Origin of the sequence: Streptomyces yangpuensis (assembly GCF_001005295.1) — a bacterium.
Classification (GTDB): domain Bacteria; phylum Actinomycetota; class Actinomycetes; order Streptomycetales; family Streptomycetaceae; genus Streptomyces; species Streptomyces yangpuensis.
The window spans coordinates 743,945-799,396 of record NZ_LBMK01000001.1; the positions used below are offsets into that span (position 1 = coordinate 743,945).

A 55,452-nucleotide genomic window follows, 5' to 3' on the forward strand; every position below is an offset into this window, starting at 1 on the left:
TGCATGTTGTTGCGGGCGGCGAACTCCGCCTGCCGCAGGCTGAATTCGACGGTCACCGCCCGCAACAGGTGCACCAGCCGCAGGTTCTCCGGCTCACGGCCGCCCGGCTCGCCGTCTCCCGGCCGGCCGTCGCCCGGTTCGTGGTTGTCGTGCACATCGCCCCCTGCCTAATATCTCGTTCAGCGAGATTATCGCCTGGCGAGGCATTGGAGCAGCCCGTGTCCCGGACCACCTCTTCCGCCCCTTCCGCCGCCTTCCGTGCCGCCTACGACGCGGTGCTCGCAGGCTGGCCCGGGCCCGTCGAGGCCGTCGACCTGCCGACCCCCCACGGCGTCACCCACGTCAACAGCTGCGGCCCGGCCGGCGCCCCGCCGCTGGTGCTGCTGCCGGGCGGGGGAGCGACCTCCGCGGTGTGGGGCGCCTGCGCCGCCGCCGGGGCGGCCCGTACCCACCGCGTGCACGCCGTGGACCTCGTGGGCGAACCGGGACTCAGCGTCCCGGCAGCCGGGCGGCCCCTGCGGACCCCCGAGGACCTGACCGGCTGGCTCGACGCGGTCCTCGACGGGCTCGCCCCGCACGGCCCGGTGACCCTCGGCGGACACTCCTACGGGGCCTGGATCGCCGCCCACCACGCCGCCCGGCGGCCCGCCCGGACCGGCCGCCTCGTCCTGCTCGACCCGACCGGGGTCTTCGCCGGGCTCCGCCCCGGCTACGTCCTGCGCGCCCTGCCCATGCTGCTGCGGCCCACCCCGGAGCGGATCCGCTCCTTCCTCGCCTGGGAGACCGGCGGGACGCCCCTCGACCCGGCCTGGCTCCGGCTCCAGGACGAGACCGCCCGGTTCCCCACCGCCCGCCCGGTCACCGGCCCGCGGCCGGACCTCGCCCGGCTCGCGGAACCACCGGCCGCACGAACGGACCTGCGGGTGGACGTGCTGTTCGCCGGGCGGGCCCGCTGCCACGACCCCGACCGGGCGGCCCGCGCCGCGCGCGAGGCGCTGCCGGGCGCGCGGATCGACGTACTGCCCGGGGTCGCGCACCACGCGCTGCCCCTGACGGCCGCCGCGGAGATCGCCCGCCTGCTCGCCGGCTAAGGGCTTGCAGGGAATCAAGGTGTTGCTTCCCTGCAAGCCCTTAGCCGCGCCGGGACAGCGCGTCGCGGACGGCCTCCTCGGATCGGGCGACCACGGCGGTGCCGTCCTCGGCGGTGATGATCGGGCGCTGGATGAGCTTGGGGTGCGCGGCCAGGTGGGCGATCCACCGGGCCCGTGCCGCGTCGGTCTCCTCGCGCGGCAGGTCGCGTACGCCGGTCTCCTTCGCCAACGGGTCCGAGGTGCGCGTGATGTCCCACGGCTCCAGCCCGAGGCGGCCCAGCACCTCGCGGATCTCGTCCTCGGACGGCACGTCCTCCAGGTAGCGGCGCACGGTGTACTCGGCGCCCTCCGCGTCCAGCAGGGTGAGCGCGCTGCGGCACTTGGAACACGCGGGATTGATCCAGATCTCCATGCCGCCGACCCTACCCGGGGCCCGTCCGACCAGGGTCTTCTGTCAGTGGTCCCCGGTAAAATCGAAGGAGAACGACAGGAAGCCAACTACCGTTTGGGAGGCTGTAGATGGCCACTGCCAGCACCGTCCGGCCCGTCCAGAAGAAGCCGCTGCCGGCGGGCCTGCCCCGCGAGTGGTACGAGAGCCACAACCGCCGTCTGAAGGCGATGCGGCTGGCGATATCCCTGCTCGACTCGGGGACCTACGACGCAAAGCGCGCCACCAACCGGAAGATCCGCACGATGGCCGTCCGGACGGGGATCCACCGGCCGTCCAACGTCACCTGCAAGATGGTGCGCGCGTTCATCAAGGACTCGTGACGGCTCATCACCGCATGCCGGGGCCCCGGCCGGCCCTCCACGGGCGGCCGGGTCCCGGACCCGGCCGAAGTCCGGGTTCCGGACCGGACCCCGGACACGGCCCGGCGGGAAGGTCACGCGCGGCCGTCCGGGGAGAGCAGCAGCAGGGCCACGTCGTCGCCCGGCCCGCCGTTCGTGAAGGCCGCCAGGTCCTGCCACACCGCCCCGACCAGGCCGCCCGGGTCCCGCGCCAGTACGGGCACCCGGGCCGCCAGCGGGTAGAAGTGGCCGGCCGCGTCCCGGGCCTCCGTCGCCCCGTCGGTGTGCAGCAGGAACCGGTCCCCGGGCAGCACCGGCAGCTCCACCACCTTCGGCGGGTCGGGCCCCGCCAGCCCCAGACCCAGCGGGGGGCCCGGCTCCACCGGCAGCTCGTCCACCGCCGCCCCCCGCAGCCGCAGCGCCGGCGGATGCCCGCAGGACACGAACCGTACGAGGTCCTGCCCCGGCGGGAACTCCACCAGCACCGCCGTCGCGAACAGCTCCGGATGGTCCACATGGGTGTCGGCCGCGTCCGCCAGCAACCGCCGGTCCAGCCGGACCGCCACCGCCGCCAGCTCCGGGTCGTCCAGCACGGCCTCGCGGAAGGCGCCGAGCAGCGCCGCCACCGTGGCCACCGCCGCCAGGCCGTGCCCCTGCACGTCCGCGACCAGCGCCCGTACCCCGAACGGCCCGACCCGTACGTCGTACAGGTCGCCGCCCACCAGCGTGCCGCGCTGCGCCGCCCGGTAGAGGCCGGAGCAGCGCACCGTGCCCACCCGTTCCGGCACCGGCGGCAGCACCGCCAGCTGGGCCGCCTCCGCGACGGTCCGCACGCTGACCAGCTGTTCGTCCCGGCGCTGACGGACCCAGGCGATGACCACGCTCAGCAGCCCGACGACGGCCACCGTCGCCAGGTCCGTCCCCCGGGCCTGGGCCACGCCGATGTCGTGCACCCCCAGCAGCAGCAGGACGATGGCGGCGAAGATCGCGGTCCCGGCCGCCCCGTAGGCGAAGGCGGCCACCGGGGGCAGGCCCGCCAGGAAGAAGCCCAGCTCCACATCGGTCGTCAGCGCCTGCGCGAGGACGAGCGCCACCAGGGCCGCCGCGGGCGCGATCCGCGCCCAGCGCGGCGGTGGCTCGCCGCGCAGCCCGCCCGGATCCTCGCGTCCGCGTCTCACCCCTCCACCCTGGTACGGGGGCCCGGCCCGCGCACCCCGGACCGGCCCGCCGGGTGGCTCCGCGCGCCCCGGGCCACGACAGTGGGGGCGTGACGGGAAACGAAGGCTCCGGGAGGGCGCCCAGCCGCGCCCACGTCGAGGCGCACGGCACCGGCGACGGCCCCGCGAGCGCGGGGATGAGCACCCGGCTCAACTGGCTCCGCGCGGGGGTGCTCGGCGCCAACGACGGGATCATCTCCACCGCCGGCCTGGTGGTCGGCGTGGCAGGCTCCACCACCTCCCGCGCGACGATCCTGGCGGCGGGCGTCGCCGGGCTGCTCGCGGGCTCGCTGTCCATGGCGGCGGGGGAGTACGTCTCCGTCAGCTCCCAGCGGGACTCCGAACGGGCCGCGCTCGACATGGAACGCAAGGAACTCGCCGAGGAGCCGGAGGCGGAGCTCGACGAGCTCACCGACCTGCTGGCGGAGCGCGGCCTGAGCCGGGACGTGGCCCGGGAGGCGGCGCAGCAGCTCACGGAACGCGACGCCCTGCGGGCCCACGCCCGGGTGGAGCTGGGGATCAACCCGGACGAGCTGGCCAACCCGTGGCACGCGGCCTTCGCGAGCCTCGTCGCCTTCACGGTGGGGGCGCTGCTGCCGCTGCTGGCGATCATCCTGCCGGGGCCGTCGGCGCGGGTGCCGGTGACGGTGGTGGCGGTGCTGGCGGCGCTCACGCTGTGCGGGGTGCTCAGCGCACGGCTGGGCGGGGCGCCCGTGCCGAGGGCGGTCGGCCGCAACGTCGCCGGTGGCGCCCTGGCCATGGCCGTCACCTACGCGGTCGGCACCTGGCTCGGCACCGGCACGGCCTGACGGACCCGGCTCCACCCGGCCCCCGCAGGGCTGTTTTCAGCCCCGCCGGCGATCGGGGCGCGGGCGCGGAGCGCCGTGTGGTGAGGCCCGCCGGGGCACGCGCGTCCGGCGAAGGACGACGACGCGCCCCCGATCCGCCCGAGCACAGCGCAGCGACCCGGCAGGATGGGGCCATGCGTATCGCAGTCACCGGGTCGACCGGGCTCATCGGCAGCGCACTCGTGCGGTCCCTGCGGGCGGACGGCCACGAGGTGGTGCGGTTCGTGCGGCGGGAGCCGGCCGCCCCGGACGAGGCGCGGTGGGATCCGGAGCGCGGCCACGTGGACCCGGCCGGGCTGGCCGGCTGCGGGGCCGTCGTGCACCTGGCCGGGGCCGGGATCGGGGACCACCGGTGGACCGCCGCGTACAAGCGGAAGATCCGCGACAGCCGGGTGCTGGGCACCACCGCGCTCGCGAACGCCCTCGCCGGCCTCGACGAGCCGCCCGCCGTCCTGGTCAGCGGCTCCGCCGTCGGCTACTACGGGGACACCGGCGACCGCCCCGTGGACGAGGACACCCCCGCCGGTCACGGCTTCCTGCCCTCGGTTTGCGTGGAGTGGGAGGCCGCCGCCGCCCCCGCCCGGGAGGCCGGGATCCGGACCGCGTTCGCCCGTACCGGACTGGTCGTCGCCAAGGAGGGCGGGGCCTGGGGGCGGATGTTCCCGCTGTTCCGCGCGGGCGTCGGCGGCCGGCTCGGCGACGGCCGCCAGTACTGGCCGTACATCTCCCTCCGGGACGAGGTCGCGGCCCTGCGCCACATCATCGACACCCCCTCGCTCAGCGGTCCGGTCAACCTCACCGCTCCCGAGCCGCTGACCAACCGCCAGGTGACCGCCGCCATGGGCCGGGTGCTGCACCGGCCGACGGTGCTGCCCGTGCCGGCCGTGGCCCTGCGGATCGTGCTCGGGGAGTTCTCCGAGGATGTGCTGGGCGGTCAGCGCGCCCGCCCCGCCCGGCTCCTGGAGTCCGGCTTCGTCTTCCGCGACCCCGGCATCGAGCAGGCCATCCGCGCCGCACTCCAATAGCCGCACCCCTGTGAACGGCACTCCGATGAGCCGTACCCCCATCAACGGTGTGCGACCGTGTGCGACCGTTTGTGACCCGGATGCGACCGTTGTGCGACCGGAGTTGTCTGCAATACCCGGCCGAACTCGGGTTCCCGCGAGACCCGTTGGGGGAAGGAGGATCCCCACACAGCCGCGCCGACCTCGGGGAGGGGCACGTGCTCAGCAGCGCACCCAATGCCGCACACCATGCGGACGTCGTCATCGTAGGAGCCGGGGTCTCAGGACTCGCGGCCGCGCACCACCTGATCGCAGCCGGGGTCACCGTCACCGTCCTGGAGGCCGCGGACGACCCCGGCGGGCGGATGGCCACCGAATCGGCCGACGGGTTCCGGCTCGACCGGACCGCCCAGTTGCTCAACACCGCGTACAGCGAACTCGAACGCACCCACGCCCTGCGGGCCCTGGTCCTGCGCCCCTTCTCGCCCGGGGTCCTGGTCCACACCGACGGCAAGCAGGTACGGGCCGCGTCCCTCACACCCGCCCGCGCCCTGGCCAGCGGCTCCCTCGACCAGGCCCGGCTCGGCGCCGCCCTCGGCAGACTCGCCGCGCTGCCCGAGGACAAGCTGCTCGCACGGCCCGAACGCACCGCGGCCGCCGCCCTGCGCACCCGCGGCCTGCCGTCACGGACCCTGCACGGCGTGCTCCGGCCGCTGCTCTCCGCCCTGCTCCGCGACCCGGAGCTCACCACCTCCAGCCGGGTCGCCGACCTGGCCCTGAGCACCTTCGCCCGCGGCCGCCTCGCCGTGCCCGAAGGCGGTGCGGCGACCCTGCCCGACCTGCTCGCCGCGGGCCTGCCGCCCGGCACCGTACGGACCGGCGTCACGGTCCGGTCGGTGGCCACCAACCTGGTCACCACCGAGGAGCACGGCGACTTCCGCTGCCGCTCCGTCCTGCTCGCCACCGGCGCCCGCGCCGCCGCCGAGCTCCTGCCCGGCCTGCGCGTGCCCGCCTTCCACGAGCTCACCGTCCTGCACCATGCCACCGCCACCCCGCTGCACCGGGACGGCTCGCTGATCGTGGACGGGGACCCCGACTGGCCCGTCTGCCACACCGCCGTCATGAGCGCGGTCGACCCCACCCGGGCCCCGGCCGGCCGCAGCCTGGTCACCACGACCGTCCTCGGCCCGCCGCCACCGCTGCGCACCGTCGCCTCGCGCCTCGCCCGCCTCTACGACACCGGCACCCGCGAATGGGAACTGCTGGCCGTCCACCACACCCCGGACGCCGTCCCCGCGATGCCCCCGCCGCACGACCGGCGCCGCCCCGTCCGGGTGCTCGCCGGGCTCTACGTGTGCGGCGACCACCGCGACACCAACACCGTCCAGGGAGCCCTGCACTCCGCCCGCCGCGCCGCCGGCGCGATCCTGCGCGACTTCGGCATCCCGCTCCCGGTCGCCCCGGAGCCCGCACTCCCGGTGGCGGCCTGAGAACCACCCACGACGCAGGGGCCCGGCCTTCCGCCTCGGGACCGGGCCCCTGCCGCGCACAGCACCACCCCGGGCGGCCCCTCAGGACAGCGCCGCCACCCGGTCCCGGTACGTCCGCACGGCCGAGGCGTCCCGGTACGGCTCCAGCCGCCGCTCGAAGTCCCGTACGTACTCCACCGCCCGCACCGACCGCATCTCCATCGCCTGCTGCGCCGCCTCCGCGCCGAGCGCGCACGCCTGGTCCAGCTCGCCCAGCCCCAGCCGGGCCGTGGCCAGCACCACCCGGCAGAACAGCCGCGACCGGGCGAACCCCGGCGCCCTGAGCTGCAGGGACCGCTCCGCGTGCTGCGCCGAGGCCCGGTACTGCTGGAGGTCCCGGTGGCAGTGCCCGAACTCGTCCGCCAGCTGTGCCTCGTCGTACTGGCGCGCCCAGTGCGGCACGTCGTCCCCCGGCCGGGCGGCGCCCAGCGCGCGCTCGGCCCGCACCAGGCAGGCCGTGGCCGCCCTGACCTCGCCGAGGACCGCGTGCCCCCGCGCCTCCGCGGCGTGCAGCAGGGCCTGCACCACCGGCGGCGGCCCGGAGCCGACGCCCTGCTGGGCCACCCGGGCCAGCTGCACCGCCTCCCGGCCGTGGCCGAGGTAGACCGCCTGCCGGCTCATGGTGACCAGCACGTACGAGCCGTAGGGGCGGTCCCCGGCCGCCTGCGCGAGCCGCAGGGCCTGCACGAAGTACCGCTGGGCGAGTCCGTGCGCGGCGATGTCGTACGAGGTCCAGCCCGCGAGCCGGGTCAGGTCCGCGGCGGCGGCGAACAACCGCCGCCCGGTGGTCTCGCCGTAGGTGCCCCGGAGCATCGGCTCGGCCTCGTGCTCCAGGTACCGCACGAGCGCCTGGCGGGCGTGCCCGCCGCCGTAGGTGTGGTCCAGCGTCCGGAACAGCTCGCTCACCGACCGCAGCGCGGCGATGTCGCCGGCCGTCACGCGCTGCCCGGGCCCGCGGTCGATCTGCCGCTGCCGCGGCACCGAGGTCCGGCCCTGGAGCGGGACGCGGGCCGCGGCCGGTTCAGCGCCCCGGGCCACGCGCTCGTCGGGCCGCCCGATCAGCCAGTCCCGGCTGGGCACCACCAGCCCGGCCGGGGTGAAGGCGATCTTCCGGAGCTCGGCGTGGGAGCCGGAGTCCTTGCGCCACAGGCCGCTCGCGATGTCCACGGCCTCCTCCGGGGTGGCCGCGAACTCCAGCCCCGCGTAGACCGGGGCACAGGCGTCCAGGCCCAGGTCCTGCGCGGAGAGCCGGCGGCCGAGCCGCCGGGTGAAGACCTCGGCGATCAGCGCCGGGGTGGTCCCGCGCGGCTGCTGGCCGCGCAGCCAGCGGGTCACGGAGGTCTTGTCGTACCGCAGGTCGAGACCGTGTTCCAGACCGAGCTGGTCGACGCGGCGGGCGAGCCCGGCGTTGGAGAACCCGGCTTCCGCGATCAGCGCCGCGAGCTGCCGGTTGGGGACACGCTGGGCAGGTCGTTCCGTCATCGGCTCCACGGTTTCCTGACGTGACGGACCGGAGTCCCGGCCCTTGAACGGCGTGAATGTAGCGGCGAACCTCGCCTGGGCCGCCCTCTCTGCCCCACATTCATCCGATCGTGTGCAGAATCTGTAGGGCGCTTTACGGACTCGCCCCCTCCGCCCGCGTACGCTGCGGGCCATGACCCGCCGGCACCACCCGTCACACCTGCCCGAGGAGCGGCCCGAATCCACCGCTCCGCTGCCTCCGCCCGAGCTGACCGAGGCCGAGTGCCGGCGCTGCGGCACCTATATCGCGGGGCTCGACGGGCGCTACGCCTGCGGTGTGTGCGGCTGGGTGAACGACCACTCGGAGGGCCACCGTCGGCTGCCGCGCGCGGACGAGGATCCGGACCGTCCGCCGAAGGGCCGCCGACGGCCGAAGCAACTGCCGTGGCCCCTGCCGGAGCCCGGGCCGCAGCCGGAGGCGGGCCCGCAGGCCGGGCCGCGAACGGGGCCCTGAGGGGGCTCGTACCGGCCGCCGTACCCTTGCTCAGTGAAGTACGTGCACACAGCAGGTTCAATGAGGAGGCGCTGCGGTGGCTGAGCTTGGGTTTGTCCGTCTGGGCTTCGGAGCGCAATCCGTCGAGTACACCCTGGCCTGGGAAGAGCAGCGCAGGGTGCACGCGGCCCGCTTCGCGGACGAGATCGAGGACACCTGCCTGCTGGTGGAGCACCTTCCGGTCTACACGGCCGGCCGGCGCACGGACCCCAGTGAGCGCCCGCTGGACGGCACCCCCGTGGTGGACGTCGACCGCGGCGGCAAGATCACCTGGCACGGCCCGGGCCAGCTGGTCGGCTACCCGATCATGAAGCTGCCCCGCCCGGTGGACGTCGTGGCCCACGTCCGCCGCCTGGAGGAGGCGCTGATCCGCACCGCCGCCGAGTTCGGCCTGGAGACCACCCGGGTCGAGGGCCGCTCCGGCGTCTGGGTGCTCGGCGACCCCGTGGAGGAGCGCCCGAAGATCGGCGGCCTCTCCCTGGAGCTGGACCCGCGCCTGCACGACGAGGAGTTCGACCCCCGGCTCAACGGCCCCGAGTACGCCCCCTCCAACGCCGGCCAGCGCCGCGAGGACCGCAAGCTCGCCGCCATCGGGATCAGGGTGGCCAAGGGCGTCACGATGCACGGCTTCGCGCTCAACGTGAACCCGGACAGCACCTGGTTCGACCGCATCATCCCGTGCGGGATCCGCGACGCCGGTGTGACCTCGCTCTCGTACGAACTGGGCCGCGAGGTCACCGTCGCCGAGGTGCTCCCGGTCGTCGAGCGTCACCTGAAGGACGTACTGGAGCACGCCGAGTTGCGGCCCCGCGAGATCGAGACCGCATAGAGACCTCCCGGCGACGGGAATGAGTCCGGCCGCTCGCAGGTTGGTCGGCGTAAGAGCGTACGAAATTACGGGCGTACCCTGGTGGGCGCCCGAACAATCGAAGTCACAGGGAGCCGGTCGTGTCCGCAGTCGCACCCGACGGTCGCAAGATGCTGCGCCTGGAGGTCCGGAATGCCCAGACCCCCATCGAGCGCAAGCCCGAGTGGATCAAGACGCGGGCGAAGATGGGTCCCGAGTACACCAAGATGCAGGCCCTGGTGAAGGGCGAAGGACTGCACACGGTGTGCCAGGAGGCCGGCTGCCCCAACATCTACGAATGCTGGGAGGACCGCGAGGCCACCTTCCTCATCGGCGGTGACCAGTGCACCCGGCGCTGTGACTTCTGCCAGATCGACACAGGCAAGCCCGAGGCGCTGGACCGCGACGAGCCGCGCCGCGTCGGCGAGTCCGTCGTCACGATGGACCTGAACTACGCCACCATCACCGGCGTCGCCCGCGACGACCTCGCCGACGGCGGTGCCTGGCTGTACGCGGAGACCGTGCGCCAGATCCACCAGCAGACCGCGGGCCGCGAGGCCGGCCACACCAAGGTCGAGCTGCTGGCCCCCGACTTCAACGCGGTGCCGGAGCTGCTGGAGGAGGTCTTCGCCTCCCGCCCCGAGGTGTTCGCGCACAACGTCGAGACGGTGCCGCGGATCTTCAAGCGGATCCGCCCCGGCTTCCGCTACGAGCGCTCGCTCGAGGTGATCACCAAGGCGCGCGAGTACGGCCTGGTCACCAAGTCGAACCTGATCCTCGGCATGGGCGAGGAGCGCGAGGAGGTCTCGCAGGCCCTGAAGGACCTGCACGAGGCCGGCTGCGAGCTCATCACCATCACCCAGTACCTGCGGCCCTCGCCGCGGCACCATCCCGTCGAGCGCTGGGTGAAGCCGGCCGAGTTCGTGGAGCTGGCGAAGGAGGCCGAGGAGATCGGCTACTCCGGCGTGATGTCCGGCCCGCTCGTCCGTTCCTCGTACCGCGCGGGTCGCCTCTACCAGCAGGCGATGGAGAAGCGCAGCGGGGCCGAGGAGCGCGCGACCGTGTGACCTGGGCGCGACTGTACGTGTGAAGTCGCGCACAAAGTGCTACCAACGAGTAATACCGTATCGGCGCGGCCCCTAGGCTCTTTCCTGAGGAAAGAACCCGGCGGGCCGCGTCGGCGTATGCAACGTGTCCATCACATTTGACCGCCCGGTCACGCCCTGGTAACACCAGTCAGTGACGCTTGGACCACGCACCGTACCCGCCCGCCCACCTCGCGTAGACGTGAGCATCGTGAAAGGGATCGACATCATGCAGGCCGCGCCCGTACGCGCCATCGCCATCCCGACGCTCTCCGACGCCTTCCGGGGCATCGAGTCCCTCCTCATGAGCGGGGCCCGCCGCAATGCCTGGACGGCGGTTCTGGAGGATCGCAAGAGGGCCAAGGACCGCGTCGAAACCGAACACGTACTTGAGGCCGCGGCTACCCGAACCCCGCAGGCCACGTAAACTCTGGGTATGGCGAGGAAGTCAAACGCAGAGACTGCTGCGAACCCCGGGCGACTGAAGCAGATCGCCCTGACGTACAAGATGACGCGCAAGGCCGACCCGAAGGTCGGTCTGATCGTCGCGGGCGTGGGAATCGTCACCTTCGGTGTCTTTCTTGCGATCGGCTTCCTGATCGACCACCCGGTCTACCTGGGCATCCTGGGCTTCCTGGTGGCGTTCCTCGCGATGGCGATCGTCTTCGGGCGACGGGCCGAGCGGGCTGCCTTCGGGCAGATGGAGGGGCAGCCGGGAGCGGCCGCGGCCGTACTGGACAACGTGGGACGGGGCTGGACGACCACCCCGGCCATCGCGATGACCCGGCAGCAGGACATCGTCCACCGTGCCGTGGGCAAGGCCGGCGTCGTGCTGATCGCCGAGGGCAACCCGAACCGGGTGAAGCCGCTGCTCGCGAACGAGAAGAAGAAGATGGCCCGGATCATGCCGGACGTGCCCGTCCACGACTTCATCGTGGGCACGGGCGAGGGCGAGGTGCCGCTCAAGAAGGTGCGCACCACCCTGCTCAAGCTGCCGCGCGTACTGACCGGACCGCAGATCACCCAGGTCAACGACAAGCTGCGGGCCATGGGTGACCTCATGAGCAACATGCCACTGCCGAAGGGCCCCATGCCCAAGGGCATGAAGATGCCGCGCGGCGGAAAGATGCGCTGACGCGCCGACGCGCTCAGCAGATTTTCGTATACGAGACAGGGGCGCCCCCCGAGCCGGCCGGCTCGGGGGGCGCCCCTGTCCCCGCTTGCGACGGGCTAGATGCGGACCTGGACGGCGCGCGCGAGCCGGTCGTGGAGGCCGCGGCCGTCGCGGTCCCAGATCAGCGCAGGGACGACCAGGGCCAGCAGCAGCGTGCGCACGACCACCCGGACGAAGCCGAGGCGCCCGCCGTCCTCGGCGATCACCCGCAGGCCCAGGGCCCGCTTGCCGGGTGTGAAGCCCACGGTGCCGACCGTCAGGATCGTCAGGGCCACGAAGAGCCCGAGGGTCCAGTTGCCCGCGGCGGCCAGGTTCCCGCCGGTGATCAGCCCGTACGCGATGAGCTGGCAGCCGACCCAGTCGAGGGCCACGGCTGCGATCCGGCGCCCGAAACGCGCCACCGAGCCGGGCCCCTCCTGCGGCAGACCGAGCTGCTGGCCCGGATAGCCGAAGTCGACGCCCATCTCCTCGGCGGCCGCCTTGGGGCCGGAGAGCCAGGATCCGATTGCCTGTCTGTTGTCCACCCGACCACGGTACCGGTGGCGCCTCACGGCACTCCGGCCGGACCCTGGTTAACTTGTGCGAAACAAATGGGTCATGCTTGGGAAATCCCGTCTGCTTATGGTCGGGTCAGCGTGCGGCACCGCACTGACGCACCACGAGCTATAAAGCCCGTCCCTCCCCCGGGGCCGGGAGTAGGAGGAGTTGGATGTTCCAGAACGCCGACGAAGTCAAGCAGTACATCGAGGAGAACGACGTCAAGTTCGTCGACGTCCGCTTCTGCGACCTGCCTGGTGTGATGCAGCACTTCACGATCCCGGCGCGGGCATTCGACCCGGCGGAGGAGCTCGCCTTCGACGGATCCTCGATCCGTGGCTTCCAGGCGATCCACGAGTCCGACATGGCCCTGCGCGCCGACATCACCACCGCGCGCCTGGACCCGTTCCGTCGCGACAAGACGCTGAACATCAACTTCTTCATCCACGACCCGATCACGGGTGAGGCCTACAGCCGCGACCCGCGCAACATCGCGAAGAAGGCCGAGGCGTACCTCGCCTCCACCGGTATCGCCGACACCGCGTTCTTCGGTCCCGAGGCCGAGTTCTACATCTTCGACAGCGTGCGCTTCGCGACCACCGCGAACGAGGGCTTCTACCACATCGACTCCGAGGCCGGCGCCTGGAACACCGGTTCCGAGGAGAACAACCGCGGCTACAAGGTCCGCTACAAGGGCGGCTACTTCCCGGTCGCCCCGGTCGACCACTTCGCGGACCTGCGCGCCGAGATCTCCCTGGAGCTCGACGCCCAGGGCCTCCAGGTCGAGCGCCAGCACCACGAGGTCGGCACCGGCGGCCAGGCCGAGATCAACTACAAGTTCAACACGCTGCTGGCCGCGGCCGACGACCTGATGCTCTTCAAGTACATCGTGAAGAACGTCGCCTGGAAGAACGGCAAGACCGCGACCTTCATGCCGAAGCCGATCTTCGGTGACAACGGCTCGGGCATGCACGTCCACCAGTCCCTGTGGGCCGGCGGCGAGCCGCTCTTCTACGACGAGGCCGGCTACGCGGGCCTGTCGGACACCGCCCGCTACTACATCGGCGGCATCCTCAAGCACGCCCCGTCGCTGCTCGCCTTCACCAACCCGACGGTGAACTCGTACCACCGCCTGGTGCCGGGCTTCGAGGCGCCGGTCAACATGGTGTACTCGCAGCGCAACCGCTCCGCCGCCATGCGCATCCCGATTACGGGCTCGAACCCGAAGGCCAAGCGCGTCGAGTTCCGCGCGCCGGACCCGTCCTCGAACCCGTACCTGGCCTTCTCGGCCCTGCTCCTCGCGGGCCTCGACGGCATCAAGAACAAGATCGAGCCGATGGAGCCGATCGACAAGGACCTCTACGAGCTCTCCCCGGACGAGCACGCGAGCGTCCCGCAGGTCCCGACCAGCCTGGAGGACGTCCTCAAGGCCCTGGAGGAGGACCACGAGTACCTCCTGGCCGGCGGTGTCTTCACCCCCGACCTGATCGAGACCTGGATCGACTACAAGCGCACGCACGAGATCGCCCCGATCGCGCAGCGTCCGCACCCGCACGAGTTCGAGCTGTACTTCGACCTCTAAAGATCGGGAGGTACCGGGACATATCGTCACCGGCGGCGATGTGTCCCGGAAATACCTCCGAAAGCTTCCGGTTGGTTCCGGACGGTTCTGGTCGTCACATGCAAGCCGTGTGCAGCCGGACGGACCGGACCCGACGGCGCGTCGGGTATAACTTCACATGATCAAGGCCCCTGCTGTTCTCTGCGGAGAGCAGCGGGGGCCTTCGCCGTTGATCCTGGTTTGTCCGCAAAAGCGCAGGCCATGGCCGCTGTCTGGGGGAATCGACGCTACGCAGCGTGGAGCTTTACGTTCGCGTCCGTAGCTGCGCGGGCGTCCCCCAAAGGGGCGTACGTGCTGCTGTGTGACGCCGTCGCCTGCACTGGCCGGCCCGGTGTCGAGCACCACCAGCGCGACACACGCCGCCCTTCCGCCCCGAAAGCGGGGGCACGGAAGCCGACGACCTGATGTGTACCGCGTGCGGCTGGACGTACTCCATGATCTGCCCGGAGTGCCCCGGCTGCTCTTCAGTCTGCATGGGCTGGCGCCACGGTGATTACGGCGGCCAGGGTGACGACGGCGAACCGTACGAGTGCGGTGACGACGACTGCGACGGGTGTGACGAGTGCAGCCCGTACGGGATGGCCTACGGCGAGGCGGGCTGGTGATCCTGGCCGGCTCAGACTCATCCGATTTTCTCGCCGAAATTGCAGCCGCGCCGTACTGTGAGGTATCGGAGAGGAGCGCTATGACGGACACGATCGACCTGGTACCCGAGGACGAGGACGCGGTGGAGGTAACCGTGCGCCTGCCTCGCGCAGCAGCACGTGCCGCCGCGACTCATGACCTGCTCCCCTTGGCCCGGCTGCTGGCTGACGTCGCTTCCCCGGCGCGCGCAAACCTGCGTTTGCTGCTGGTGGAGGCCCTGACCGCTCCGGAGTCCGCCGTGCCCTCGCACGTGCTCCGGACGCCTCTGGGCATCCCCCGCATCCAGCGCGCGAACCACCTCGACCGGGCCGAAGACCTAGCCGCGCATTTGTGGGCCCACATCGACGGGCAGGCGTACGCCCTGGTGCCGATAGAGGAGCCGGAGGAGGACCCGGCGGACTGGGAGACGATGGAGGCCCAGGCAGACCGGGAGAAGGCTGCTGGGATGACCAGCGGGCCGGTGTCGGGCGAGGAGTTCCTGGCCATGATCGCTGGCGAGTCCGGGAAGACGCTGGAGGAGATGCTGGCTGACGCCGGCATGAGCCGAGGGAACATCTGAGCCCTTGCCTACGTATGAGTGGCTCGATGCCTTCGGGCTCGACCTGAAAAAGCTCACCCCTGCCCAGCGTGCGGCATTCGAGCAGGCCATCCTGATGTTCGTGGCCGACCTCAAGGCCGGTACCGGATTCCGCAAGGGCCTGCGGGTCAAGAAGATGCAGGGCCACGACCACATCTGGGAAATGACCTTCGGTGACGACTGGCGTGCCACCTTCGAGTACGGGGAGACCCAGGTCCCCGGCGAGATCCACATCACGTGGCGCCGCATCGGCACCCACAAGGTCTTCAAGCGCCCCTAACCCGTACGACGAAGCCCCCGTGCCCCGGAGTGATCCGGACCCAGCGGGGGCTTCGTCGTTTACACGCCCACCGCCATTGCCCCCGACCAACAGTCGGTGATGATCTTTAACTATCTGTGTACTTTTGCGGTTTCAAGTAGTGCCCAAGAGCCAGGAGAGCCGTGTACCCGCCACCGCATTCCTACTCGCCCGTGCCCGCGCCCGCCCGGCGCTGGTGGCAGCACCCCGCCTTGATCATCACCATGCTGGTCATCCTGCCGCCCGTCGGTATCGCGCTCGCCTGGACCAGCCACTGGAACCAAACGAAAAAGATCGTCGCGACCGTCCTGTCCGGCATCTGGTTCCTGGTACCGCTGCTGTCGGACCCTCCGAAGAAGACCGAGACCGATGCGAAGCCGCAGGTGCCCGCAACCGCACCGAGCTCCAGCCCGAGCCCGTCCAGCCCTCCTAGCTTCGTCGGCCAGAACCTCAAGGCAGCGAAAAAGGCAGCCTCATCCGCTGGTTACAACGCGATCTCGCATGACGCTGCGGACAGCGACACGGGCCAGTGGGACGACGGCAACTGGAAGGTGTGTTTCCAGACCCCGGCGGCCAAGCAGATTGGCAAACAGCCGACGCTCGACTTCGGAGTAGTCCGCAACGAGGCCCCGTGCCCGGCCAAGGACGGCGAGCCGATCCCCTATCCGAAGATGCCCAAGGTCGTCGGCCTGACCTTCGCGAAGGCGTCCGAGACCCTCGCGCCGATCGGACTCCAAAGGATCGAGCCGCAGAGCGCGTACACCGACGTCACCCTCCCCGCTGCCGTTGACGACTGGACCGTCTGCTTCCAGGAGCCCGAAGAGGGCAAGGAGATCGAGTACCCCAAGACGACAACCGCGTACCTCAAGGTCGTGGCGCCGGGGACGGGGTGCCCAACAGTGGAGTACACCAAGCTGCGCCCAGAGCCGACTCCGCCGAGCAACGATGACGACTCCAGCAGTTCCTCGGGGGGCTCCTCCAGTTCCGGCGGGGGTGGCCAGGCCGGAGTCAGCTTCGGCCGCTTCTGCTCACCCGTCGGCGCCCGCGCCATCACCAGCGATGGCAGGCCCGCGAAGTGCTTCATGGGCAAGGACGGACGCGCCCGCTGGGGCTATGCGAGCTGACACACGAGATAGCCCCCGCACCGGCACCGAGCCGGCCGCGGGGGCTTCGTCGTGTCCGGGCCGCGTACCGCCCGTTATGCATCTGAACCAACTTGCTTCAGAAAGGCATTCCGTGGCGCACCCGCAGAACCCGTACCCGCAGCAGAACCAGCAGTATCAGCAGCTGGGCATGCCGCCCGTCATCATCAACAACTCCGCCTCATCCTCGGCGTCAGCCGCAGCAGGCGGCTACGGGTGGCGTCCTCCCTACCGCCGTCAGTCCGTCGGCGTGCACATCCTGCTGTTCATGTTCACCGCCGGAATCGGCAACATCATCTACGCGATGAACGTCAGTTCCTGGAACCGCCGAAACGGCTTCTGACCTGCGGGTGAGACCACGTTGAGCCCTCCCCGGGTCCTCGCCGGCGACTTCAGAGGCTGACCTACAGACTTCCCCTCCGAACCTGACCGGCAGTCGGCACGGAGGGGAACGGCGCCGGGGACATGTCTGGGGACGTGCTCCCCGGCGCCACCCATGCACCACTCGAACACGATCGAGAGGAGCACGACATGACCGAGATACTGACCAGGCCGGTCGAACCGGCCGCCGGCCAGTACACCCCTTCGACGAGGTCATGGCGACCCGCCTGTTCCACGCGGCGGTCACCAGAGCAGACGGAGAAGATCAGAGTCGAGCTGCCGGACCAGTACAAGGCGATTGTGGACGTCGGCAGGGGCCTCGGGCTCCGCCAGGGCGAGATCTTCGGGCTGAGCCCCGACGACATCGTGTGGGACCACCCCGACGGCCCGATGGTGCACGTCCAGCGGCAGATCGCCTGGGACGGCTCGGACATGGTCTTCGACGGGGCCAAGGGCGAGAACGAGAAGAACCCGAAGGACCGGTGGATCGAGCTGGGCGAGGACGTCGCCGACGCGCTCATCGAGCACATGGCGAAGTACCCCGGTGACGGTGACCTTGCCGGAGGCTACGCGGGACGGCGAGCCGATGACGGTCCAGATCATCTTCTACTCGCGCGAGAAGAAGCCGATCAACAAGAACTACTTCGGCTACCTCTGGAAGTCGGCCCTGGAGGCTATCGGCGTCATCAAGGCCCTGAACGACAAGCCGGTGGGCAAGGGCCGCAAGTGGGAGAAGTGCCGGGACGAGATGATGCACGCCCTCAGGCATCTTTTCGCGTCGATGATGATCGAGGCCGGTGTCGACGTCGCCACCCTTGCGGACCGGCTCGGACACGTCGGCTCCTCCTTCACGTTGAAGAAGTACGTGCGCCCCGTCGCGACGGCCGGCGACAAGGTCCGCCGAGCGGTCCGCAGCATGTACGCGAGGGCAGTTTGATGTCCACGGAAAGAAATCTTCGACAAGATCCTCCGTCACGCAACGTAGTCGGCGGCGCCGCCTCGATGGGGCTGCACGCGGAACCTGTCGGGCCGGCGCTGTGCTTGGTCCAGACGTGAGGCGCTGGTGCAGGATTCGCGCAAAACGATCTTGCGGAGGACGCATCCTTGCATGTCAGAGAGGTGTCGCTGTAAATCTTCGACCTCTGAAATGCCTGATGGGAGGCCCCCCGCCACGCTCCACGGAGCGAGGCGGGGGGCCTTTCCGCTTTGACAGGTCGGCCGGTCGGAGTGAGGGTGGAAATGACCTAAAGGCCCCATAAGCGAGACATGTTCGGAGGTGCATGAGAATGCGCCGTAGGATCGTTGCGGCAACCATGGCCGGAGCCGCAGGAATCGCCCTAGGTCTGCTCCCCGTAGCCAGTGCTTCGGCCTCGGCCGTCTCCGGCAGCGGCGGCGGGAACGGCGGCTACGACTGCTACCGGTACCCCTCGCACCGCTCGGACGCCCGGTGGGACTACTGCTGCAACCGCGACTGGCGCGACCGGCCCAGCTGGTGCTGGGACAACGCGGGCGTCGGTGGCGACCGCGGCTACTGGCGGGACAGCAACTGGAACGACTCCGACTGGCGCCGCCACAACTGGAACAACTGGCACGACGACGCGAACTGGAACTCCGGGCGCGGCGGCAACGGCAACTGGAACGACTGGGGCAACGGCCGCGGCGGCAACGGCGACTGGGGTGACGGCCGCGGTGGCAACGGCGACTGGGGCCACGGCCGCGGTGGCAATGGCAACGGCGACTGGGGCGGCGGCGGTGGCGGCGGCAACGGCGACTGGGGTGGCCGCGGCGGTGGCGGCGGTGGCAACGGTGACTGGGGCGGCGGCAACGGCGGCGGTAACGGCGGTGGCGGCGACGGCGGTGGCTGGGGTGGCGGCCGCTGAGGCCGATCCGGCCACGAAGGGTCGTGGGACCGGGGCGATGCCCCTGCGGCGCTGGCTCAGCGCAGCAGGGGCATCGCCCCTGTGAGGTCCCGCAGGCACAGGACCGCGAGCTCGGCGGGGGAGCCGGGCCCCGAGACCGGCGCGTCCGTCGCCGACCACAGCTCCAGCGCCACACGGATCGCGTCCGTGGCGGCGGCGGCCAGCAGCCGCACCTCCCGCACATCGGCGTCCGCCCCCGCCAGCCTGCCGATCACCGGCACCAGACGCTCCTCGGACTCCTGGTTCACGCGGTACCAGACCGCGCGCAGCGCCGGGTCGTCCGCCGCCGCGCGCAGCAGGCCGCGGGTCACCTCCAGGCCCTCCTCGACCGCCTGCGGGCCGCTCAGCGACCGGGTGACGGCGCGTTCCAGCGCCTCCGCGAGGGGGGTGCCCGGGTCCTCCTCCGCCAGCAGTGCACGCCAGGCGTCGCCGCCGCCCGCCAGCAGCGGGGCCACGGCCTCCTGCTTGTTGCGGAAGTAGCGGTAGAAGGTGCGCAGCGCCACGCCCGCGCGGTGGGCGATGTCCTCGGCGGTGGTGCCGTCGGGGCCGTGCTCGGCGAACAGCTCGCAGGCGGCGCGGGCGATGTCGAGCTGAGTGGCGGCCTTGCGGCGCTCGGTCAGCGACGGGGCTCCGGGGCCGGCCTGGAGTGCGTACGGACGAGGGGATCTCACGGGTGAAGCCTACCGTCAGCCCACCCCGAGGAAGGCGTTTTTTGTCGGCACGACAAAACGTGCCACTCCTTCGGTACGCTCACGCCATGAACCGTTACGAAGGACGTCGCGTCCTCATCACCGGCGGCGGCTCCGGCATCGGCCGCGCCACCGTCCACCGCCTCCTCGCCGAGGGCGGCCGGGTCCACGCCGTGGACGTCAGCGAGGCCGGTCTGAAGGCCACCGCCGAACACGCCGCCGCCGCGGGCCACGGGGACCGGCTGACCACCGCGCTCCTCGACATATCCGACGAGAGCGCCGTCAGGGAGGGCGTGGCCGCCGCGGCCCGCACCCTCGGCGGGATCGACGTACTGGTCAACGCGGCGGGTATCCTGCGCTCCGCGCACACCCACCTGACCACGCTGGAGCTGTGGAACCAGGTCATCGCGGTCAACCTGACCGGCACCTTCCTGATGATCCGCGAATCCCTGCCGGCCCTGCTGGCCGCGGACCGGCCGGTCGTCGTGAACTTCAGCTCCACCTCGGCGTCCTTCGCCCACCCCTACATGTCCGCCTACGCGGCCAGCAAGGGCGGCATCCAGGCCATGACGCACGCGCTGGCCGCCGAGTACAGCAAGCAGGGCCTGCGCTTCGTCAGCGTCGCGCCCGGCTCCATCGAGAGCGGCATGACCACCGGCAGCGGCCCCGGCCTGCCCGAGGACACCGACTGGTCCCTCTTCGCCAAGCTCGCCCCGGCCATCGGCCAGGGCTTCGCCGGCCCCGAGACCGTCGCCGGAGTCGTCGCCATGCTCGGCTCCGAGGACGGCGCCTTCATCACCGGCACCGAGATCCGCATCGACGGCGGCACGCACTGCTGAACCGGGGCGTCAGCCCCGGAACCGGTCCCAGAGCCGGGGGAAGCGCTCCGCGAGCACGGCTTCGTTCTCGAAGTCCAGCGGGGTGCCCTCCGGCTCCGCCGCCTGCAGCGGGATCCCCAGATCCGGGGCCACCGCCCCCGTCAGCTGCTCGTACGCCTCGTCGGCCGCGTAGCCGAGCTCCTCGCCGTCCCCGTCGATCTCCTCGTCGAAGTCGCCCAGCAGCTCCGCCAGATGGTCCGGGTCGTGCACCCCGCCCTCGAAGACCTCCCGCCCCTGGCCGATCAGCCAGCAGCGGAAGTAGTCGAAGGCGTCGTCGCTCGCCCCGTCGAGCAGCACCCAGGCCGCGCCCCACAGGTCCCAGGTGTATGCCCGGTTGTACCGGGACTCGAAATGGCGTGCGAAGTCCAGGACGGAGTCCGGATCGAGCTGCGCCAGCCGCTCCACGAGCAGCTCGGCATGGTCCTCGGGGTCGCCGTCGGCGGCCTCGCGGGTACGGTCGACGATCTCCCAGAACTCCGTCTCGTCCATCACCGCTCCAGCATCACGGGTCGGCCCCGCCGCCGCCACCGCTCGTACGGCGAAAGGCCGGTGCCCACCCCCTGGGGGGGCGGACACCGGCCTTTCGCGTCCGGATTCACACGGCTCAGAGGCCGTAGCGCTCCCGGGCCTCCTTGACCGCGGAGGCCGGTACCTCGCCGCGACGGGCGAGCTGGGCCAGCGCGGCCACCACGATCGACTGGGCGTCGACACCGAAGTGGCGGCGGGCGCCCTCACGGGTGTCGGACAGGCCGAAGCCGTCGGTGCCCAGCGAGGTGTAGTCCTGCTCCACCCACTGGCTGATCTGGTCCGGGACCTGACGCATCCAGTCGGAGACGGCGAGGACCGGGCCGGGCGCACCCTCCAGGGCGCGGGTGACGTACGGGGTGCGCACCTCGCCGCGCAGCAGTGCCTCGTCGCACTCCAGCGCGTCGCGGCGCAGCTCGCCCCAGGAGGTGGCGGACCAGACGTCGGCGGCCACGTTCCACTCGGCGGCGAGCAGCTCCTGCGCCTGAAGGATCCAGTGGATCGCGGTACCCGAGGCCATCAGCTGGATCTTCGGGGAGTCGGCGGCGGGCGCGTTCTCCAGGTCGGAGGCCTGGTTGAAGCGGTAGAGGCCCTTGAGGATGCCCTCCTCCACGCCCTCCGGCATGGCCGGCTGGACCTTCGGCTCGTTGTAGACCGTGAGGTAGTAGAACACGTCCTCGGGCGTCTCGCCGTACATCCGGCGCAGACCGTCCTTGACGATCACCGCGATCTCGTACGCGAAGGCCGGGTCGTAGTTGAGCGACGCCGGGTTCGTGGACGCGATCAGGTGCGAGTGGCCGTCGGCGTGCTGCAGGCCCTCACCGGTCAGCGTGGTGCGCCCGGCGGTGGCGCCGACGATGAAGCCCTTGCCGAGCTGGTCGGCGAGCTGCCACATCTGGTCGGCGGTGCGCTGCCAGCCGAACATCGAGTAGAAGATGTAGAAGGGGATCATCGGCTCGCCGTGCGTCGCGTACGACGTGCAGGCGGCGATGAAGTCGGCCATGGCGCCGGCCTCGGTGATCCCCTCGTTGAGGATCTGGCCGTCCTTGGCCTCCTTGTAGTACATCAGCTGGTCGCGGTCGACCGGCTCGTACGTCTGGCCCAGCGGGGAGTAGATGCCGGCCGACGGGAAGAGGGACTCCATACCGAAGGTACGGGCCTCGTCGGGGACGATCGGCACCCAGCGCTTGCCGGTCTCCTTGTCCCGCATCAGGTCCTTGACGAGCCGGACGAAGGCCATGGTGGTGGCCATCTCCTGCTTGCCGGAGCCCTTGAGCAGCGGGGCGAAGGAGCGGTCCGCGGGGGCGGGCAGGGCCACGTGGTGGACCTTGCGGGCCGGAGCCGGGCCGCCGAGGGCCGCGCGGCGCTCGTTCAGGTAGCGCACCTCGGGGCTGTTCGCGCCCGGGTGGCCGTAGGGGACCTGGCCGCCCTCGAAGGCGCTGTCCGGGATCGGGAGTCCGAGCTTGTCGCGCATGCTCTTGAACTCGTCGATCGTCAGCTTCTTCATCTGGTGGTTCGCGTTCTTCGACTCGAACCCGGCACCCAGCGTGTAGCCCTTGACGGTCTGCGCCAGGATGACCGTCGGCGCGCCCTTGTGCTCCAGGGCGGCCTTGTACGCGGCGTAGACCTTGCGGGGCTCGTGGCCGCCGCGGGAGGTGTGGAAGCACTCGGCGATCTTCGCGTCGGAGAGCACACCGGCCAGCTGCACGAGCTCGGCGTTGACGCCGAAGAAGTGCCGGCGGATGTAGGCCACGTCGCGGGTCGCGTACGTCTGGAACTGCGCGTCCGGTACCTCGCGCAGGCGGCGTACCAGGGCGCCGGTGGTGTCGAGCTGGAACAGCTCGTCCCAGGCGGAGCCCCACAGGGTCTTGATGACGTTCCAGCCGGCGCCGCGGAACTGGGCCTCCAGTTCCTGGACCACGCGGAAGTTGGCGCGGACCGGACCGTCGAGGCGCTGCAGGTTGCAGTTGATGACGAAGGTCAGGTTGTCGAGCTGCTCGCGGGAGGCCAGGGCCAGGGCGGCGGTCGACTCGGGCTCGTCCATCTCGCCGTCACCGAGGAAGGCCCAGACGTGCGAGCCCGCGGTGTCCTTGATGTTCCGGTTCTGCAGGTAGCGGTTGAAGCGCGCCTGGTAGATCGCGGAGAGCGGGCCGAGGCCCATGGAGACCGTGGGGAACTCCCACAGCCACGGCAGACGCCGCGGGTGCGGGTAGGAGGGCAGGCCGTTGCCGCCGGACTCCTGGCGGAAGTTGTCGAGCTGCTGCTCGGAGATCCGCCCGTCGAGGAAGGCGCGGGCGTAGATGCCGGGGGAGGCGTGGCCCTGGATGTAGAGCTGGTCGCCCGAGCCGTCCGTCTCCTTCCCGCGGAAGAAGTGCTGGAAGCCGGTCTCGTACAGCCACGCGGCGGAGGCGAAGGTGGCGATGTGGCCGCCGACGCCGTACTTGGAGCCGCGGGTCACCATGGCGGCCGCGTTCCAGCGGTTCCATGCGGTGATCTTCGCTTCCATCGCCTCGTCACCCGGGAACTCGGGCTCCGCGGCGGTGGGGATGGTGTTGACGTAGTCCGTCTCCAGCAGCTTCGGCAGGGCCAGGCCGGCGGCCTCGGCGTGCTGGAGCGTGCGGCGGAGCAGGTATTCGGCGCGGCGCGTACCGGCGGCCTGTGCGACGGCATCGAGGGAGGCCGCCCATTCGGCGGTCTCCTCGGTGTCGCGGTCCGGGAGCTGGTCGAGCTCGCTCGGAAGCTTTCCTACGGGGTCGGACATCGCTGTGCGCCGCCTTCCGGACAAAGGAGAGGTGGTGAAGAAAATCCCTGACGGGCAGGACAGGGTCGGTGGACCTGGTTGAGGTCCGCGACGACTGTAAATCCCTGATCGATGATCGATCAAATAAAAGTGACAAAGAAACGTCGTTCTGGCAAAAGTCGGCACCGCGTGCCAGTAAAGCGGGCACGCGGTGCCCGTGCAAACCGGGGCGAAACAGCCGCTCAGGCTCGGGGTGCGCACCCCAGGACATGCCGCTTCACCAGCACACCGATGTCCGGATCCCGACTGCGGAAGGCCTCGACGAGCGCCTCGTGCTCCTCCGCGTAGGACTTCTGCACGGTCCCCAGCCAGCGGATGGACAGGGCCGTGAACACCTCGATGCCCAGGCTCTCCCAGGTGTGCAGCAGCACGCTGTTCCCGGCGGCCCGCACCATCTCCCGGTGGAAGCCCACCGTGTGCCGCACCTGGGCCGTGCCGTCCGAGCTGCGGTCGGCCTCCCACAGGGCCGCCACGTGCGGCTCCAGCGCCGAGCAGTCCGCCGCCAGCCGCGGCGCCGCCAGCTCGGCGGCGATCTGCTCCAGACCCGCCCGGACCGGGTAGATCTCCTCCAGGTCCGCGGCGGAGAGGTTCCGTACGCGCACGCCCTTGTTCGGCGCGGACTCGATCAGCCGCAGCGTCTCCAGCTCGCGCAGCGCCTCCCGTACGGGGGTCTGGCTGACCTCCAGCTCCACCGCGATGCGCCGCTCCACGATCCGCTCACCGGGCTTCCAGCGCCCGCTGACGATCCCCTCCACGATGTGCTCGCGGATCTGCTCGCGCAGCGAGTGCACGACGGGTGGGGTGATCATCGGGGCTTCATCTCCTGGTGTGTGTGCAGGGTCATGCGGGGCCTGATGCGTAGACAATACGGCGGCGCCCCCGCCCGGGAGTATCCCGGACGGGGGCGCCGACAGTGAGGCTGGTTACAAGCCGTTCGGCTCAGAGGCCGAGCTCGACCTCGAACTCGCCGGCCTCCAGGATCGCCTTGACCGCGGTGAGGTACCGGGCCGCGTCCGCGCCGTCCACCAGACGGTGGTCGTAGGACAGGGTCAGGTACGTCATGTCGCGGATGCCGATGTTGGTGCCCTCGGCGGTCTCGATGACCACCGGGCGCTTCACCGTGGCACCGATGCCCAGGATGGCGACCTGGTTCGGCGGCACGATGACCGTGTCGAACAGCGCACCGCGCGAACCGGTGTTGCTGATGGTGAAGGTCGCGCCCGACAGCTCGTCCGGCGTGATCTTGTTGCCGCGGACCTTGGCGGCCAGGTCGGCGGTCGCCTTGGAGATGCCCGCCAGGTTGAGGTCGCCCGCACCCTTGATGACCGGGGTCATCAGGCCCTTCTCGGAGTCCACGGCGATGCCGATGTTCTCCGAGTCGAAGTAGGTGATGGTGCCCTCGTCCTCGTTGATCCGGGCGTTGACGACCGCGTGGGCCTTCAGCGCCTGGGCAGCGGCCTTGACGAAGAACGGCATCGGGGACAGCTTGACGCCCTCGCGGGCGAGGAAGCCGGCCTTGGCCTTCTCGCGCAGCTTCATGATCTTGGTGATGTCCACCTCGACCACGGAGCTGAGCTGCGCCTGCGAGTGCAGGGCCTTCATCATGTTGTCGCCGATGACCTTGCGCATGCGGGTCATCTTGACCGTCTGACCGCGCAGCTCGGAGACCGCGGCGGCCGGAGCCTTCGCGGCGGCCGGGGCGGCAGCCGGAGCCGGGGCGGCAGCGGCGGCCTTGGCGGCCTCGGCGGCGGCCAGGACGTCCTGCTTGCGGATACGGCCACCCACACCGGTGCCCGAGACCGCGGACAGGTCCACGCCGGACTCCGAGGCGAGCTTGCGCACCAGCGGAGTCACGTACGCGCCCTCGTCACCGGCGGAGACCGGGGCGGCGGCCGGGGCGGCGGCCGGAGCCGGGGTCACCGGAGCCGGGGTCACCGGAGCCGGAGCGGCCACCGGGGCGGCAGCCTGCACCGGAGCCGGAGCGGCGGCCGGGGCGGGCTGGACCGGAGCCGGAGCCGGAGCCGCGGCGGGCGCCGGGGCGGCGGCCGGAGCCGGAGCGGCCTCGACCGGAGCCGGGGCGGCGGCCGGGGCGGCGGCGGCCGGGGCGGCACCGGCGACGCCGATGACGGCCAGACGGGCGCCGACCTCGGCGGTCTCGTCCTCGCCGACCAGGATCTCCAGCAGGGTGCCGGAGACCGGCGCGGGGATCTCGGTGTCGACCTTGTCGGTGGAGACCTCCAGCAGCGGCTCGTCGGCCTCGACCGACTCGCCGACGGCCTTCAGCCAGCGGGTGACGGTGCCCTCGGTGACGGACTCGCCCAGCGCGGGCAGCACGACGTCCGTGCCGGAGGCGGCCGGGGCGGCAGCCTCGGCCGGCGCCTCGGCGACCGGAGCCGGGGCCGCGGGGGCCTCGGCGACGGGGGCCGGAGCGGCCGCAGGGGCCTCGGCGGCGGCCGGCTCGGCGGCAGGGGCCTCGGCGGCAGCCGGAGCGCCGGAGCCGTCGTCGATGACGGCCAGCTCGGCGCCGACCTCGACGGTCTCGTCCTCGGCGACCTTGATCGAGGCCAGGATGCCGGCGACGGGCGACGGGATCTCGGTGTCGACCTTGTCGGTCGAGACCTCGAGCAGCGGCTCGTCGGCCTCGACGCGCTCGCCCTCGGCCTTCAGCCAGCGGGTGACAGTTCCCTCGGTGACGCTCTCGCCGAGCGCCGGAAGGGTTACGGAAACCGACATGGTTTCTGTTGCTCCTTACGAAAGTGCGGAAGTGGTCGTCGCGCCCGGGACGAACTAGTCGTGCGAGTGAAGCGGCTTGCCAGCCAGGGCCAGGTGGGCCTCGCCGAGCGCCTCGTTCTGGGTCGGGTGCGCGTGGATGAGCTGCGCGACCTCGGCCGGCAGGGCCTCCCAGTTGTAGATCAGCTGGGCCTCGCCGACCTGCTCGCCCATCCGGTCACCGACCATGTGGACGCCGACCACGGCACCGTCCTTGACCTGGACGAGCTTGATCTCGCCCGCGGTCTTCAGGATCTTGCTCTTGCCGTTGCCCGCCAGGTTGTACTTGAGGGCCACGACCTTGTCCGCGCCGTAGATCTCCTTGGCCTTGGCCTCGGTGATGCCGACGGAAGCGACCTCGGGGTGGCAGTAGGTGACGCGCGGGACACCGTCGTAGTCGATCGGGACGGCCTTGAGGCCGGCCAGACGCTCCGCGACCAGGATGCCCTCGGCGAAGCCGACGTGCGCGAGCTGCAGGGTCGGGACGAGGTCGCCGACCGCCGAGATCGTCGGCACGTTGGTCTGCATGTACTCGTCGACCAGGACGTAGCCGCGGTCCATCGCGACGCCCTGCTCCTCGTAGCCCAGGCCCTGCGAGACCGGGCCACGGCCGACGGCGACCAGCAGCACCTCGGCCTCGAAGGTCTTGCCGTCGGCCAGCGTCACGCGGACGCCGTTCTCCGTGTACTCGGCCTTGTCGAAGAAGGTGCCGAGGTTGAACTTGATGCCGCGCTTGCGGAAGGCGCGCTCCAGCAGCTTGGAGCTGTTCTCGTCCTCGACCGGCACGAGGTGCTTGAGGCCCTCGATGACGGTGATGTCGGAGCCGAAGGACTTCCACGCCGAGGCGAACTCGACGCCGATGACGCCGCCGCCCAGGACGATCGCGGACTCGGGCACGCGGTCCAGGACCAGCGCGTGGTCCGAGGAGATGATGCGGTTGCCGTCGATGTCCAGGCCCGGCAGCGACTTCGGCACGGAGCCGGTCGCCAGCAGGATGTGGCGGCCCTGGATGCGCTGACCGTTCACGTCGACGGAGGTCGGCGAGGACAGGCGGCCCTCACCCTCGATGTAGGTCACCTTGCGGGAGGCGACCAGTCCCTGCAGGCCCTTGTACAGGCCCGAGATGACCTCGTCCTTGTACTTCTGCACACCCGCGATGTCGATGCCCTCGAAGGTGGCCTTCACGCCGAACTGGGCCGCCTCGCGAGCCTGGTCCGCGATCTCACCCGCGTGCAGCAGAGCCTTCGTGGGGATGCAGCCGTTGTGCAGGCAGGTGCCGCCGAGCTTGTTCTTCTCGATCAGGGCAACGTCCAGACCCAGCTGGGATGCGCGCAGCGCCGCGGCGTAACCGCCACTGCCACCGCCGAGGATCACTAGGTCGAAAACGGTGCTGGCGTCGTTCGCCACGTCACGTCCTCCATGCATGTGCGCCGGGCACCGGTCCTCTGTGACCGGGCGGCGGCTGGTAATCGGCCGCTGTTTCTTCGGCCCTGTGGTGGGGGCCCTGTCCTGCCGAGAACCCATCTTCGCATTTGTCGGGGGAACGCGGGACGCCGGGCCCACGTTGTGAGAGGGCGTTCTCTCCGAAGCGAGGGTTACCGCTGCGTAGGAACCTACGGATTTCGTTGTCGGCTGAACGCACCCCGGAGCCCGCGGGGCCCGCGGGGCCCGGGGTGCGTCACACGTCACACCGAGGCGTCAGCCCAGGTCGCCCGTGGCCGTACGCTCGGCCAGCCGCACCAGGGTGCGCACGGCCGAGCCGGTGCCGCCCTTGGGGGTGTAGCCGTGCGGCGCGCCCTCGTGGAAGGCCGGACCGGCGATGTCGAGGTGGGCCCAGGTGATGCCCTCGCCGACGAACTCCTGGAGGAAGAGGCCGGCCACCAGGCCGCCGCCCATGCGGACACCCATGTTCGCGATGTCGGCGGTGGGGGAGTCCATGGTCTTGCGCAGCTCCGCGGGGAGCGGCATCGGCCAGGAGGACTCGCCGACCTCCTCCGCGATCTCGTGGATCGCGGTGCGGAAGGAGTCGTCGTTCGCCATGATCCCGAAGGTGCGGTCGCCGAGGGCCAGCACCATGGCGCCGGTCAGGGTGGCGACGTCGACGATCGCGTCCGGGGCGTCCTCGGAGGCCTTGGTCAGCGCGTCACCGAGGACCAGACGGCCCTCGGCGTCCGTGTTGAGGACCTCGACGGTCTTGCCGCTGTACATGCGCAGGACGTCACCGGGCTTGGTGGCGGAACCGGACGGCATGTTCTCGGCGAGCGCGAGCCAGCCGGTCACGTTGACCCGCAGGCCCAGCTTCGCGGCCGCGACGACGGAGGCGAAGACGGCGGCGGCGCCGGCCATGTCGCACTTCATCGTCTCGTTGTGGCCGGCCGGCTTCAGGGAGATGCCGCCCGAGTCGTAGGTGATGCCCTTGCCGACGAAGGCCAGGGTCTTCTCCGCCTTGGGGTGCGTGTAGGTGAGCTTCACCAGGCGCGGCAGGTTCTCGGAGCCCTTGCCGACGCCCATGATGCCGCCGTAGCCGCCCTTGAGGAGCGCCTTCTCGTCCAGCACCTGGACCTTGATGCCGTTCTCCTTCGCGGCCGCGGAGGCGACCGCGGCGAAGGCCTCGGGGGTCAGGTCGTTCGGCGGGGTGTTCACCAGGTCACGGGCGACGTTGACCTCGGTCGCGACGACCGTGGCGCGCTCCGCGGCCGCCTTGTGCTCCTTGTCGCGCGGCTTGGCACCCAGCAGGGCCACCTCGGCGAGCGGCTGCTTCGGACCGGAGTCCTTCTCCTTGCCGGCCTTCTTCTCGCCGCCCTGGTAGGCGGTGAAGGCGTACGCGCCCAGCAGCGCACCCTCGGCGACGGCGGTGACGGCGGAGGCGTCCTCCAGCGGGAGGGCGAAACCGGCCTTCTTGCTGCCGTGCAGCGCGCGGGCGGCGGCGCCGGCGGCGCGGCGCAGCACCTCCTCGTCGAACGACTCGTCCTTCTCCGGGACGGAGCCGAGCCCCACCGCCAGCACGACCGGGACCTTGAGGCCCGCCGGCGCCGGCAGCTTGGTGACCTCGCCTTCGGCACCCGAGGCGCCGAGTGCGTCGAGGACACCGGCGAGCTTGCCGTCGAACGCCTTGTCCACGGCCTCGGCGCCCGCGGCGACGATCGCGCCCTTGGGGCCCTTGGCGACACCGACGACGAGGGCGTCGGCGCGCAGCGTCGCCGCGCCGGCAGTGCTGAGAGTCAGAGCAGTCACGGTGGTGAAGTCTCGCTTCCGTTTGTGTGTGTGGGCCGAGTGGGTGGACGGCCATCCGTAGCGATCGTATTCGGGGCCCGACGGCCGCCTGAAAGGAGCCTACGCGCACGGACTCGCCCGTACGCCACTCGAAGGTTTGGCAAGTTGTTCGATCAAGCAGCCATCGGGTTCACCCGTCCGTGGACTCTGCTCCAGGTTTGCCTCGTAGACCTGACGAGGTCCGAAAGACTCGGTCCACTCTCGCAAGGGGACGCGGGGTCCTTTTGCATGATTTCCACAGAGCCTCCCACGGCCCGGCACACCGCCCAAGGCCGCGTCGAGGGACGCCTGCGGGGGGAAAGGCCGAAATGGTCAACAAGAACCGGATGAACAGGCTGGCCGCCGTCATGGCCGCGGCCGCCCTGGTGTCCGTGGCAGTACCCGCCGCGACCGCCCAGGCGGCCGCGACACCACCGCGGATCGACCTCAAGGTGCTCGTCGTCGACGACGGCGGCAGCTCGGTCGAGGCCATCACCGCGGAGCTCCGGGACACCGGAGTGCCCTTCACCCGCGTCCAGCTGGGCAGTGCGACCCGCCCGGTCATCAACGCGGCGTTCCTCAGCGACACGGTCGACGGCCGGCCGCGCGCCAAGTACCAGGGCGTCGTCCTGCCCAACGAGAACCCCTTCGGCGAGGGCTCCGCCGAGATGGCCGCGCTCACCGCGTACGAGACGGCGTACGGAATCCGCCAGGTTGACGCCTACACCTGGGCCCACCCGGGCGTCGGGCTGGAATACACCGACAACGGCGGATACAGCGGACAGCTCGACGGCACCCAGGCCGCCGTCACCACCGCCGGCAAGGCCGGCCCCTTCGCCTACCTCGGCGGACAGGTCACCTTCGAGGACAACTCCGCCCTCGTCCCCGAGAGCTACGGCTACATGGGGAAGCCGCGCCCCGGCTACACCAGCTTCGTCGACGCCCCCGTCGGCTCCGGACGGGCCTCGCTCGTCGGCGAGTACGTCCACGACGGACGCAGCGAGCTGGTCGTCACCTTCGGCTACAACCAGTACCAGCAGCAGTTCCGGCTGCTCGCCCGCGGCATCGTCGACTGGCTGACGCAAGGGGTGCACCTCGGCCAGAGCCGTAACTACTTCGCGGTCCACGTCGACGACGTCTTCGCCCCCGACGCCCGCTGGAACAAGGAGCTGAACTGCACGCCGGGCGACTACGCCTGCCCGGGCGGCGAGGGCCAGGAGAGCACCATCCGGATGAGTGCCGCCGACGCCGTGTACGCGGCGCAGTGGCAGACCTCCAAGAACTTCAAGCTGGACATGCTCTTCAACGGCGGCGCCGGCGAGGAGTGGAAGGCCGAGAACGGCGGCGTCGACGCGCTGACCGCCCAGCTCGTCGCCGACCGCGCCAAGTACCGGTGGATGAACCACACCTACACCCACCCGTTCCTCGGCTGCGTCCAGGACACCACGACGATCCCGTGGACCTGCACGAAGAACGCCCAGGGCGCGATCCAGTACATGAGCCGCGCCGAGATCTCCGCCCAGATCCGGGACAACAACAACTGGGCCGCCTCCAAGGGCATCACCCTCGACAGGTCCGAGCTCGTCACCGGCGAGCACTCCGGCCTCAAGACCGCCCCGCAGCAGCCCGTGGACAACCCCAACCTGGCCGGCGCCCTCGCCGACAACGGGGTCAAGTGGGCCGGCAGCGACAACTCCCGCGAGCCCGCACAGCGGGCGATCGGCTCCACCCTCACCGTCCCCCGGCACCCGATGAACGTGTACTACAACACGGGCACCAACGCCGAGATGGCCGACGAGTACAACTGGATCTACACCAGCCGCGCCCACGGCGGCAGCGGCGTCTGCGAGGACAACCCGGCGACCTCCACCTGCCTGCCGGCCCCGCTGGACGTCAACACCGGCTACCTGAACCACATCGTCCCCGCCGAGGCCCGCACCGCCCTGCGGCACGTCCTGGCCAACGACCCGCGGCCGCACTACGTCCACCAGTCCAACCTCGCCGAGGACCGGACCCTCTACCCCGTGCTCAACCAGGTCCTCGACACCTACCGCGGCCTCTACGCGCCCAGCGCGCCGATCGTCAACCAGAGCATGAAGGACACCGGCGTCGAGCTCCAGCGCCGCGCCGCCTGGGACAAGGCGCTCGCGGACGGCAAGGTCACGGCCTACCGCATCGGCAACGACGTCACCATCAAGGCGCCGTCCGGAGTCGTGGCCCCGGTCACCGCCCCCAACGGCACCAAGAAGCAGATGCTGCTCGGCTCCTCGGACTTCGGCACCGCCTACGCCGGCAACCGCTCCGCCTGGACCGGCCCCGAGCTGTTGCAGAGCGCCGTCAGGCTCAAGCTGCCCAGCTGACCCACCGGCAAGCCATCACCCGTAACACCTACTGCCGGCGCTCCGCGATCGCGACGGGCGCCGGCCCCTTTTCCGTCCTGGGGGGACACACCGCATGAGTCATGGGCGTCATGTCACCATGCTCACCGAAGGCACCTATCCACACGTTCACGGGGGCGTCAGCACCTGGTGCGACCAGCTGGTCCGCGGCATGCCGGAGGTCGACTTCAACGTCATAGCCCTGACCGGCTCCGGCCGCGAGCCGGTCACCTGGGAACTGCCCCGCAACGTCTACCGGCACACGGCCGTCCCGCTCTGGGGCCCACCGCCCGGCCGCGGCCGCCGCTCGGCCCTGCGCGGCAGGGCCCACCGCCGCTTCACCCAGGTCTACGAGAGCTTCCTGCTCTCCCTGCTCCACCCGTCGGCCGACCCTGCCGACCGCACCTTCTCCGAGGCCCTGCGCGAACTGGCCGTCCTGGCCCGCGCCGGGAAACTCGCCCCGGCCCTGCGCTCCGAATCGGTTCTGCGCCTCCTGATGAAGGTCTGGACCCGGCGCGGCCTCTCCACCGCCGAGGCCGCCCCCACCATCCACGACGCCCTCACCGCCACCGACCTGCTGGAGCACGCCCTGCGCCCGCTCGCGGTGCGCATCCCGCCCGACAGCGTCGCCCACGCCGTCAGCAGCGGCCTCGCCACCCTGCCGGCCCTCGCCGCCAAGTACCTCGACGCGGTGCCCTTCCTCCTCACCGAGCACGGCATCTACCTGCGCGAGCGCTACCTCGGCTACCGCACCGCCGAACAGCGCTGGCCCGTCAAGGCGCTCATGCTCGGCTTCTACCGCGAGCTCAACACCGAGGGCTACCGCCAGGCCGACCTGATCACCCCCTGCAACCAGTACAACCGCCGCTGGGAGGAACGCGGAGGCGCCGACTCGACACGAATCCGCACCGTCTACAACGGTGTGGACCCGCACGCCTTCCCCGAGGCCGGCCCCGAACCGGACGTGCCCACCCTCAGCTGGTGCGGCCGCATCGACCCGATCAAGGACCTCGAAACCCTGATCCGGGCCTACGCCTTCATGCGCGAGGAGATGCCTGCCCTGCGGCTGCGCCTCTTCGGCCCCGTCCCCGCCGGCTGCGAGAACTACCGGCTCCGCCTGGAGAAACTCGCCGCCGAACTCGGCGTGACCGACGGGATCACCTGGGAGGGCCGAATCGAGAAGGTGGCCCGGGCCTACGCGGCCGGCAGCATCGTGATGCTCTCCTCCATCAGCGAGGGCTTCCCCTTCAGCATCATCGAGGCCATGTCCTGCGGCCGTACCACCGTCTCCACCGACGTCGGCGGGGTCCGCGAGGCCGTCGGGGACACCGGCCTGGTCGTCCCGCCCCGCGAACCCGAGACCATGGCGCGCGCCACCCTCGCCCTGCTCCGCGACGACGAACGCCGCGCCGAACTCGGCCGGATGTCCCGCCGAAGGGTCGTGGAGAAGTTCACCCTCCACCAGTCCGTCGACGGCTTCCGGCACATCTACCGGGAACTCGCCGGCCAGCCCGTCCTGCCCGTCCACGCGGGCGACGCCTGGACCCAGCGGCTCGCCGACCCCTGGTACCGCGAACTCGCCGCGATGGGACGCCCCCAGGCGGAGTCCGGGGAAGGCAGGGTCTGGTGAGCGGATCCCTCTGGCTCAAACCCCCCGGTCCGGGCTCCGGCCCGGACTCCGCAACGCTCCCGGCGATCCCCCGGCAGCGCGCCGGGGACCCCGGACCCGCCGCCGACCCGATGGACGAACTCGCCGAACGCCTCGACACGTTCATCGCCTCCGCCGTCCACCCCGACGAGATCGCCGCCGTCCTCGAATCCGACGGCATGACGGACGAGTACATCCGGCTCACCTACGGCCGCCACGACTCCTTCGCCCTCGCCGAGGAGCTCTACGCCCGTGTGCCCCGCTCCTTCCCGGAGCTGGGGCCCGCCCCCGACCCCTGGAAGGTCTCTCTCACCGCCTGCCTGCTGCGCGGGGTCATCTTCGCCCTGCCCGGCCTGGCCTACCTCCTGGGCGCGCCCCTCCTCGAAGGCCCCCAGGACCGCCTCGGCCTGCCGGCCGGGACACTGACCCTGCTCGCCGGCGCGCTCATCGGCTGGGTCTGGGACCAGACCCTCTCCCACCGCGCCTACTCCTGGCTCGGCCTCGGCGACCGGGCCGCCGCCGGGCGGACCCTCCTCGTCGGCGCCCCCGTCGGAGCCCTGCTCGGCACCGCCGCCGCGCTGTCCGTACCCGGCGGGCCGCCGTTCTCCTACGCCTTCGCCGCCGGACAGGCCCTCTACGTCGGAGCCGCCACCGTCCTGCTGGTCCTCGGCCGGGAACGGGTCCTCCTCGCCGCCCTCGCCCCGATGGCCGCCGGGGCCGTGACCGTGCTCTTCGTCGACCTGCCCGTACCGGTACGGGTGGCCCTGCTCGTGGTGTCCCTGCTGGCCGCCTGCGTCCTCGCCGTACGGGAACTCCCGCTGGCCGACGGGCTCCGGACGGCCGCGCACCGGATCCGGGACCGGTCGGCCCGCCGCCCCGCGCGGGTCGGCCCCGTGCGGTGGCAGATGCTGCGCGGAGCCGAGGAGGAGTACGCGCCCCGGGGGCCCCGGCTCGGGGACTCGGTGCCCTTCGGCGTCTTCGGCCTGGGCACCGGCCTCCTCGTGCTCTACGCCGCCCTGGGCGAGGTCCTCGCCGGAGGCCCCGCCGAGGCCGTCGCAGCACCCTCGGCGGTGGCCCTCACCCTCAGCATGGGTCCCGCCGAATGGCTCCTGCACCGCTTCCGCAGCGGCAGTCTCTCCGGGCTCCGGGGCGCCCGCTCACCCCGGCAGTTCCGGCACCGGATGCTCGCCACCCTCTCCCGCTGCCTCGGCATCTACCTGGCGGTGCTCCTGGCCCTCGGCCTGACCGGAACCCTGCTGTGGCCGGGCGCCCCCGGCCTCACCGGAGTCCGCGTCGCCACCCTGCTGCTGCTCGGCGCGGTGATGTGGAGCGGGCTGCTCCTGCAGTCCTTCGGCGCCGTCCGGCCCGCCGCCGTGGTCTGCGCCTCGGCCGCCGTCGCCCAGAGCGTGGCCCTGCTGACCGGGCTGGGCCAGCCCCGGGTCGTCCAGCTGGTCGTGGCGGGCACGGCCGCCGCCGCCCTGGCCGTCCTGGTCTGCCTGCTCCTCGGCCGCGCGACCGCCCACCGATGACGCACGAGACGCACGAGACGTACGACACGGACGAGAAGAAGGACCCCATGCTGCTGGTGCCCCTCTACGAGCATCCCGCCGACCGGCCCGAGGCCTGGGAGCGGCTCATCCGCTGCGCGGACCGGCTGCACTCGGTGGTGCTCAACCCCGACAGCGGGCCCGGAGCCGCCTGCGACGAGCGGTTCGCCCTCGTCGCCGAGCGGCTCCGGGAGGCCGGCGTGCCCGTACTCGGATACGTCGACACCGACTACGGGCGGCGCCCGCACGCCGCGGTGGTGCAGGACCTGCTGCGCCACCGCGACTGGTACGCCAGCGACGGGGCCTTCCTCGACCAGGCGTCCGCCGACCCCCATCTCCTCCCGCACTACGGGCGGCTCACGGTCGCCGCCCGGGCCGCGGGCGCCCGCACCCTCGTCCTCAACCACGGCGCCCACCCGCATCCCGGATACGCCGAACTCGCCGACCTGCTCGTCACCTTCGAGGGCCCCTGGGACGCCTACCGGGACGCGGCGGCGCCACCGGACTGGACGGCCGGCCACCCCGCCCAGCGGTTCTGCCACCTCGTCTACGGCGTCCCGCCCGGCGAGCTCGCCGCCCGGCTCGCCGGGGAACTGGCGGCGCAGCGGGGCGCGGGCGTGCACTGCGCCGTCCCAGGGAGCGGCCCCCACCCGTGGGGGACCCTCCCGTACGCACTGGAGGCGGCGGAATGAGGGCCCCGCAGCCGCTGCGGCTCCTGCGGCTCCTGCTGGCCGTGCCCCTGCTGCTGCTCGCCGCCTGCACGTCCGGACCGGACGACGAGGGCGACGACGCACCGTACCGCTGGCCGGAACTCGCCCCCGGACAACGCTGGCAGCCCCCGCCAGGCACCGGCTGGCAGTGGCAGCTCACCGGAAAGCTCGACACCTCGGTGAAGGCACCGGTCTACGACATCGACGGTTTCAACACCACCAAGGCGCAGGTCGCCGAGTTGAAGAAGGCCGGCCGCAAGACCATCTGCTACCTCTCCACGGGCGCGTGGGAAGACTTCCGGCCGGACGCAGAAGCGTTCCCGCGGGACCTCCTGGGCAAGGGCAACGGCTGGGAGGGGGAGCGCTGGCTGGACATCCGGCGGGTGGCTGAGCTGGAACCGCTGATGGCCAAACGGTTCGACATGTGCCGGGACAAGGGCTTCGACGCGGTCGAACCGGACAACATGGACGGCTACCAGAACACGTCCGGCTTCCCGCTCACCGCCGACGACCAGCTGCGCTACAACCGGCTGATCGCGAAGCTCGCCCACGACCGGGGCATGGCCGTCGGCCTGAAGAACGACCTCGACCAGATCCCGCAGCTCGTCGGGGACTTCGACTTCGCGGTCAACGAACAGTGCGCACAGTACGACGAGTGCGAGCGGCTGACCCCCTTCATCGAAGCCGGCAAGGCCGTCTTCCACGCGGAGTACGAACTCTCCACGTCCCGCTTCTGCCCACGCTCGCGCGAGCTGAAGCTGAGCTCCTTGCAGAAGCGGTACGACCTCGACGCCTGGCGCCGCACCTGCCCGTAGCCAAATCCAGCCTCGCCTGGCGGTTCCTGCACCCTTCGTGAGGGACACCCCCGGCCTCAGCCGGGCCACCTCGGCCCCGCCGGGCCCTTGGACGTCACGGTGAAGCGCCGGGGCCCGGTGCCGGCGCGCGACTGTTGATGACCGCACAGGCGTACGACGTAAGGCTGGCGCGCAATTGGTCCCAGCCTTCTTCGGAGTCGGGCGCGAGGCCTGCCATCAGCCGGCGCTGCTGCTCCACCACGAAGGGCCACGAGGCGATCCCGATCAGGGTCATCAGCAGATGACCGACCTCTTGGGGCGAGGCGAGGGACAGTGCCTTGCCGAGGGTCTCGTTCTTGCTCAGGTAGTACGCCTGGCGCTCCTCCTCGCCGGGAATCGCGGCGTCTCCGTAGTGCAGGCCCTCCCAGGCCAGGAGCCGCACGAGACTGGTGTCACGGCGGTGGTAGTCGAAGATCCGGCCGACGTAGTGCTCAAGGTCCTCCCGCGTCGTCGGCACCGGAACCTGCTCGCCCAGTTCCCGGTACGCGTGCGCCAGAACGGTGGAGAACAACTGCTCCTTGCTGCCGAAGTAGGAGTACAGGCGCTGCTTGTTCGCCGCAGCCTGCTCGGCGATACGGTCCACCCTGGCGCCTGCGATGCCGAACTTGGCGAACTCCGCACGGGCCGCGTCCAGGAGACGGGTCGGCGTGTCTCGGGTTGCGTCCTTGGTCATGGACTCAGCTTAACGGCCAACCAACTGGATAGTTAAAAAAACCATCTAGTTGGTTGCACCCTTTCGGGTGATCGCTTAGTGTCGGTGACGTCAGCCCGGCAGGCACCTCCGACAGAGCCGCCGGGGCCTGGAGCAGCCCGGCGCACAGCCCGGGTCGGAAACCGCACGGCGCTCGGAGCCGCGACGGTCTCCGCGCTTCGCACACCCATCACTCCGGTCAGCCGTCGTGGCACTTCCATGCCGCACGGCTCCACTACCGAGGAGTTCCCATCAATCACTCGATCCAGAGCATCGTCCTGGTCGGGGACCGGTTCATCGGGTTCGCCGTCCAGGAGAACGTCTTCACCGTCTCGCAGTTAGTCGACGACATCCGGCGCGGTGTCTACGCCAAGGAGGGCGACCCGGTCCTCATCGAAAGCGCCCAGGGCGTGTCCGAGGCCGATGTGTTCCTCATCGTCGAGGAGCTGCGGCATCGCGGCCTGGACCGTATACACGTCCGGCTTCAGCCTTCCACCCTCAGCGGAGCCGGCGAGGTCCACAAACACCAGGTCGCCAATGCCCTGATCGCGGATCTGCACCAGGTGGACGACTCGCTCTTCGGTGCCGGCCTGCGGCTGCACAACGACAACGAGCTCCTGCTCGACCACCAGACCGGCCAGCATGTGCAGGGCATGGTCGCCATCGAGGCGTCCCGGCAGATGTTCCTCGCCGTGACCGAGCGGTTCTTCGCCGCCCAGTGGCCGCAGCGCAAGTACTACTTCGTCATCGAGCACATGAACACCGCCTTCGAGAACTTCCTGTTCCCGCTGTGTTCGACCATCGAGTACCGGATCACCGAGTCCCGGACTCAGGACCCGTCCAGGCTCTCCTTCAGCGCCGAGGTCGGCATCCACCAGGCCGGCCGTCGCGCCGCCTTCACCCAGCTGGCCTTCACCGCCTTCGAGACCGACGTGATCGAGGCCAAGGAGGACCGGCGCGCCCGCCGGGCCGTCGAGCACACGCTCCGGGCCCCGGCCGACGTCCTGTCCGGCGTCTGACAGACCCCGGCCCCCGGCCGTTCCCCCGGCCGCCGCCGCACCCCGGGCGTCGCCCGATTCCCCCTTTCACAGATCCCCTGAGGAGCACAGTCATGTCCGCATCACTCATCACCGCCGTGGAACTGCCGGTCAAGCCCGACCAGGTCGATGCCGCCGCCACCGCATGGAAGGCCCACCACGCCGCGTCGGCGTTCGAAGGCCGTGCACTGTTCCGCAGCCTGGAGGGTTCCAGCCTCCTGGAGCTGGCCCCGCTCGCCGGCTTTGAGCAGCTCGACGCTCTGCGCGCCGACTGGGAGCAGCTGTGGGAGACGCTGGCCCCGGCGGCCGAGGGCGACTTCCGCCGCCAGGTGCTGGGCTTCGTCGACGCGCCCAAGCCGGTCGACACCCCGCTGCCGCAGACGGCCTACGTGCAGATGCGCCACATCGAGGTGCCGCCGCGGGTGTACACCGCGTACCGCGCCTGGCGTGAGGAGACCATCTACGACGTGGTGCGCGGCGCCGACGAGGTCGAGGCCTTCGAGGCGTACCACTCGGTGCTGAGCACCGAACCCGGTGTCATGTTCGTCTCCGGGTTCAACTGCGACCCGGCCGAGTACAACGCGGTGTTCACCTCCCCGCGTTACCAGGAGATCGTCCGCCAGGCCGGTGACCGCTTCATCGCGGGCGGCGAGCGCGGTCTCTACACCACGATCTACGCCCGCGTGGCGTAGGCGCCGCACGCCGGCCCGTCGCAGAACCAAAAAACCCGACCGGTTGCAGAACGAGGAACGGCGCCGGTCGCAGAACGAGGAACCAGATGAGGAGAAGCGGATGGGACCGTCGCGCACCTACCAGCTGAGTCTCACCACCCAGGGACCGGCCTACCCGCCCAGCGAAGTGATGGACGCGAACGGCGACTTCGTCGTGATCGGTCGCATCAACCGTGACAACGGGGCGGGCGGCGTCTCGAACGGCTGGGGGTGCGCGATCGTCGCCGCCGACAGCCCGCTGCCGGAGTTCGGCAGGAACGAGCCGTACCGCATCATCCGTGAACTGCCGGACCACCCCGGCCAGTTCAGCCCCGCCGACAACGCGATCGTGCTCCACACGCTGCCGCTGCCGCTGCCGTGCAGCAACTATCCGATGGTGTTCGCCCCCGAGCAGTTCCCGAACGCGTCCGAGGTCGTCCGCCCCAGCTATCCGTTCCACCAGGTCGCCGTGCCGGACCTGCGGGAGCAGGACGGGCCGAAGGTGACCGAACCGGTGACGCTCGGCACCTGGGGCCGGGCGCGCGGCGAGCTTGAGGTACGGCTGAGCGACGACAGGAAATCCGGGGAGTTCGGCTTCGAGTTCTCCGGGATGCTGCCGAACAGCCTGTACACGGTGATGTCGCTGCGCGAGCACGACCTGGACCCGGCCGGGCCGACCCGGCCCGGACCGCTCGGGGTGCCCAACGCCTTCGTCACCGACCAGGACGGCAGGGGCCGCTATCGGGCGGTGCTGCCCGACCCCTTCCCGGCGCCCGGCACCGGCGGCAATCGCATCGTGAACGTCGTCGTGCTGTGGATGAGCTACCAGCAGAACTACGGCGGGGCGATCGGCCAGTTCGGTCTGGGCGGGGACATCCACGCACAACTGAAGCTGCAGGGACCGAGCTTCGGCGAATTCATCACCACCGGCTGACGAGAGGAACCACCACCATGCCGATCATTTCCGTGACGACCTGGCCCAGCGAGGACGACGACAAGTGCCGCGAGCTCATGGAAGAGCTGACGGAGACCGTGCACCGGGTCACCGGAGCGCCGCGCGACCGGATCACCGTCTACGTCCAGGAGGTGCCGCGAAACCGCTGGTCCGAAGGCGGCGCGATGGGGTCCGACCCGGATTTCGCGCGGCTCAGCCGGGCCGGCGGCGTCTGACACCGCCCGCCCCTGGCACCACCGGTGCACGTGCCGGCGCCCGGCGCCGGTGCCGGGCACCACACCGCACCACACCGCACCAGGAAGGAACCCCGGCATGAGCACCCCCCGCCCCGGCACCGAGCACGGCAACGACAACGACGACGACCGCATGGAGCGCGGGCTGCGGACGCTGCGCCGGATCGAGGCCACCGAGCGGCCCGGCATCCTCGACGGTTTCCAGGACGTGGCCCCCGGCTTCGGTGAGCTGGTCGTCGGCTTCGCCTTCGGCGACATCTGCTCCCGCCCGGGCCTGGAGCTGCCCACCCGCCAGCTCGTCACCGTCGCGGCACTCACCGCGCTGGGCAACGCCGCCCCGCAGCTGGAGTTCCACGTACGGGGCGCACGCAACGTCGGGTGCGACCGCCGCGAGATCGTCGAAACGGTTCTGTGGCTGAGCGGCTACGCCGGTTTCCCCGCGACGCTGAAGGCGCTGGGCGTCGTCCGGTCCGTCTTCGTCGCCGAGGGCGCGGGCGTGCCGTCCGCCGAACGGTCCGAGCGCGGGCTGCGAACGCTGCGGGCCCAGGGCGGCGACGGCGGTTTCTGCGAGCAGGTGCTGGCCTCCGTGCGCGCCCTCGATCCGGCCCTCGCGGACGATCTCGTCGAGAGTGCCTTCGGCCACCTCGACCCCGTCACGTCGCGCGGCGGTCTCGACCCGCTCACACGCGCCATCGTCTCCGTGGCCGCCTGCACCGCCCTGGGCACGCTCCGGCCGCAGCTCACGGCACAGGTACACGCGATCCTCGACGCCGGCGGCACACCGCAGGACGCCGTCGAGACGATCCTGCAGATGGCCGTGTACGCCGGTGTCCCGGCGGCCGTGAACGGCCTCAACGCGGCGCGCGACGTCTTCCGCACGCGATGACCGCCGCCGCCTCCGCGCCCGCCACCGAGCCCGCCACCGCCGCGCGGCGGCCCCGGAGCCAGATCCCGCATCAGAAGGAGGGACCCGTCATGACCTCTCGTTCCTACCTTGTCTTCGCCGACGTGGACGAGACCCTGATCCACTGCAAGAGCATGTTCGACTTCCTGCGGTACCACCTGACCGGCCGGTACGGTGTCGCGGGGACGGCCGAGCACGACCGGCTCCTCGCCGGCTTCCGGCGGGCCGCCGACGCCGGCACGCCGCGCGAGGAGATCAACCGCGCCTACTACGCCGCCTACGCGGGTGAATCCGTTGCCACCATCGCCGCCTGGGGCGAGCGCTGGTTCGCGGACCGCGCCGCGGACGGTCTGTTCATCGACACGACCCGGGACGCGCTGCGCTCCCACCGCGAGGCCGGTGCCGAAATCGTCCTGGTCTCGGGTTCGTTCCCCGCCTGCCTGGACCCCATCGCACGGGCCGTCGGCGCCGGGCACCTGCTGTGCAGCCGCCCTCTCGCCGAGGCGGACGGCCCGGCCGGCCCGGTAGGTGACGGTACCTACACGGGGCTGATCGAGACCCCGATGATCGGTGCGCAGAAGGCGGTCGCGGTCCGCCGGTTCCTCGCCGCCCGGCCGGAGATCGACCCGCGGGACTGCTACGCGTACGGCGATCACCCATCCGACCTGCCGATGCTCGAATGCGTCGGCCACCCGGTCGCGGTCGGCGACGACCCCGTGCTGCGAGCCCTGCTCGACGCCCGGCCCTCCTCCACTCCTTTGGAGCACCAGCTGTGACCGTGTACTCACCAGCGACGTCAGACATCGGCATCGTCGGATCCGGCTCGTACCTCCCGAGCGACATCGTGCCCAACTCCGAGGTCGCCGAACGGGCCGGGGTCACCCCCGAGTGGATCGTCCGCAAGACCGGCATTCGCGAGCGCCGCCACGCCGCGCCGCACGAAGCGACCTCCGACCTGGCCACCGCCGCCGCGCGGGCCGCCATGGACGACGCCGGGATCTCCGAACGCGACATCGCCTGGGTGATCGTGGCGACCTCCACCCCCGACCACCCGCAGCCGGCCACGGCCTGTCTGGTGCAGGACCGGATCGGCGCGACGCAGGCCGCCGCCTTCGACATCAACGCCGTCTGCGCCGGCTTCGTCTTCGCCCTGCAGACCGGTGCGCAGCTGCTGGCCGGGATCAGCGAGCACAGCGAGGCCAAGTACGCACTGGTCGTGGGCGCGGACGTCTACTCGCGGATCCTGGACCACAGCGACCGCAAGACCGCGGTGCTGTTCGGCGACGGTGCGGGAGCCGTCGTACTCGGCCCGGCCCGGCCCGGATTCGGCATCGTCGGTACCGGTACCAGCACCGACGGCAGCCTCCATGCGCTGATCGGGGTCCAGGCGGGCGGCAGCCGCCACCCCGCCTCGGCCGGCACCCTCGCCAACGGCCAGCACTTCTTCAAGATGCAGGGGCGCGAGGTCCGCGACTTCGTCAACGAGCGCCTGCCATCGGCCGTCCAAGGGGTGCTGGCCGCGCACGACGTGGATCCGGCCGCGGTCGGACACTTCGTTCCGCACCAGGCCAACGGTGTGATGGTCGGCGAGGTCATCCCCAGCCTCGGGCTGCCCAACGCCCAGGCCCACCTGCCGGTCGACCTGCACGGCAACACCGGCGCCGCCTCGATACCGCTCGCGCTCGACCAGGCCAACCGGTCGGGCGCGTTGCTGGACGGCGATCTGGTGCTGCTGGCCGGCTTCGGCGGTGGCATGGGGGTCGGCACGGCCCTGATCCGCTGGGACGCCGAGTCCCCCAAGCACCTGCCACGCGAGCGAGCGGCGCAGCTCGTCGGGAGCGTCGCCCGGTGAACGGATTCCCTCTCGGCCCCGCCCACGCCTTCCGCTCCGCCCCCGTGTCCGACGCGCTGTGCGTCGTGCCCGGATGCGCGATCGCCCACTGGTCGATGGGACCCGACGTGCTGGACGCCGGCCCGTGCCCGCACGGCTGGAGTCCCCGCGCCCGGCCCGACGGCGACACCTCCGCCCATGTCCTCACCCGAACCGGCCCCGACGGCCTGATCGACGCTTTACCCCAGGGAGACCGACAGCCATGACACAGACCTCAACCACTCCCGCTCAGGGCGGACAGCGCACCGTCGCGCCCGATTCCGGCGCCTCATCGCTGCGCGCCTGGCTGGCCGTGCTAGCCCTCGGGCTGGGCACGTTCTCCTTCGTCACCACCGAGACACTTCCCATCGGGCTGCTGCCGTCCATCGGCGCGGGCGTGGACGTCTCCGTGGGCACCGCCGGCTTCCTCGTCACCGGCTTCGCCGCCGTCGCCGCGATCACCGCGGCGCCGCTGACCACCCTGTGCGGGCGCATCGACCGCAAATGGCTGCTTGCCGGACTCCTGGTGCTGTACGTCGCGGGCAACCTGCTGGCCGTGATCGCCACCTCCTACGGCATGCTCCTGGGCGCCCGGGTGCTGGTGGCGCTCGCCCATGGCGTCTTCTGGTCGATCGCCGCGGCCATCGCGGTCCGTCTGGTCCCCGAGCGGCACGCCGTGCGGGCCACCGCCCTCGTCCTCGGCGGGATCTCGCTGGCCTCGGTGCTCGGCGTCCCGCTGGGCACCATGATCGGCCAGCGGTCCGGCTGGCACACCGCGTTCGCCGCCGTCGCCGCGATCGGCTTCGTCGTACTGGTCGCCGTGCTTTTCCTGCTGCCCAGCCTGCCTGCCCAGGGCATCGGGAGCCTCGCCGCCCTGCCGCGCGTCCTGCGCAACGGCCGCCTGCGCGCCGCCGTCGGGGTCACCGCGCTGGTGATGATCGGCCATTTCCTCGCCTTCACCTACATCGCCCCGTACCTGGAGCAGGTCACCGGCATCAGCGAAGGCATGGTCGGTGTGCTGCTGCTGGTCTTCGGGGCCGCCGGATTCGCCGGCAACTTCGTCGCGGGCGCCGTCGTCGGCCGCTCGGTGCACGGCACCCTGGTGGGCGCGCTCGTCCTGATGGCCGGCTCGCTCGCCCTGCTGTGGGCCTTCGGTGACTCACGGCCCGCGGCGATCACTCTGCTCGTCCTGTGGGGCCTGGCCTTCGCGGCCCTGCCCGTGGGCCTGCAGACCTGGGTGCTGCAGCTCGCCAAGGAGGAGTCCGACGCCGCCTCGTCGCTGTACGTGGCCGCCTTCAACGGCGCCATTGCCGTGGGGTCCCTGGTCGGTGGCCTCCTCGTGGACTCCGCCGCCGGACCGCGCGCCGTGACCGGCGCCGCCGCCGTGCTGACCGCCTGCGCCCTGCTCACCCTGCTGCTCTCCGCCCGCAGCGCGCGCACCCACAACCCCGCACCCGCCGGAACCCTGACGAACGCCTGACCGCACCATCGCGACCACCGCGACTCACGCCGGCCGGCTCACGACCTCCGACCGGTTCACGAACACCCGACCCACGACCCGGCCGGAACACGCGGCCGGAGCGAAGGAGTTGCACCTCATGCACCAGCGCACCTTCGGCACCTCAGGACTCCAGGTCTCGGCGATCGGCCTCGGCTGCATGGGCATGTCGGCCTTCTACGGTACGAGCGATGACACCGAGTCGGTCACCACGATCCGGCGCGCCCTCGACATCGGGGTGACGTTCTTCGACACCGCCGACGCCTACGCGGCCGGCCGAAACGAGGAACTGCTCGGCAGGGCCCTCAAGGGCCGCCGCGACGAGGCGGTGGTGGCGACCAAGTTCGGCATCCGCAGCATCGGGCCCGGTGGCACGGCCGGCGGTGCCGTCATCGACTCCAGTCCCGCCTACGCCCGCCAGGCCTGCGACGCGTCGCTGGCCCGGCTGGGCGTGGACACCATCGACCTCTACTACCTGCACCGCCGCAACCCCGACACACCGATCGAGGAGACCGTCGGGGCCATGGCCGAACTCGTCACGGCCGGAAAGGTCCGGCATCTGGGGCTGTCGGAGGTCAACGCGGACACCCTGCGCCGTGCCCACGCCGTCCACCCCATCACCGCCCTGCAGAGCGAGTACTCGCTGTGGGAGCGTGATGTGGAGACCCACATCGCACCCACGGCACGGGAGCTGGGTATCGGACTCGTGCCCTACTCACCGGTCGGCCGGGGTTTGCTCACCGGAGCCCTCACCTCACTCGACCAGCTGGACGCGGACGACTACCGCCGCACCGACCCGCGTTTCCAGGGCGAGAACCTCACGCGCAACCTCGCCCTGGTCGAACGGGTCCGGGCCCTGGCCGACCGGATCGGCTGCACCCCGGTGCAGCTCGCCCTGGCCTGGCTGCTGACCCGTGGCCCGGAGGTCGCCCCGATTCCCGGCACCCGGCGCATCACCCGCCTGGAGGAGAACGCCGGAGCGGCCGACCTGACGCTCACCGCCGCACAGCTGGACGAGCTGGAGCAGGCCGTCCCGGCGACCGCGGTCGCCGGGGAACGCTACGCCCCGGCGGCGCTGCGCCTGCTCAACACCTGAGGGCGGGGCGGGGAGAAGCTCCGCGCAGCGGCACATGGGCGCTCCGGCTACGACACCGGCAGGATGGCGTGGACGCGGTAGCCGCCGCCGAAGCGGGGGCCCGTGGAGCAGGAGCCGCCCAGGGCGCCGGTGCGTTCGCGCATGCCGAGGAGGCCGTGGCCGCCGCCCGGGTCGGCCGGTTCCGGGGCCGCGTCGGCCGCCTCACCGCCGTCGTCGAGCACGGTCACCTCCACCGACGGGCCGACCCGGACCACGCTCACCTCGGCCCGCGCCCCCGGCCCCGCGTGCTTGCGCACGTTGGTCAGCGCCTCCTGGATCACCCGGTACGCCGCCAGGTCCACCGCGGCCGGCAGCGGGCCCGTACCGCAGTCCAGCTGCACGATCACCTGCACCGGCAGCCCGGCGTGCCGGAAGGTGTCCACCAGCTCGTCGAGGACGCCCAGCCCCGGCGCCGGCTCGGTCGGCGCCTCCGGGTCACCGGACTGCCGCAGCAGGCCCACGGTCGCCCGCAGCTCGTTCAGTGCCGACCGGCTGGCGTCCCGTACGTGCGCCAGCGCCTCCTTGGCCTGGTCCGGGCGCTTGTCCATGACGTGTGCGGCGACCCCGGCCTGCACGTTGACGAGGGCGATGTGGTGGGCGACCACGTCGTGGAGGTCCCGGGCGATCCGCAGCCGTTCCTCCGCGACCCGCCGCCGGGCCTCCTCGTCGCGGGTCCGTTCGGCCCGTTCGGCCCGCTCCCGGATGGCGTCGACGAAGGCCCGCCGGCTGCGTACGGCGTCCCCGGCGGCCGCGGCCATGCCGGTCCAGGCGAAGATCCCGAGATTCTCCTGCGCGTACCAGGGCAGCGGCCCGGCGAGCATCGCCACACCGGTCAGGCCCGCCATGGTGAGCAGGCCGATCCGCCAGGTCGTCGGCCGGTCGGTGAGGGCAGCCACCGTGTACAGGGCGATCACCGTGCACATGGCGACGGGCGCCCGCGGCTCCCCGGTGGTCAGTTCCAGCAGCGAGAGCCCGCAGGTCACCGCGAGCACGGCGATCGGCTGCCGGCGCCGGAACACCAGCGCGGCCGAGCCGAGCAGCATCAGCAGCAGGGAGAAGGGTTCGGGGGTGCGGGTCCCGAAGGTGGGCCCGTGCGGGCCGTGCGGGTCGGCGAAGGAGCCGACGACCATGGCGACGAGCGCGCCGGACGCCAGCACGGCGTCGGTGGCCAGCGGATGGGCCCGCATCCACTGCCGGGTGGGGGCGAACCGCCCGAGGTCTGTCGTCACCCCGATACGGTACGGCCTGCCGGCCCGGCCCTCAGGGCGGAGGGCTCTGCCCCAGCGGGACGCGGGAGCGCACCGGACCCCATTGCGCCCGGACCACGCACACGGCCATGACGGCGGCGATGGCCGCCAGGTGCTCCTTGCCGGCGAGATTGTTATTGATCAGGACCTCGCCGGTCATCGCGAGGATCACCAGGGCGCCGGTCAGGTACGCCCGGTGGCGCCAGCAGAGGTAGATGGCGAGGCCGACCACGGCAGCCGAGGGCCCGGTGTCGTTGACGACGCGGTCGGACACCGGCAGACCGAAGGGGTGCTCCGGGCCCAGCGCGACGCCGATCCGCGCGTACGTGGTCCCGGCGAGGGTGGCGACGTAGCCGATCACCAGCGTGCGCCACCGGCCGAGGCAGATCTCCGCGATGCCGAACACCAGCAGTATCTGCGCGAGCGCCCCCCACACCGGCAGGTCGAGGGCCGGGACGAACAGCGACAGGGGAGTGCGCAGCAGGGCCAGCCAGAACGGGTCGACGGCCTTGACCGACCCGAGGTTCTGCACCGGCTGGAATCCCCACGAGGTGTTCTGCACGATCTGGAAGACCGAGGTCAGGCAGACCGCGCCGAGCGTCATCGGGATCGCCCGCCACGTGTCGCGGGCGAGGGCGTCCCGGACGGTCCAGAACATCGGGCCCCACTCGCGGCGGGCGAACCGCCGCAGTGGGGTGCTGCTGTTCCGCGCTGTCAACGGCGGGTCTCCAGGTGTCTGCGGTGCAGCCACTTCGGAAGGCCGGGGGCCTCCAGGAACCCCTCGGCCCGGCCGGCCGCGACACCGATCCGCAGCAGGTCCGAACTCTTCTCGAAGAGCATGAACCGCGGTTCCCAGATCGGCCGGTATTTGGCGTTGGCCCGGTAGAGGGACTCGATCTGCCACCAGCGGGAGAAGAAGCTCAGCAGCGAGCGCCACATCCGCAGCACCGGGCCGGCACCGAGCCGGGACCCGCGCTCGAAGACCGACCGGAACATCGCGAAGTTGAGCGAGACCTGGGTGACCCCGATCTCCTTGGAGCGTTCGAGGAGTTCGATGACCATGAACTCCATCAGGCCGTTCTCGGAGTCCCGGTCCCGGCGCATCAGGTCCAGCGACAGGCCCCCCGGGCCCCACGGCACGAAGGACAGGACGGCCCGCAGGTCGCCCTTGCCGTCGGTGCACTCCAGCATCACGCACTGGCCGTCGGCGGGGTCGCCCAGCCGGCCCAGCGCCATGGAGAAGCCGCGTTCGGTGGCCCCGTCGCGCCAGTCGTCGGCGCGGCGCACCAGCTCGGCCATCTCCTCGGCGGGGATGTCGGCGTGGCGGCGGATACGGACCGTGTACCCGGCCCGCTTGACGCGGTTGTAGGCCTGCCGGACGGTGCGCATGGCACGGCCCTCCAGGGTGAAGTCGGCGGTCTCCACGATCGCCTCGTCGCCGAGCTCCAGCGCGTCCAGGCCGTGCCGGGCGTAGATCTGCCCGGCTTCCTCGCTCGCGCCCATGACGGCCGGAACCCAGCCGTGCTCGCGGGCCTCGGCCAGCCACGGGTCGATGGCGCCGGGCCAGGCCTCCGGGTCGCCGATCGGGTCGCCGGAGGCGAGCGAGACCCCGCCGACGACGCGGTAGGTGACGGCGGCCTTGCCGGTGGGGGACCAGATGACGGACTTCTCGCGACGCAGCGCGAAGTAGCCGAGCGAGTCGCGGTCGCCCTGGCGGGCCAGCAGCGCCCGCAGCCGCTCCTCGTCCTCCTCGCTGATCGGGTCGACGGCGCGGCGCGAACGGAACGCGGCGAACAGCACGGCGAGGAGCAGCAGCATCGACATGACGTTGATGAAGACGTCCACCCAGCCGGGCGGGGCGATCACCGCGGAGGCCCGGTCGTCCGGGGCCAGGGTGATCAGCCGCATCACGCCGTACTTCCAGCGTTCGAGGAAGGAGACGCCGGAGCTGTCCGGGGCGGTGTCGGCGGCGCCCACGAGCAGGGCCGCGACCAGTGAGGTGACGAGCAGGCCCACGGCGGCGACGGCCGCGGCGAAGGCCGGGTTGGAGCGGTCGCCCTTGGCGTAGAACTCGTGGCGGCCCAGCAGCAGGGCGCCGGTGAAGGCGGCGGTCAGGGCCAGCGAGACCCAGTTCTGCGGGTGCTCGCGGATCTCCTCGTACGCGAACAGGGCGTAGGCGAGCAGCAGGGCGAGGAGGCCGCTCAGGACGAGGTTCAGGATCCAGGAGGCGCGCTTGCGGCGGCCGAGGGTGACAGCCAGCAGCAGCGTGAACAGGCCCGACGCGAAGCCCGCGGTGAGCATGTACGGGGTGTAGAAGTCCTCGATGTTGTGGCGCCGCAGGTCCTGCCCGAGCGAAACCCACACCGCGCTGAGGAAGTTGATGAAGGTGACGACGCGCAGGTACCAGACCGCGAAAGCGGCACCGCGCTGTGAGCGGGCGCTCCCCCGACCGGTCTCCCGGCCGCCCCCCGCCGCCTTGCCGGCGTCCCCGCCGGTCTCTTTCCTGCCGGATGACGGACCGGTCGCCGGTACGGCGGTGCGGTCGGTCTCTGCGCTGGTCAAACGGACCTCTCCCATAAAAAGCGATCATATGGGGCGTCGCTGTCCGTGATGGTGCGGTCGGGGACCGCGGTCTGGTCAGGACCGCGGGCCCCGGCGGCTCATTCCGTCGGCTCCTCGGCCGCCCGTTCAGGAAGCTCCGCCGCGAGTGCGGCGGCCGCCTGGACGAGGGGAAGAGCCAGCAATGCCCCGGTGCCTTCACCCACTGTGACGCCGTGATCGAGCACGGGGTTGAGCGCCATTCGGTCAAGTGCCTTCGCCTGACCCGGCTCGCCGCTCGCCTGACCCGCCAGCCACCAGTCCGGAGCCCGGAAAGCGGCCCGCTGCGCCACCAGTCCGCACGCGGCCGAAACAACACCGTCGAGGATGACGGGCGTACGGCGCACCGCACACTGGAGCAGGAATCCGGTGATGGCCGCCACGTCCGCACCGCCGACCGCCGCCAGCAGCGCGACCTGGTCGCCCAGCACCGGACGGGCCCGGCGCAGCGCGTCGCGGATCGCCGCGCACTTGCGCATCCAGGCCAGGTCGTCGATGGGCCGGCCGCCACGGCCCGTCACCACCGACGAGTCCGTTCCGCACAGGGCGGCGACGAGGGTCGCGGCCACGGTCGTCCCGCCGACGCTCAGGTCGCCGAGGACGACCAGGTCGGTCCCCGAGTCGGCCTCCTCGTCGGCGATCCGCATACCGAGCCGCAGCGCCTCCTCGGCCTCCTCGACCGTCAGCGCGTCCTCGACGTCGATGCGCCCGCTGCCGCGCCGGACGCGGTGCGCCACGACGTCCTCGGGCAGCAGCCCGGGCTCGCAGTCGAGCCCGGCGTCGACGATCCGTATCGTGGCGCCGAACCGGCCGGCCAGGACCGCGACGGGGCTGGACCCGTCGAGCACGTCCCGCACCAGCTCGTGACCGGTGGCCGCGGCCCGGGCGGAGACCCCCTGGGCGGCGATCCCGTGGTCGGCGGCGAAGAGCACCACGCGGGGCCGCTCGATCGCCCTGACCGGGACCTGCCCCTGCGCGGCGGCGAGCCACTCGGCGAGCTCGTCGAGCCGCCCCAGCGCCCCCGGCGGCACGGCGAGGCGCTCACGGCGTTCCTCGGCATCACGCCGGACGCCCCCGTCGGGGCGCTCGATCAGATCGGAGAAGTCGTCGAGATTCAGCGTGCTCATCTGCCAGAGAGTACAGCCGGTGAAGCCCTCCCTCAGGCCTCGGCGGCTCCGGCCGGTTCCGGCCCCTCCGGGACGCGCAGCATCCCGGTGAACAGCCCGGCGGGGCCTACTCCTTGAGGACGACGGCCTGCCCCGCGACGACCAGCAGGACGTGCTCGCACTCGCCCGCCACCCGCGCGTTCAGCCGGCCCAGTTCGTCACGGAAACGCCGGCCCGAAGCCGTCGCCGGAACCACGCCCGAGCCCACCTCGTTGCTCACCAGCACCACCTGGCGGCGGGTCGTGCGCACGGCCGCCACCAGAGCCGCGGCCCGGTCCTCCAGCTCCTCCCGGCCGCGCTCCGCCCAGACCTCGTCGTCCCAGGCCCCGGCCCGGTCCATGGCGTCGGTCAGCCACAGCGCCAGACAGTCGATCAGCAGCGCCGGCCCGTCGTCGGCGAGCAGCGGGACCAGCTCGCACGTCTCCACCGTCCGCCAGGTCGCGGGCCGGCGTTCCCGGTGCAGGCCGACCCGCCGCGCCCATTCCGCGTCACCGTCCCGGGTGCCCCCGGTCGCCACGTAGACCACCTCGGGAAAGGACTCCAGCCGCCGCTCCGCTTCTACGGACTTGCCCGAGCGGGCCCCGCCCAGCACCAGCGTGCGGCGCGGCAGGTCCGGCACCGCGTCGTACGCCCCGACGAGCACGGTCGTCCCGTCCGGCACCGCCCGCGCCCCCGCGGCCGCCAGCCGGCGCTCCAGCTCGCGGCCCGGCGGCACATCGTGGTCGAGGTGGACGGCGATCACGTCGGTGGCCGGGCCGACGGCCCCGCTCGCCCGCAGCCGGGCCAGCGCCTCGGGCCGGCCCAGCACGTCGGCGAGCACCGTGTCGTACGGGCGCTGCCCGTTCTGCCCGGCGGTCCCCGCGGGCGCCCCACCGGGCGGCAGGTACAGCAGCCGGCCGCCGTCCGGGCCGGTCACCTCGTACCCGGTGCCGGGAGCGTCCATCGCCGCCGCCCGCACCCGGTGCCCGGAGATCACCGAGAGCTCCTGCCCGTCCGGCACCCGGCCGGCGGTCGGCAGCCCCGGCGGCAGCTCCACCGCGGGCCCGTCGTGCGGATGGGTCAGCAGGACCTGCCGCACCCCGGTCAGGGAATGCCCGGCCCGGGCGCCGGCCATGACCGCACCGGGGGTCAGATCGAGCAGCAGCGCCCCGTCGACGAGGACCGCCGTGGCGGCGCGGGAGCGCGTACCGACGCAGGCGGCGCAGGCCGCGCAGGGGCAGCCGGGACGGGGCAGCCCCTCGGGGGTACCGGTGCCGAGCAGAGTGAGTTCCACAGGATGATCCTCCCGCGTCGCGGAGACTGCTGCGCGCCCGGTTACTCTGCGGGCACACTCAAGGTGAGAAGCGTGTGAGCAGCGGACGAGCAACGGAGGCGGACATGGCGTGGACGTGGCGGTTCGAGACGGCCGACGGCACGGAGACGAGCCCGTCGGTGGTACCCGAGGAGTTCACCACGCAGGGCGACGCGGAGTCCTGGATCGGCGAGTACTGGAAGGACCTGCTGGAAGGCGGTACCGAACAGGTGAAGCTGTCCGACGACGGCGGCACCGAGCTCTACACGATGAGCCTGCGCTCCGCCATGGAGGCCTGACCCCGCGGGGCGACCGGCCCCTGTGACCGTTCGGCCCCGCCGGAGACCCGGCGGGGCCGAACGGACCGGGGTCAGCCCCGGACTCCGCAGAGGTGCAGCAGCGCGGCGACACCGCGGTACGGATCGCTGCGGCCCGCACGGTCCTCGGCGGCCAGCAGCCGCTCCAGCTCCTCGTCGGGCGGCAGCACCTCGCCGGCCTCGGTGCCGTCCGTGAAGACGCGTACGCCGTACCAGGCCTGCAGCGGCGCGCCGATCCCCGACAGCGTCGCGGTCAGCTCCGACAGCCGGTCGGCGCGGACGTCCAGGCCCAGCCGGTTCGTGTAGTCGGTGCTGTCGAAGGCGGCCAGCGCGCCCTGCCAGTCGCCGTCCAGCCCGTGCCGCATGGCGAGCGCGTCGCCGTTGCGCACCAGCAGGGACAGCAGCCCACCCGGGGCCAGCATCCGGGCCAGCCCGGCGAGCATGGCGTCCGGCTCGGGCACGTACATCAGCACCCCGTGGCACAGCACCACGTCGAAGCTGCCCGGCAGGAAATGGGCGCCGGTCTCGCGCCCGTCCCCTTCCAGCAGCTTGACCCGGTCCCGGATCCCGGCGGGCTCCACGGCCAGCGCCTCACGGGCGACGTCCAGCATCCCCGGATCCTGCTCCAGACCGGTCACCATGTGCCCGGCGCGGGCGAGGCGCAGCGCCTGGGTTCCCTGGCCCATGCCGACATCGAGGACGCGCAGCCGCTGCCCCACGGGGAAGCGCTGCGCGATCTGCTCGTCGACCTGTCGGCCCACGAGTTCCTGACGGACGGCGTTGCGCAGTCCGCCCAGGCCCTCGAGCCACAGCCGTGCCCCCTCGGCAAAACCTTCCCCCGACGCGCCGGGCGTCCCTCCGCTCAGGGCCGTTCCCCGCGCTTGACCTGCGGCTTCGGCAGGCGCAGCCGACGCATCTGCAGGGTGCGCATGAGGCCGTAGGCGACGGCGCCGCGGCGCGGCTCGTTCGGGAAGCGCGTGGTGAGCGCCTTGCGCAGGCGGAACACCAGACCGATGGAGTCGAGGATGATCAGCGCGATCACGGCGAGCCACAGCAGCAGCGCGATGTTCTGGATCGCGGGCTGGCGGACCATGCTGAGCACGAGGATCACGACGGCCAGCGGCAGGAACATCTCGGCGACCGAGAAGCGGGAGTCCACGAAGTCGCGGACGAACCTGCGGACGGGACCCTTGTCCCGGGTCGGCAGGTACCGCTCGTCGCCGTTGGCCAGCGCCTCGCGCTGCTTGGCCATCTCGGCGCGGCGACGCTCGCGGGCTCGCTTCGCGTCCTCCTTGCGGTTGCCGGTCGAGGCCACCACGGCCTTGCGCTGCGACTGGGCCACGGAGCGCTTCGGCGTAGGGCGGCCCTTCGGGGCCTGCGGGTCACGGGGCTGCGAGAGGTCGGCGCTCACCTTGTCGGTGGCGGCGGCCTTCTCTTCCTTGGAGGAGCGGCTACCAAACACAAAACCCAAGCCTACGTGGTTGCGGGCACGGGCCCCACCCCGGCGGGGAACGATCCGGCAACGGCGGGCGTCCTTCCCTGTGCACGGTCCGAGCGGCGGGCCCGCCTCCGTACGGCCGGGGCTCATCTACTCCTCACGCCTGATACGGGGCGGGCAGAGTCGTCCTGGAGGAGGAGCGCATCCGTCCTCGAACAGTGCGGTAATGGAGACAGGGCCCGTACTGTGGGTTCTGTCGGTGATCTGGAGCACAGTCCGTCTAGAAGGGGGCGCGCGAAGCCCATGAGCGGTGTCATGAAGCGTATGGGGATGATCTTCCGCGCGAAGGCGAACAAGGCCCTTGACCGGGCCGAGGACCCGCGCGAAACCCTCGACTACTCGTACCAGAAGCAGCTCGAACTGCTGCAGAAGGTGCGCCGCGGCGTCGCCGACGTGGCGACGTCCCGCAAGCGCCTCGAACTGCAGCTGAACCAGCTGCAGGGCCAGTCCGCCAAGCTGGAGGACCAGGGCCGCAAGGCGCTCGCCCTGGGCCGCGAGGACCTGGCCCGTGAGGCCCTGTCCCGTCGCGCCTCGCTCCAGCAGCAGGTCAGCGACCTGGAGGTGCAGCACCAGACCCTCCAGGGCGAGGAGGAGAAGCTGACGCTGGCCGCGCAGCGGCTCCAGGCGAAGGTGGACGCCTTCCGCACGAAGAAGGAGACCATCAAGGCCACCTACACCGCCGCCCAGGCCCAGACCCGGATCGCGGAGTCCTTCTCCGGCATCTCCGAGGAGATGAGCGACGTCGGCCTGGCCATCCAGCGGGCCGAGGACAAGACCGCCCAGCTGCAGGCCCGCGCCGGTGCGATCGACGAGCTGCTGGCCTCCGGCGCGCTCGACGACCAGAGCGGCCTCGGCTCCAAGGACGACATCCAGGCCGAGCTGGACCGCCTGTCGGGCGGTACGGACGTGGAGCTGGAACTCCAGCGGATGAAGGCGGAGCTGGCCGGCGGCCCGTCCGCGCAGCAGCAGGCCCTTGAGGGCGGCGCCCAGGGCAACGCCCAGCAGCCTCAGACCCAGCACCGGTTCGACAAGCAGTAGGACGGGGCCCGTCATGATCGTTCGCATCATGGGGGAAGGCCAGCTGGACGTGGCCGACGGTCATTTCGCCGAGCTCAACTCGCTGGACGACGAGCTGCTCGCGGAGATGGAGGGCGGTGACGAGGCCGGCTTCCGGCGCACCCTCGGGGCGCTGCTGGAAGCGGTCCGCCGGCTGGGCGAGCCCCTCCCGGACGACGCCCTGGAGCCGTCCGAGCTGATCCTGCCGGCGCCCGACGCGAGCCTCGACGAGGTCCGGGAGATGCTCAGCGACGACGGCCTGATCCCGGGCTGACGGCGGGCGGCCCCGGACCGGAGTCCCCGGACCGGCCGGACCGGCCGGACGCACCGACACGACGACGGGCCCTCCCCGGGCAGGGGGAGGGCCCGTCGTCGTGTGCTCAGTCCCGCCGAGTCGGCGGGCTCTCCGGCTCCGGCGGTTTCTCCGGGGACACCGGCCGCGGGTCCGGGGTGCCGCCGATGAAGTCCTCGAACCTGC

57 protein-coding genes (1 of these 57 running past the window's edge) are annotated in these 55,452 nt (G+C 71.6%); 36 read left to right on the top strand and 21 right to left on the bottom strand.

Annotated elements, in window-relative coordinates:
* Window positions 1-218 precede the first annotated feature (218 nt).
* Complete coding sequence (locus tag AAT21_RS03315) at window positions 219-1,091, top strand: alpha/beta fold hydrolase (RefSeq protein ID WP_046775149.1); 873 nt, start codon at window positions 219-221, stop codon at window positions 1,089-1,091.
* 40 nt (window positions 1,092-1,131) lie between these two features.
* On the opposite strand, the gene AAT21_RS03320 is transcribed toward AAT21_RS03315, so the two are convergent.
* Window positions 1,132-1,503 (bottom strand): ArsC/Spx/MgsR family protein, encoded by a 372-nt coding sequence (locus AAT21_RS03320; protein WP_046775150.1) that lies wholly within the window; start codon window positions 1,501-1,503, stop codon window positions 1,132-1,134.
* A 107-nt stretch (window positions 1,504-1,610) separates the two neighbouring features.
* Here AAT21_RS03320 and AAT21_RS03325 point away from each other — a divergent pair, with 107 nt between their 5' ends.
* A complete protein-coding gene (locus AAT21_RS03325; protein ID WP_030961661.1) occupies window positions 1,611-1,862 on the top strand; it encodes a hypothetical protein in 252 nt (83 codons plus the stop codon).
* Window positions 1,863-1,975: 113 nt separating this feature from the next.
* Here AAT21_RS03325 and AAT21_RS03330 read toward each other — a convergent pair whose 3' ends face one another.
* Window positions 1,976-3,058, bottom strand: a complete 1,083-nt coding sequence (locus AAT21_RS03330; RefSeq protein ID WP_052757627.1) for a PP2C family protein-serine/threonine phosphatase — start codon at window positions 3,056-3,058, stop codon at window positions 1,976-1,978.
* Between the two features lie 89 nt (window positions 3,059-3,147).
* Here AAT21_RS03330 and AAT21_RS03335 point away from each other — a divergent pair, with 89 nt between their 5' ends.
* The 3 genes from AAT21_RS03335 (at window position 3,148) to AAT21_RS03345 (ending at window position 6,439) form a co-directional block, all read left to right on the top strand.
* Entirely contained in the window at window positions 3,148-3,906 is a 759-nt protein-coding gene (locus tag AAT21_RS03335; RefSeq protein WP_412180293.1) for a VIT1/CCC1 transporter family protein, read from the top strand.
* A 173-nt stretch (window positions 3,907-4,079) separates the two neighbouring features.
* Complete coding sequence (locus AAT21_RS03340; protein WP_046775151.1) at window positions 4,080-4,970, top strand: TIGR01777 family oxidoreductase; 891 nt, start codon at window positions 4,080-4,082, stop codon at window positions 4,968-4,970.
* A gap of 197 nt (window positions 4,971-5,167) precedes the next feature.
* Complete coding sequence (locus AAT21_RS03345) at window positions 5,168-6,439, top strand: NAD(P)/FAD-dependent oxidoreductase (RefSeq protein ID WP_046775152.1); 1,272 nt, start codon at window positions 5,168-5,170, stop codon at window positions 6,437-6,439.
* Between the two features lie 81 nt (window positions 6,440-6,520).
* Here the strand turns inward: AAT21_RS03345 and AAT21_RS03350 are convergent, their stop codons facing one another.
* A complete protein-coding gene (locus tag AAT21_RS03350) occupies window positions 6,521-7,960 on the bottom strand; it encodes a hypothetical protein (protein WP_046775153.1) in 1,440 nt (479 codons plus the stop codon).
* 172 nt (window positions 7,961-8,132) lie between these two features.
* Between AAT21_RS03350 and AAT21_RS03355 the strand changes: the two genes are divergently transcribed.
* The 5 genes from AAT21_RS03355 (at window position 8,133) to AAT21_RS03375 (ending at window position 11,559) form a co-directional block, all read left to right on the top strand.
* Window positions 8,133-8,453 (top strand): hypothetical protein, encoded by a 321-nt coding sequence (locus tag AAT21_RS03355; RefSeq protein ID WP_052757628.1) that lies wholly within the window; start codon window positions 8,133-8,135, stop codon window positions 8,451-8,453.
* Window positions 8,454-8,529: 76 nt separating this feature from the next.
* Window positions 8,530-9,321 carry a lipoyl(octanoyl) transferase LipB gene (lipB, locus tag AAT21_RS03360; RefSeq protein WP_046775154.1) on the top strand — a complete coding sequence of 264 codons (792 nt, stop codon included), beginning with the start codon at window positions 8,530-8,532 and terminating at the stop codon, window positions 9,319-9,321.
* A 119-nt stretch (window positions 9,322-9,440) separates the two neighbouring features.
* Window positions 9,441-10,406, top strand: a complete 966-nt coding sequence (lipA, locus tag AAT21_RS03365) for a lipoyl synthase (RefSeq protein WP_046775155.1) — start codon at window positions 9,441-9,443, stop codon at window positions 10,404-10,406.
* Between the two features lie 247 nt (window positions 10,407-10,653).
* Entirely contained in the window at window positions 10,654-10,851 is a 198-nt protein-coding gene (locus AAT21_RS03370; protein WP_030010916.1) for an SCO2195 family GlnR-regulated protein, read from the top strand.
* A 9-nt stretch (window positions 10,852-10,860) separates the two neighbouring features.
* Window positions 10,861-11,559 carry a DUF4191 domain-containing protein gene (locus AAT21_RS03375; protein WP_030961648.1) on the top strand — a complete coding sequence of 233 codons (699 nt, stop codon included), beginning with the start codon at window positions 10,861-10,863 and terminating at the stop codon, window positions 11,557-11,559.
* A gap of 95 nt (window positions 11,560-11,654) precedes the next feature.
* On the opposite strand, the gene AAT21_RS03380 is transcribed toward AAT21_RS03375, so the two are convergent.
* On the bottom strand, window positions 11,655-12,122 hold the full coding sequence (locus AAT21_RS03380) for an RDD family protein (RefSeq protein WP_046775156.1): 468 nt from the start codon (window positions 12,120-12,122) through the stop codon (window positions 11,655-11,657).
* Between the two features lie 185 nt (window positions 12,123-12,307).
* On the opposite strand from AAT21_RS03380, the gene glnA reads away from it, so the two are divergent.
* The 6 genes from glnA (at window position 12,308) to AAT21_RS03415 (ending at window position 16,761) form a co-directional block, all read left to right on the top strand.
* Window positions 12,308-13,717: a type I glutamate--ammonia ligase gene (gene glnA, locus AAT21_RS03385; protein ID WP_030654817.1), complete on the top strand. Its 1,410-nt coding sequence runs from the start codon at window positions 12,308-12,310 to the stop codon at window positions 13,715-13,717.
* A 512-nt stretch (window positions 13,718-14,229) separates the two neighbouring features.
* Complete coding sequence (locus AAT21_RS39620; protein ID WP_268768161.1) at window positions 14,230-14,361, top strand: hypothetical protein; 132 nt, start codon at window positions 14,230-14,232, stop codon at window positions 14,359-14,361.
* An 80-nt stretch (window positions 14,362-14,441) separates the two neighbouring features.
* Window positions 14,442-14,960 carry a hypothetical protein gene (locus AAT21_RS03395; RefSeq protein ID WP_046775158.1) on the top strand — a complete coding sequence of 173 codons (519 nt, stop codon included), beginning with the start codon at window positions 14,442-14,444 and terminating at the stop codon, window positions 14,958-14,960.
* A 4-nt stretch (window positions 14,961-14,964) separates the two neighbouring features.
* The gene (locus AAT21_RS03400; protein ID WP_046775159.1) at window positions 14,965-15,258 is read left to right on the top strand and encodes a hypothetical protein; all 294 of its coding nucleotides are present in this window, start codon (window positions 14,965-14,967) and stop codon (window positions 15,256-15,258) included.
* A gap of 230 nt (window positions 15,259-15,488) precedes the next feature.
* Window positions 15,489-16,400, top strand: coding sequence for a PASTA domain-containing protein (locus tag AAT21_RS37340; RefSeq protein ID WP_157879618.1), 912 nt, complete (start codon window positions 15,489-15,491; stop codon window positions 16,398-16,400).
* Window positions 16,401-16,512: 112 nt separating this feature from the next.
* Window positions 16,513-16,761 carry a hypothetical protein gene (locus tag AAT21_RS03415; protein ID WP_046775162.1) on the top strand — a complete coding sequence of 83 codons (249 nt, stop codon included), beginning with the start codon at window positions 16,513-16,515 and terminating at the stop codon, window positions 16,759-16,761.
* A gap of 281 nt (window positions 16,762-17,042) precedes the next feature.
* On the opposite strand, the gene AAT21_RS38605 is transcribed toward AAT21_RS03415, so the two are convergent.
* Window positions 17,043-17,402, bottom strand: a complete 360-nt coding sequence (locus AAT21_RS38605; RefSeq protein WP_052757629.1) for a hypothetical protein — start codon at window positions 17,400-17,402, stop codon at window positions 17,043-17,045.
* Between AAT21_RS38605 and AAT21_RS38610 the strand changes: the two genes are divergently transcribed.
* The gene (locus AAT21_RS38610) at window positions 17,386-17,736 is read left to right on the top strand and encodes a tyrosine-type recombinase/integrase (protein WP_052757630.1); all 351 of its coding nucleotides are present in this window, start codon (window positions 17,386-17,388) and stop codon (window positions 17,734-17,736) included. The genes AAT21_RS38605 and AAT21_RS38610 overlap by 17 nt on opposite strands.
* A 349-nt stretch (window positions 17,737-18,085) precedes the next feature.
* Window positions 18,086-18,679 (top strand): hypothetical protein, encoded by a 594-nt coding sequence (locus AAT21_RS36500; protein ID WP_235438666.1) that lies wholly within the window; start codon window positions 18,086-18,088, stop codon window positions 18,677-18,679.
* 56 nt (window positions 18,680-18,735) lie between these two features.
* On the opposite strand, the gene AAT21_RS03440 is transcribed toward AAT21_RS36500, so the two are convergent.
* A complete protein-coding gene (locus tag AAT21_RS03440; RefSeq protein WP_046775165.1) occupies window positions 18,736-19,389 on the bottom strand; it encodes a TetR/AcrR family transcriptional regulator in 654 nt (217 codons plus the stop codon).
* Window positions 19,390-19,475: 86 nt separating this feature from the next.
* Here AAT21_RS03440 and AAT21_RS03445 point away from each other — a divergent pair, with 86 nt between their 5' ends.
* The gene (locus tag AAT21_RS03445; protein ID WP_046775166.1) at window positions 19,476-20,246 is read left to right on the top strand and encodes an SDR family NAD(P)-dependent oxidoreductase; all 771 of its coding nucleotides are present in this window, start codon (window positions 19,476-19,478) and stop codon (window positions 20,244-20,246) included.
* A gap of 9 nt (window positions 20,247-20,255) precedes the next feature.
* Here the strand turns inward: AAT21_RS03445 and AAT21_RS03450 are convergent, their stop codons facing one another.
* From AAT21_RS03450 to AAT21_RS03475, 6 genes are all read right to left on the bottom strand, one after another.
* Complete coding sequence (locus AAT21_RS03450) at window positions 20,256-20,774, bottom strand: DUF4240 domain-containing protein (protein WP_046775167.1); 519 nt, start codon at window positions 20,772-20,774, stop codon at window positions 20,256-20,258.
* A 115-nt stretch (window positions 20,775-20,889) separates the two neighbouring features.
* Window positions 20,890-23,571 (bottom strand): pyruvate dehydrogenase (acetyl-transferring), homodimeric type, encoded by a 2,682-nt coding sequence (aceE, locus tag AAT21_RS03455; RefSeq protein WP_046775168.1) that lies wholly within the window; start codon window positions 23,569-23,571, stop codon window positions 20,890-20,892.
* Between the two features lie 221 nt (window positions 23,572-23,792).
* On the bottom strand, window positions 23,793-24,416 hold the full coding sequence (locus tag AAT21_RS03460) for a GntR family transcriptional regulator (RefSeq protein WP_030654838.1): 624 nt from the start codon (window positions 24,414-24,416) through the stop codon (window positions 23,793-23,795).
* A gap of 133 nt (window positions 24,417-24,549) precedes the next feature.
* Complete coding sequence (gene sucB / locus AAT21_RS03465) at window positions 24,550-26,343, bottom strand: 2-oxoglutarate dehydrogenase, E2 component, dihydrolipoamide succinyltransferase (RefSeq protein ID WP_046775169.1); 1,794 nt, start codon at window positions 26,341-26,343, stop codon at window positions 24,550-24,552.
* Window positions 26,344-26,397: 54 nt separating this feature from the next.
* A complete protein-coding gene (gene lpdA, locus AAT21_RS03470; protein WP_046775170.1) occupies window positions 26,398-27,786 on the bottom strand; it encodes a dihydrolipoyl dehydrogenase in 1,389 nt (462 codons plus the stop codon).
* A gap of 291 nt (window positions 27,787-28,077) precedes the next feature.
* The gene (locus AAT21_RS03475; protein WP_046775171.1) at window positions 28,078-29,613 is read right to left on the bottom strand and encodes a leucyl aminopeptidase; all 1,536 of its coding nucleotides are present in this window, start codon (window positions 29,611-29,613) and stop codon (window positions 28,078-28,080) included.
* Between the two features lie 347 nt (window positions 29,614-29,960).
* Between AAT21_RS03475 and AAT21_RS03480 the strand changes: the two genes are divergently transcribed.
* The 5 genes from AAT21_RS03480 (at window position 29,961) to AAT21_RS03500 (ending at window position 36,729) form a co-directional block, all read left to right on the top strand.
* Window positions 29,961-31,991: a hypothetical protein gene (locus tag AAT21_RS03480; protein ID WP_046775172.1), complete on the top strand. Its 2,031-nt coding sequence runs from the start codon at window positions 29,961-29,963 to the stop codon at window positions 31,989-31,991.
* Window positions 31,992-32,085: 94 nt separating this feature from the next.
* Window positions 32,086-33,639 (top strand): GT4 family glycosyltransferase PelF, encoded by a 1,554-nt coding sequence (gene pelF, locus AAT21_RS03485; RefSeq protein ID WP_046775173.1) that lies wholly within the window; start codon window positions 32,086-32,088, stop codon window positions 33,637-33,639.
* Entirely contained in the window at window positions 33,636-35,186 is a 1,551-nt protein-coding gene (locus AAT21_RS03490; RefSeq protein WP_046775174.1) for a hypothetical protein, read from the top strand. The genes pelF and AAT21_RS03490 overlap by 4 nt, the downstream gene beginning before the upstream one ends.
* Complete coding sequence (locus tag AAT21_RS03495; RefSeq protein WP_235438667.1) at window positions 35,183-35,896, top strand: spherulation-specific family 4 protein; 714 nt, start codon at window positions 35,183-35,185, stop codon at window positions 35,894-35,896. Before AAT21_RS03490 ends, AAT21_RS03495 begins: the two co-directional genes overlap by 4 nt.
* On the top strand, window positions 35,893-36,729 hold the full coding sequence (locus AAT21_RS03500; protein ID WP_046775175.1) for an endo alpha-1,4 polygalactosaminidase: 837 nt from the start codon (window positions 35,893-35,895) through the stop codon (window positions 36,727-36,729). Before AAT21_RS03495 ends, AAT21_RS03500 begins: the two co-directional genes overlap by 4 nt.
* A 94-nt stretch (window positions 36,730-36,823) precedes the next feature.
* On the opposite strand, the gene AAT21_RS03505 is transcribed toward AAT21_RS03500, so the two are convergent.
* Window positions 36,824-37,441, bottom strand: coding sequence for a TetR/AcrR family transcriptional regulator (locus AAT21_RS03505; protein WP_046775176.1), 618 nt, complete (start codon window positions 37,439-37,441; stop codon window positions 36,824-36,826).
* Between the two features lie 428 nt (window positions 37,442-37,869).
* On the opposite strand from AAT21_RS03505, the gene AAT21_RS34880 reads away from it, so the two are divergent.
* From AAT21_RS34880 to AAT21_RS03555, 9 genes are all read left to right on the top strand, one after another.
* Window positions 37,870-38,478, top strand: a complete 609-nt coding sequence (locus AAT21_RS34880; RefSeq protein WP_157879619.1) for an AfsA-related hotdog domain-containing protein — start codon at window positions 37,870-37,872, stop codon at window positions 38,476-38,478.
* A 92-nt stretch (window positions 38,479-38,570) separates the two neighbouring features.
* Window positions 38,571-39,188, top strand: a complete 618-nt coding sequence (locus tag AAT21_RS03515; protein ID WP_046775178.1) for a hypothetical protein — start codon at window positions 38,571-38,573, stop codon at window positions 39,186-39,188.
* 100 nt (window positions 39,189-39,288) lie between these two features.
* Window positions 39,289-40,140 (top strand): hypothetical protein, encoded by an 852-nt coding sequence (locus AAT21_RS03520; RefSeq protein WP_046775179.1) that lies wholly within the window; start codon window positions 39,289-39,291, stop codon window positions 40,138-40,140.
* Between the two features lie 17 nt (window positions 40,141-40,157).
* Window positions 40,158-40,376 (top strand): tautomerase family protein, encoded by a 219-nt coding sequence (locus tag AAT21_RS03525; RefSeq protein ID WP_046775180.1) that lies wholly within the window; start codon window positions 40,158-40,160, stop codon window positions 40,374-40,376.
* Window positions 40,377-40,473: 97 nt separating this feature from the next.
* Complete coding sequence (locus tag AAT21_RS03530; RefSeq protein WP_046775181.1) at window positions 40,474-41,280, top strand: carboxymuconolactone decarboxylase family protein; 807 nt, start codon at window positions 40,474-40,476, stop codon at window positions 41,278-41,280.
* 89 nt (window positions 41,281-41,369) lie between these two features.
* Window positions 41,370-42,074, top strand: a complete 705-nt coding sequence (locus AAT21_RS03535; protein WP_046775583.1) for an HAD family hydrolase — start codon at window positions 41,370-41,372, stop codon at window positions 42,072-42,074.
* Entirely contained in the window at window positions 42,071-43,150 is a 1,080-nt protein-coding gene (locus AAT21_RS03540) for a 3-oxoacyl-ACP synthase III family protein (RefSeq protein WP_235438668.1), read from the top strand. Before AAT21_RS03535 ends, AAT21_RS03540 begins: the two co-directional genes overlap by 4 nt.
* Before the next feature lie 241 nt (window positions 43,151-43,391).
* Window positions 43,392-44,648: an MFS transporter gene (locus AAT21_RS03550; RefSeq protein ID WP_046775183.1), complete on the top strand. Its 1,257-nt coding sequence runs from the start codon at window positions 43,392-43,394 to the stop codon at window positions 44,646-44,648.
* Between the two features lie 118 nt (window positions 44,649-44,766).
* Window positions 44,767-45,762 carry an aldo/keto reductase gene (locus AAT21_RS03555; RefSeq protein ID WP_046775184.1) on the top strand — a complete coding sequence of 332 codons (996 nt, stop codon included), beginning with the start codon at window positions 44,767-44,769 and terminating at the stop codon, window positions 45,760-45,762.
* A gap of 47 nt (window positions 45,763-45,809) precedes the next feature.
* Here AAT21_RS03555 and AAT21_RS03560 read toward each other — a convergent pair whose 3' ends face one another.
* From AAT21_RS03560 to AAT21_RS03580, 5 genes are all read right to left on the bottom strand, one after another.
* Window positions 45,810-46,988, bottom strand: a complete 1,179-nt coding sequence (locus AAT21_RS03560) for a sensor histidine kinase (RefSeq protein ID WP_046775585.1) — start codon at window positions 46,986-46,988, stop codon at window positions 45,810-45,812.
* A 73-nt stretch (window positions 46,989-47,061) separates the two neighbouring features.
* Window positions 47,062-47,706 (bottom strand): hypothetical protein, encoded by a 645-nt coding sequence (locus tag AAT21_RS38290; protein ID WP_046775185.1) that lies wholly within the window; start codon window positions 47,704-47,706, stop codon window positions 47,062-47,064.
* A 56-nt stretch (window positions 47,707-47,762) separates the two neighbouring features.
* Entirely contained in the window at window positions 47,763-49,625 is a 1,863-nt protein-coding gene (locus AAT21_RS03570; protein WP_046775186.1) for a phosphatidylglycerol lysyltransferase domain-containing protein, read from the bottom strand.
* An 83-nt stretch (window positions 49,626-49,708) separates the two neighbouring features.
* Window positions 49,709-50,764 carry a nicotinate-nucleotide--dimethylbenzimidazole phosphoribosyltransferase gene (gene cobT, locus AAT21_RS03575; RefSeq protein WP_200904331.1) on the bottom strand — a complete coding sequence of 352 codons (1,056 nt, stop codon included), beginning with the start codon at window positions 50,762-50,764 and terminating at the stop codon, window positions 49,709-49,711.
* 115 nt (window positions 50,765-50,879) lie between these two features.
* Complete coding sequence (locus AAT21_RS03580) at window positions 50,880-52,085, bottom strand: bifunctional adenosylcobinamide kinase/adenosylcobinamide-phosphate guanylyltransferase (RefSeq protein WP_046775188.1); 1,206 nt, start codon at window positions 52,083-52,085, stop codon at window positions 50,880-50,882.
* Between the two features lie 104 nt (window positions 52,086-52,189).
* On the opposite strand from AAT21_RS03580, the gene AAT21_RS03585 reads away from it, so the two are divergent.
* On the top strand, window positions 52,190-52,402 hold the full coding sequence (locus AAT21_RS03585) for a hypothetical protein (RefSeq protein ID WP_046775189.1): 213 nt from the start codon (window positions 52,190-52,192) through the stop codon (window positions 52,400-52,402).
* A 71-nt stretch (window positions 52,403-52,473) separates the two neighbouring features.
* Here AAT21_RS03585 and AAT21_RS03590 read toward each other — a convergent pair whose 3' ends face one another.
* A complete protein-coding gene (locus AAT21_RS03590) occupies window positions 52,474-53,232 on the bottom strand; it encodes a class I SAM-dependent methyltransferase (RefSeq protein ID WP_079025455.1) in 759 nt (252 codons plus the stop codon).
* 50 nt (window positions 53,233-53,282) lie between these two features.
* Complete coding sequence (locus tag AAT21_RS03595) at window positions 53,283-53,891, bottom strand: DUF3043 domain-containing protein (RefSeq protein WP_107081211.1); 609 nt, start codon at window positions 53,889-53,891, stop codon at window positions 53,283-53,285.
* 270 nt (window positions 53,892-54,161) lie between these two features.
* On the opposite strand from AAT21_RS03595, the gene AAT21_RS03600 reads away from it, so the two are divergent.
* Together AAT21_RS03600 and pspAA are read left to right on the top strand one after the other, a co-directional pair.
* Window positions 54,162-54,956, top strand: a complete 795-nt coding sequence (locus AAT21_RS03600) for a PspA/IM30 family protein (RefSeq protein WP_079025409.1) — start codon at window positions 54,162-54,164, stop codon at window positions 54,954-54,956.
* A 13-nt stretch (window positions 54,957-54,969) separates the two neighbouring features.
* A complete protein-coding gene (gene pspAA, locus AAT21_RS03605) occupies window positions 54,970-55,248 on the top strand; it encodes a PspA-associated protein PspAA (protein ID WP_046775193.1) in 279 nt (92 codons plus the stop codon).
* Window positions 55,249-55,354: 106 nt separating this feature from the next.
* Here pspAA and AAT21_RS03610 read toward each other — a convergent pair whose 3' ends face one another.
* Window positions 55,355-55,452 carry the end of a hypothetical protein gene (locus tag AAT21_RS03610; protein WP_046775194.1) on the bottom strand. Its footprint extends 697 nt past the window's final position, so 98 of the gene's 795 nt are visible here — the last part of the coding sequence; the start codon falls outside the window, past its right edge; its stop codon occupies window positions 55,355-55,357.

Coding starts and splice junctions, on each gene's coding strand:
- AAT21_RS03550 (WP_046775183.1), top strand. CDS start 43,392: ATGACACAGACCTCAACCACTCCCGCTCAGGGCGGACAGCGCACCGTC.
- AAT21_RS03375 (WP_030961648.1), top strand. CDS start 10,861: ATGGCGAGGAAGTCAAACGCAGAGACTGCTGCGAACCCCGGGCGACTG.
- AAT21_RS38610 (WP_052757630.1), top strand. CDS start 17,386: ATGACGGTCCAGATCATCTTCTACTCGCGCGAGAAGAAGCCGATCAAC.
- AAT21_RS03340 (WP_046775151.1), top strand. CDS start 4,080: ATGCGTATCGCAGTCACCGGGTCGACCGGGCTCATCGGCAGCGCACTC.
- AAT21_RS03480 (WP_046775172.1), top strand. CDS start 29,961: ATGGTCAACAAGAACCGGATGAACAGGCTGGCCGCCGTCATGGCCGCG.
- pspAA (WP_046775193.1), top strand. CDS start 54,970: ATGATCGTTCGCATCATGGGGGAAGGCCAGCTGGACGTGGCCGACGGT.
- AAT21_RS03395 (WP_046775158.1), top strand. CDS start 14,442: ATGACGGACACGATCGACCTGGTACCCGAGGACGAGGACGCGGTGGAG.
- AAT21_RS03370 (WP_030010916.1), top strand. CDS start 10,654: ATGCAGGCCGCGCCCGTACGCGCCATCGCCATCCCGACGCTCTCCGAC.
- AAT21_RS03530 (WP_046775181.1), top strand. CDS start 40,474: ATGAGCACCCCCCGCCCCGGCACCGAGCACGGCAACGACAACGACGAC.
- AAT21_RS38605 (WP_052757629.1), bottom strand. CDS start 17,402: ATGATCTGGACCGTCATCGGCTCGCCGTCCCGCGTAGCCTCCGGCAAG.
- AAT21_RS03350 (WP_046775153.1), bottom strand. CDS start 7,960: ATGACGGAACGACCTGCCCAGCGTGTCCCCAACCGGCAGCTCGCGGCG.
- AAT21_RS03560 (WP_046775585.1), bottom strand. CDS start 46,988: ATGCGGGCCCATCCGCTGGCCACCGACGCCGTGCTGGCGTCCGGCGCG.
- AAT21_RS03555 (WP_046775184.1), top strand. CDS start 44,767: ATGCACCAGCGCACCTTCGGCACCTCAGGACTCCAGGTCTCGGCGATC.
- AAT21_RS03325 (WP_030961661.1), top strand. CDS start 1,611: ATGGCCACTGCCAGCACCGTCCGGCCCGTCCAGAAGAAGCCGCTGCCG.
- AAT21_RS03570 (WP_046775186.1), bottom strand. CDS start 49,625: ATGGGAGAGGTCCGTTTGACCAGCGCAGAGACCGACCGCACCGCCGTA.
- AAT21_RS03520 (WP_046775179.1), top strand. CDS start 39,289: ATGGGACCGTCGCGCACCTACCAGCTGAGTCTCACCACCCAGGGACCG.
- AAT21_RS03600 (WP_079025409.1), top strand. CDS start 54,162: ATGAGCGGTGTCATGAAGCGTATGGGGATGATCTTCCGCGCGAAGGCG.
- AAT21_RS03500 (WP_046775175.1), top strand. CDS start 35,893: ATGAGGGCCCCGCAGCCGCTGCGGCTCCTGCGGCTCCTGCTGGCCGTG.
- AAT21_RS03505 (WP_046775176.1), bottom strand. CDS start 37,441: ATGACCAAGGACGCAACCCGAGACACGCCGACCCGTCTCCTGGACGCG.
- AAT21_RS03450 (WP_046775167.1), bottom strand. CDS start 20,774: ATGGACGAGACGGAGTTCTGGGAGATCGTCGACCGTACCCGCGAGGCC.
- AAT21_RS36500 (WP_235438666.1), top strand. CDS start 18,086: ATGCGCCGTAGGATCGTTGCGGCAACCATGGCCGGAGCCGCAGGAATC.
- AAT21_RS03320 (WP_046775150.1), bottom strand. CDS start 1,503: ATGGAGATCTGGATCAATCCCGCGTGTTCCAAGTGCCGCAGCGCGCTC.
- aceE (WP_046775168.1), bottom strand. CDS start 23,571: ATGTCCGACCCCGTAGGAAAGCTTCCGAGCGAGCTCGACCAGCTCCCG.
- AAT21_RS39620 (WP_268768161.1), top strand. CDS start 14,230: ATGGGCTGGCGCCACGGTGATTACGGCGGCCAGGGTGACGACGGCGAA.
- AAT21_RS38290 (WP_046775185.1), bottom strand. CDS start 47,706: ATGTTCTGGACCGTCCGGGACGCCCTCGCCCGCGACACGTGGCGGGCG.
- glnA (WP_030654817.1), top strand. CDS start 12,308: ATGTTCCAGAACGCCGACGAAGTCAAGCAGTACATCGAGGAGAACGAC.
- AAT21_RS03445 (WP_046775166.1), top strand. CDS start 19,476: ATGAACCGTTACGAAGGACGTCGCGTCCTCATCACCGGCGGCGGCTCC.
- sucB (WP_046775169.1), bottom strand. CDS start 26,343: ATGTCGGTTTCCGTAACCCTTCCGGCGCTCGGCGAGAGCGTCACCGAG.
- AAT21_RS03585 (WP_046775189.1), top strand. CDS start 52,190: ATGGCGTGGACGTGGCGGTTCGAGACGGCCGACGGCACGGAGACGAGC.
- AAT21_RS03355 (WP_052757628.1), top strand. CDS start 8,133: ATGACCCGCCGGCACCACCCGTCACACCTGCCCGAGGAGCGGCCCGAA.
- AAT21_RS03495 (WP_235438667.1), top strand. CDS start 35,183: ATGACGCACGAGACGCACGAGACGTACGACACGGACGAGAAGAAGGAC.
- AAT21_RS03535 (WP_046775583.1), top strand. CDS start 41,370: ATGACCTCTCGTTCCTACCTTGTCTTCGCCGACGTGGACGAGACCCTG.
- AAT21_RS03525 (WP_046775180.1), top strand. CDS start 40,158: ATGCCGATCATTTCCGTGACGACCTGGCCCAGCGAGGACGACGACAAG.
- pelF (WP_046775173.1), top strand. CDS start 32,086: ATGAGTCATGGGCGTCATGTCACCATGCTCACCGAAGGCACCTATCCA.
- AAT21_RS03515 (WP_046775178.1), top strand. CDS start 38,571: ATGTCCGCATCACTCATCACCGCCGTGGAACTGCCGGTCAAGCCCGAC.